At 62.9% G+C, this 57,261-nt stretch carries 49 protein-coding genes, 3 pseudogenes and 1 riboswitch (2 of these 53 running past the window's edge); of the genes and pseudogenes, 24 read left to right on the top strand and 28 right to left on the bottom strand.

Annotated features, from left to right (window positions below):
- The 4 genes from AC0NID_RS33430 to AC0NID_RS33445 all read right to left on the bottom strand — a co-directional run.
- Positions 1 to 506, bottom strand: the 5' portion of a protein-coding gene (locus AC0NID_RS33430) for an ABC transporter permease (protein ID WP_473456525.1). 313 nt of this gene lie to the left of the window's left edge; 506 of the gene's 819 nt are visible here — the first part of the coding sequence; its start codon is at positions 504 to 506; its stop codon lies beyond the left edge, outside the window.
- A 4-nt stretch (positions 507 to 510) separates the two neighbouring features.
- Positions 511 to 1,413, bottom strand: coding sequence for an ABC transporter permease (locus AC0NID_RS33435; protein ID WP_473456524.1), 903 nt, complete (start codon positions 1,411 to 1,413; stop codon positions 511 to 513).
- 201 nt (positions 1,414 to 1,614) lie between these two features.
- Positions 1,615 to 2,904, bottom strand: a complete 1,290-nt coding sequence (locus tag AC0NID_RS33440; protein ID WP_473456522.1) for an ABC transporter substrate-binding protein — start codon at positions 2,902 to 2,904, stop codon at positions 1,615 to 1,617.
- A gap of 33 nt (positions 2,905 to 2,937) precedes the next feature.
- On the bottom strand, positions 2,938 to 4,026 hold the full coding sequence (locus AC0NID_RS33445) for an ABC transporter ATP-binding protein (protein ID WP_473456521.1): 1,089 nt from the start codon (positions 4,024 to 4,026) through the stop codon (positions 2,938 to 2,940).
- Positions 4,027 to 4,286: 260 nt separating this feature from the next.
- On the opposite strand from AC0NID_RS33445, the gene AC0NID_RS33450 reads away from it, so the two are divergent.
- Complete coding sequence (locus AC0NID_RS33450) at positions 4,287 to 5,000, top strand: GntR family transcriptional regulator (protein ID WP_473456520.1); 714 nt, start codon at positions 4,287 to 4,289, stop codon at positions 4,998 to 5,000.
- Between the two features lie 180 nt (positions 5,001 to 5,180).
- Here AC0NID_RS33450 and AC0NID_RS33455 read toward each other — a convergent pair whose 3' ends face one another.
- From AC0NID_RS33455 to AC0NID_RS33485, 7 genes are all read right to left on the bottom strand, one after another.
- Positions 5,181 to 5,765: a HupE/UreJ family protein gene (locus AC0NID_RS33455; protein ID WP_473456519.1), complete on the bottom strand. Its 585-nt coding sequence runs from the start codon at positions 5,763 to 5,765 to the stop codon at positions 5,181 to 5,183.
- A gap of 61 nt (positions 5,766 to 5,826) precedes the next feature.
- Positions 5,827 to 6,357: a hypothetical protein gene (locus tag AC0NID_RS33460; RefSeq protein ID WP_473456518.1), complete on the bottom strand. Its 531-nt coding sequence runs from the start codon at positions 6,355 to 6,357 to the stop codon at positions 5,827 to 5,829.
- Positions 6,358 to 6,359: 2 nt separating this feature from the next.
- Complete coding sequence (locus AC0NID_RS33465; protein ID WP_473456517.1) at positions 6,360 to 7,568, bottom strand: agmatinase family protein; 1,209 nt, start codon at positions 7,566 to 7,568, stop codon at positions 6,360 to 6,362.
- Positions 7,569 to 8,390 (bottom strand): ATP-binding cassette domain-containing protein, encoded by an 822-nt coding sequence (locus AC0NID_RS33470; RefSeq protein WP_473456516.1) that lies wholly within the window; start codon positions 8,388 to 8,390, stop codon positions 7,569 to 7,571.
- Positions 8,387 to 9,199 carry an ABC transporter permease gene (locus AC0NID_RS33475; protein WP_473456514.1) on the bottom strand — a complete coding sequence of 271 codons (813 nt, stop codon included), beginning with the start codon at positions 9,197 to 9,199 and terminating at the stop codon, positions 8,387 to 8,389. Before AC0NID_RS33475 ends, AC0NID_RS33470 begins: the two co-directional genes overlap by 4 nt.
- A 108-nt stretch (positions 9,200 to 9,307) precedes the next feature.
- A complete protein-coding gene (locus tag AC0NID_RS33480; RefSeq protein WP_473456513.1) occupies positions 9,308 to 10,372 on the bottom strand; it encodes a putative urea ABC transporter substrate-binding protein in 1,065 nt (354 codons plus the stop codon).
- A 98-nt stretch (positions 10,373 to 10,470) separates the two neighbouring features.
- Positions 10,471 to 10,585: riboswitch (guanidine-I (ykkC/yxkD leader) on the bottom strand.
- Between the two features lie 184 nt (positions 10,586 to 10,769).
- The gene (locus AC0NID_RS33485; protein ID WP_473456512.1) at positions 10,770 to 11,456 is read right to left on the bottom strand and encodes a GntR family transcriptional regulator; all 687 of its coding nucleotides are present in this window, start codon (positions 11,454 to 11,456) and stop codon (positions 10,770 to 10,772) included.
- A 300-nt stretch (positions 11,457 to 11,756) separates the two neighbouring features.
- Between AC0NID_RS33485 and AC0NID_RS33490 the strand changes: the two genes are divergently transcribed.
- The 9 genes from AC0NID_RS33490 to AC0NID_RS33530 are packed head-to-tail and all read left to right on the top strand — an operon-like array spanning position 11,757 to position 20,310.
- Positions 11,757 to 12,884: a BMP family ABC transporter substrate-binding protein gene (locus tag AC0NID_RS33490; protein WP_473456510.1), complete on the top strand. Its 1,128-nt coding sequence runs from the start codon at positions 11,757 to 11,759 to the stop codon at positions 12,882 to 12,884.
- A gap of 57 nt (positions 12,885 to 12,941) precedes the next feature.
- Entirely contained in the window at positions 12,942 to 14,066 is a 1,125-nt protein-coding gene (locus AC0NID_RS33495; RefSeq protein WP_473456622.1) for an ABC transporter permease, read from the top strand.
- On the top strand, positions 14,066 to 14,992 hold the full coding sequence (locus AC0NID_RS33500) for an ABC transporter permease (RefSeq protein ID WP_473456509.1): 927 nt from the start codon (positions 14,066 to 14,068) through the stop codon (positions 14,990 to 14,992). Before AC0NID_RS33495 ends, AC0NID_RS33500 begins: the two co-directional genes overlap by 1 nt.
- A gap of 25 nt (positions 14,993 to 15,017) precedes the next feature.
- A complete protein-coding gene (biuH, locus tag AC0NID_RS33505; RefSeq protein WP_128286417.1) occupies positions 15,018 to 15,719 on the top strand; it encodes a biuret amidohydrolase in 702 nt (233 codons plus the stop codon).
- A gap of 9 nt (positions 15,720 to 15,728) precedes the next feature.
- A complete protein-coding gene (locus AC0NID_RS33510; RefSeq protein ID WP_473456508.1) occupies positions 15,729 to 17,255 on the top strand; it encodes an ABC transporter ATP-binding protein in 1,527 nt (508 codons plus the stop codon).
- On the top strand, positions 17,255 to 17,923 hold the full coding sequence (locus tag AC0NID_RS33515) for a cysteine hydrolase family protein (RefSeq protein ID WP_473456507.1): 669 nt from the start codon (positions 17,255 to 17,257) through the stop codon (positions 17,921 to 17,923). The genes AC0NID_RS33510 and AC0NID_RS33515 overlap by 1 nt, the downstream gene beginning before the upstream one ends.
- Positions 17,916 to 18,266, top strand: a complete 351-nt coding sequence (locus AC0NID_RS33520; RefSeq protein ID WP_473456506.1) for a cupin domain-containing protein — start codon at positions 17,916 to 17,918, stop codon at positions 18,264 to 18,266. Before AC0NID_RS33515 ends, AC0NID_RS33520 begins: the two co-directional genes overlap by 8 nt.
- Positions 18,263 to 20,089 carry an allophanate hydrolase gene (gene atzF / locus AC0NID_RS33525; RefSeq protein ID WP_473456505.1) on the top strand — a complete coding sequence of 609 codons (1,827 nt, stop codon included), beginning with the start codon at positions 18,263 to 18,265 and terminating at the stop codon, positions 20,087 to 20,089. The genes AC0NID_RS33520 and atzF overlap by 4 nt, the downstream gene beginning before the upstream one ends.
- A complete protein-coding gene (locus AC0NID_RS33530) occupies positions 20,089 to 20,310 on the top strand; it encodes a hypothetical protein (protein WP_473456504.1) in 222 nt (73 codons plus the stop codon). The genes atzF and AC0NID_RS33530 overlap by 1 nt, the downstream gene beginning before the upstream one ends.
- Positions 20,311 to 20,392: 82 nt before the next feature.
- On the opposite strand, the gene AC0NID_RS33535 is transcribed toward AC0NID_RS33530, so the two are convergent.
- Together AC0NID_RS33535 and AC0NID_RS33540 are read right to left on the bottom strand one after the other, a co-directional pair.
- Positions 20,393 to 21,412 carry an isopenicillin N synthase family dioxygenase gene (locus AC0NID_RS33535; RefSeq protein WP_473456503.1) on the bottom strand — a complete coding sequence of 340 codons (1,020 nt, stop codon included), beginning with the start codon at positions 21,410 to 21,412 and terminating at the stop codon, positions 20,393 to 20,395.
- Between the two features lie 160 nt (positions 21,413 to 21,572).
- Complete coding sequence (locus AC0NID_RS33540; protein ID WP_473456502.1) at positions 21,573 to 22,268, bottom strand: SDR family NAD(P)-dependent oxidoreductase; 696 nt, start codon at positions 22,266 to 22,268, stop codon at positions 21,573 to 21,575.
- A 329-nt stretch (positions 22,269 to 22,597) separates the two neighbouring features.
- On the opposite strand from AC0NID_RS33540, the pseudogene AC0NID_RS33545 reads away from it, so the two are divergent.
- Positions 22,598 to 22,779: pseudogene (locus tag AC0NID_RS33545) on the top strand (nucleoside hydrolase); the annotation flags it as partial.
- Positions 22,780 to 23,381: 602 nt separating this feature from the next.
- On the opposite strand, the gene AC0NID_RS33550 reads toward AC0NID_RS33545, so the two are convergent.
- From AC0NID_RS33550 to AC0NID_RS33590, 9 genes are all read right to left on the bottom strand, one after another.
- The gene (locus AC0NID_RS33550) at positions 23,382 to 23,762 is read right to left on the bottom strand and encodes a hypothetical protein (RefSeq protein ID WP_473456501.1); all 381 of its coding nucleotides are present in this window, start codon (positions 23,760 to 23,762) and stop codon (positions 23,382 to 23,384) included.
- A 241-nt stretch (positions 23,763 to 24,003) separates the two neighbouring features.
- A complete protein-coding gene (locus tag AC0NID_RS33555; protein WP_473456500.1) occupies positions 24,004 to 24,714 on the bottom strand; it encodes a DJ-1/PfpI family protein in 711 nt (236 codons plus the stop codon).
- Between the two features lie 60 nt (positions 24,715 to 24,774).
- Positions 24,775 to 25,662 carry an arginase family protein gene (locus tag AC0NID_RS33560; RefSeq protein WP_473456621.1) on the bottom strand — a complete coding sequence of 296 codons (888 nt, stop codon included), beginning with the start codon at positions 25,660 to 25,662 and terminating at the stop codon, positions 24,775 to 24,777.
- Between the two features lie 311 nt (positions 25,663 to 25,973).
- The gene (locus AC0NID_RS33565) at positions 25,974 to 26,372 is read right to left on the bottom strand and encodes a nuclear transport factor 2 family protein (protein WP_473456499.1); all 399 of its coding nucleotides are present in this window, start codon (positions 26,370 to 26,372) and stop codon (positions 25,974 to 25,976) included.
- Between the two features lie 52 nt (positions 26,373 to 26,424).
- The gene (locus tag AC0NID_RS33570; protein WP_474033383.1) at positions 26,425 to 26,754 is read right to left on the bottom strand and encodes a hypothetical protein; all 330 of its coding nucleotides are present in this window, start codon (positions 26,752 to 26,754) and stop codon (positions 26,425 to 26,427) included.
- A 397-nt stretch (positions 26,755 to 27,151) separates the two neighbouring features.
- Positions 27,152 to 28,180, bottom strand: a complete 1,029-nt coding sequence (locus tag AC0NID_RS33575) for a zinc-dependent alcohol dehydrogenase family protein (protein WP_473456497.1) — start codon at positions 28,178 to 28,180, stop codon at positions 27,152 to 27,154.
- Between the two features lie 126 nt (positions 28,181 to 28,306).
- The gene (locus tag AC0NID_RS33580) at positions 28,307 to 28,591 is read right to left on the bottom strand and encodes an SRPBCC domain-containing protein (protein ID WP_474033384.1); all 285 of its coding nucleotides are present in this window, start codon (positions 28,589 to 28,591) and stop codon (positions 28,307 to 28,309) included.
- A gap of 186 nt (positions 28,592 to 28,777) precedes the next feature.
- The gene (locus AC0NID_RS33585) at positions 28,778 to 28,969 is read right to left on the bottom strand and encodes a hypothetical protein (RefSeq protein ID WP_473456496.1); all 192 of its coding nucleotides are present in this window, start codon (positions 28,967 to 28,969) and stop codon (positions 28,778 to 28,780) included.
- A 131-nt stretch (positions 28,970 to 29,100) separates the two neighbouring features.
- Entirely contained in the window at positions 29,101 to 31,038 is a 1,938-nt protein-coding gene (locus AC0NID_RS33590) for an adenylate/guanylate cyclase domain-containing protein (RefSeq protein ID WP_473456495.1), read from the bottom strand.
- 453 nt (positions 31,039 to 31,491) lie between these two features.
- On the opposite strand from AC0NID_RS33590, the gene AC0NID_RS33595 reads away from it, so the two are divergent.
- The 5 genes from AC0NID_RS33595 (at position 31,492) to AC0NID_RS33615 (ending at position 38,166) form a co-directional block, all read left to right on the top strand.
- On the top strand, positions 31,492 to 32,676 hold the full coding sequence (locus AC0NID_RS33595) for an ROK family protein (RefSeq protein ID WP_473456494.1): 1,185 nt from the start codon (positions 31,492 to 31,494) through the stop codon (positions 32,674 to 32,676).
- 111 nt (positions 32,677 to 32,787) lie between these two features.
- Positions 32,788 to 34,098 carry an extracellular solute-binding protein gene (locus AC0NID_RS33600; protein ID WP_473456493.1) on the top strand — a complete coding sequence of 437 codons (1,311 nt, stop codon included), beginning with the start codon at positions 32,788 to 32,790 and terminating at the stop codon, positions 34,096 to 34,098.
- Between the two features lie 79 nt (positions 34,099 to 34,177).
- A complete protein-coding gene (locus AC0NID_RS33605; RefSeq protein ID WP_473456492.1) occupies positions 34,178 to 35,098 on the top strand; it encodes a carbohydrate ABC transporter permease in 921 nt (306 codons plus the stop codon).
- Entirely contained in the window at positions 35,098 to 36,000 is a 903-nt protein-coding gene (locus AC0NID_RS33610) for a carbohydrate ABC transporter permease (protein ID WP_473456491.1), read from the top strand. Before AC0NID_RS33605 ends, AC0NID_RS33610 begins: the two co-directional genes overlap by 1 nt.
- Positions 36,001 to 36,024: 24 nt before the next feature.
- Positions 36,025 to 38,166, top strand: coding sequence for a beta-galactosidase (locus tag AC0NID_RS33615; RefSeq protein ID WP_473456490.1), 2,142 nt, complete (start codon positions 36,025 to 36,027; stop codon positions 38,164 to 38,166).
- Between the two features lie 29 nt (positions 38,167 to 38,195).
- Here the strand turns inward: AC0NID_RS33615 and AC0NID_RS33620 are convergent, their stop codons facing one another.
- The gene (locus tag AC0NID_RS33620; protein WP_474033385.1) at positions 38,196 to 38,426 is read right to left on the bottom strand and encodes a hypothetical protein; all 231 of its coding nucleotides are present in this window, start codon (positions 38,424 to 38,426) and stop codon (positions 38,196 to 38,198) included.
- A 175-nt stretch (positions 38,427 to 38,601) separates the two neighbouring features.
- Here AC0NID_RS33620 and AC0NID_RS33625 point away from each other — a divergent pair.
- Positions 38,602 to 39,643: pseudogene (locus AC0NID_RS33625) on the top strand (IS110 family RNA-guided transposase).
- A gap of 484 nt (positions 39,644 to 40,127) precedes the next feature.
- Here the strand turns inward: AC0NID_RS33625 and AC0NID_RS33630 are convergent.
- The 4 genes from AC0NID_RS33630 to AC0NID_RS33645 form a co-directional block, all read right to left on the bottom strand.
- Positions 40,128 to 42,806, bottom strand: coding sequence for an ATP-binding protein (locus tag AC0NID_RS33630; RefSeq protein ID WP_473454855.1), 2,679 nt, complete (start codon positions 42,804 to 42,806; stop codon positions 40,128 to 40,130).
- A 187-nt stretch (positions 42,807 to 42,993) separates the two neighbouring features.
- Entirely contained in the window at positions 42,994 to 43,572 is a 579-nt protein-coding gene (locus AC0NID_RS33635) for a DUF1349 domain-containing protein (RefSeq protein ID WP_473454856.1), read from the bottom strand.
- Between the two features lie 93 nt (positions 43,573 to 43,665).
- Positions 43,666 to 45,183 (bottom strand): S10 family peptidase, encoded by a 1,518-nt coding sequence (locus AC0NID_RS33640; protein WP_473454857.1) that lies wholly within the window; start codon positions 45,181 to 45,183, stop codon positions 43,666 to 43,668.
- 29 nt (positions 45,184 to 45,212) lie between these two features.
- Positions 45,213 to 45,446, bottom strand: a complete 234-nt coding sequence (locus tag AC0NID_RS33645; protein ID WP_473454858.1) for a beta-propeller fold lactonase family protein — start codon at positions 45,444 to 45,446, stop codon at positions 45,213 to 45,215.
- Between the two features lie 142 nt (positions 45,447 to 45,588).
- Here AC0NID_RS33645 and AC0NID_RS33650 point away from each other — a divergent pair, with 142 nt between their 5' ends.
- The 4 genes from AC0NID_RS33650 (at position 45,589) to AC0NID_RS33665 (ending at position 53,467) form a co-directional block, all read left to right on the top strand.
- Positions 45,589 to 46,236, top strand: coding sequence for a response regulator transcription factor (locus AC0NID_RS33650; RefSeq protein ID WP_473454859.1), 648 nt, complete (start codon positions 45,589 to 45,591; stop codon positions 46,234 to 46,236).
- Between the two features lie 340 nt (positions 46,237 to 46,576).
- Positions 46,577 to 50,182: a DUF5801 repeats-in-toxin domain-containing protein gene (locus AC0NID_RS33655; protein WP_473454860.1), complete on the top strand. Its 3,606-nt coding sequence runs from the start codon at positions 46,577 to 46,579 to the stop codon at positions 50,180 to 50,182.
- 72 nt (positions 50,183 to 50,254) lie between these two features.
- Entirely contained in the window at positions 50,255 to 52,000 is a 1,746-nt protein-coding gene (locus AC0NID_RS33660; protein ID WP_473454861.1) for a type I secretion system permease/ATPase, read from the top strand.
- Between the two features lie 42 nt (positions 52,001 to 52,042).
- On the top strand, positions 52,043 to 53,467 hold the full coding sequence (locus AC0NID_RS33665) for an HlyD family type I secretion periplasmic adaptor subunit (protein ID WP_473454862.1): 1,425 nt from the start codon (positions 52,043 to 52,045) through the stop codon (positions 53,465 to 53,467).
- A gap of 130 nt (positions 53,468 to 53,597) precedes the next feature.
- Here AC0NID_RS33665 and AC0NID_RS33670 read toward each other — a convergent pair.
- Positions 53,598 to 54,742, bottom strand: a pseudogene (locus AC0NID_RS33670) (lactonase family protein).
- Positions 54,743 to 54,886: 144 nt separating this feature from the next.
- On the opposite strand from AC0NID_RS33670, the gene AC0NID_RS33675 reads away from it, so the two are divergent.
- The 3 genes in view from AC0NID_RS33675 to AC0NID_RS33685 are tightly spaced (at most 20 nt apart) and all read left to right on the top strand, a layout consistent with a single transcriptional unit that may run on beyond the window.
- The gene (locus tag AC0NID_RS33675) at positions 54,887 to 55,438 is read left to right on the top strand and encodes a MaoC family dehydratase (protein WP_473454863.1); all 552 of its coding nucleotides are present in this window, start codon (positions 54,887 to 54,889) and stop codon (positions 55,436 to 55,438) included.
- A gap of 3 nt (positions 55,439 to 55,441) precedes the next feature.
- On the top strand, positions 55,442 to 56,602 hold the full coding sequence (locus AC0NID_RS33680) for a CaiB/BaiF CoA transferase family protein (RefSeq protein WP_473454864.1): 1,161 nt from the start codon (positions 55,442 to 55,444) through the stop codon (positions 56,600 to 56,602).
- Positions 56,603 to 56,622: 20 nt separating this feature from the next.
- Positions 56,623 to 57,261: the 5' portion of an extracellular solute-binding protein gene (locus AC0NID_RS33685; RefSeq protein WP_473455064.1), read on the top strand. It continues 519 nt past the right edge of the window; only the first 639 of its 1,158 coding nucleotides appear in the window; it begins with the start codon at positions 56,623 to 56,625; its stop codon lies beyond the right edge, outside the window.

The raw sequence follows: 57,261 nt of genomic DNA on the forward strand, positions 1-57,261 counted from the left end.
TAGGCCGGCGAAAACCGGTTGAAGACGGCGAACATGATCAGCACGCCGAAAGGCAAGGTCCACGTCAGATGAGCGCCGAAGGCGGAGGTGTACCAAGCGGGGCGAAAGCCGATCTGCTGGAAGACGACGCCGATGCCGAGCGAGATGATGATCGAGGGCACGACCAGGCTGGCGACGGCCAGATAGAACAATGCGGTGGCGCCGCGAAATTTTCGGCGGAAGGCAAGACCGGCAAGCAGCGACACCACAACGGTCACTATCATCACCATCAGGCCGAGAATGAAGGAACGTTTGAAACTGCCGCCGAAATCGCCGACCGCCTGGCGCTCGAACAGATTGCCGAACCAATGCAACGACACGCCGTTCAGCGGGAACGTCAGCCCGCCATTCTCGCCCTGGAAGGAGAGGATCAGGATCGCCGAAAGCGGGCCGTAGAGGAACAGTACGAAAACGGCGAAGAAGGCCGCCAGCACGTAGAATTCGAGGGTGCGCTTGTCGTGGCTCATCGCCTCACAACTCCTTGCGGATGTCGACGATGCGCAGGATGCCGGCGACCATCAGCAGCACCAGCACCAGGAGCACAACGGCATTGGCGGCCGCCGCCGGATATTGCAGCAGCGACATCTGGTTCTTCATCATCAAAGCGACGGAGGCGCTTTGCCCGCCGGACATCACCTGCACGGTCGAAAAGTCGGCCATCACCAGCGTGACGACGAAGATGGTGCCGATCGCCATGCCGGGCTTGGCGAGCGGGATGATGACGTTCCACAGGATCTGCCAGCCGGATGCGCCGGCATCGCGCGCGGCCTCGACCAGCGACTTGTCGATGCGCATCAGCGTGTTGAAGATCGGCGTCACCATGAACAGCGTGTAGAGATGCACCATGGCCAGCACCACGGCGAATTCCGAATAGAGCAGCCATTCGATCGGCTTCGGGACCAGTCCGACCTGAACCAGCGTCGAGTTGACCAGGCCATTGCGGCCAAGCACCGGAATCCACGAGATCATGCGGATGATGTTGGAGGTCAGGAACGGCACGGTGCAGACCAGAAACAGCACCATCTGCATGGCGGTGGTCCTGATATGGAAGGCGAGGAAATAGGCGACCCAAAAACCGATGAACAGCGTCAGCGCCCAGACGATACCAGCGTATTTCAGCGTGTTCAGATAGGTTTTCCAGGTGACCCAGGAGCCGAGCGTGTCTGAGTAGTTGGTCGTCAGGAAATCCGGATACATCGCTGCAAAATCATAATCCCAGAAGGAGACCACGGCGATCATCAGGATCGGCAGCAGAAGGAATGCGCCGAGGATCAGGGCGAGAGGTGTTGCCTGGAGGTAGGGCGCGAGGCCGGCCAAGGACGGGCTGCGTCTGGCTGGCTTTGCGGATCTGGATTGTTCGAGTGCGGCTGCCATGAACATCTCGATGAAAGTCGGCGATGCGGCTGAGGCCGCCTTTCCTTCTCCCCTGTGGGAGAAAGGTGGATTGGCGCGCAGCGCCAAGACGGATGAGGGGGTGCTGGAAGAAACTCAGCGTTGGCGATCCGTCCAACACCCCTCATCCGACCGAGCTTCGCTCGGTCACCTTCTCCCACAGGGGGAGAAGGCAAGAGGGCGCTACGCCGCGATGAATTCGTTCCAGCGCCTTACCATATAGCGGTCCTCGTCCATGACCGAGTTCCAGCAGGCGACCTTGCCCATGCGGTCGACGAAGGAGCCGCCGTCGCGTATGGCGCCGGCCTTCTCCATGACCTTGCCTTCGGGCGACAGGATATCGCCCTTGGCCGGCTTGCCTTCGATCCAAAAACCCCATTCGTCTTCCGACATGAAGTCTTTCGCGGTCTCCATCGCGGCCGAATAATAGCCCTGGCGATTGAGGTAGCCGCCAACCCAACCGGACGTGTACCAATTGATGTATTCATAGGCGGCGTCCAGCTGCGCGCCCGACAGGTGCGAGGCGAGGCCGAGACCGCCGCCCCATGCGCGATAGCCTTCCTTGAGCGGCTGGTATTTGCAGGCGATGCCCTTGGAGCGCACCGCCGCGACCGCCGGCGACCACATCGACTGGATGACCACTTCTCCCGATGCCATCAGGTTGACGCTCTCGTCGAACGATTTCCAGAACGCACGGAACTGGCCGTCCTGCTTGGCCTTGATCAGGAAGTCGATCGTCTTGTCGATCTCCTCCTTGGTCATATTGCCCTTGTCGGCGTATTTGATGTTGCCCATGGCTTCCATGATCATCGCCGCATCCATGATGCCGATCGACGGGATGTTGAGGATGGCGGCCTTACCCTTGAAGGCCGGATCCATGATGTCGGCCCAGGTGGTGATGTCGCGGCCGACAAGATCGGGGCGGATGCCGAGCGTATCGGCATTGTAGATGGTCGGAACCATCGTCATCCACTGGGTCGGTTCCTTGGCGAAGGTTTTGGCGTCCTGCGCCTCGACGAATCCAACCGTATGCGGCGCGGTGCCCTGGGCGATGACGCTGTCGGGCGTCAGCTTGCCGTTGATGAAAAGTGGTACGATCTTGTCGTAATATTTCAGCTTCTTGACATCCATCGGCTGCATCACGCCGGAGGGATAGACCTTCTTGGCGATCCAGTATTCGATGTCGGCGATGTCGTAGCTGTCCGGCTGGGTCACCGCGCGCTGAGCGGCGGCGTCGGAATCGGTCGCCGTCATCTCCAGCGTGATGCCGAGATCGACCTTGCACTTGTCGGCGATGGCGTTGAGGTTCGACACGCCGGTGCCGAACTGGCGCAATGTGATGTTGGATTGCGCCCAGATGGTCGGGAAGCCCGATATGACGCCGGAGCCGGCGGCAAGACCGACGGCGGCAGCACCTGTCTTGAGCAGCGATCGGCGGGAAATTCCTGTTTTCTTGCCGGTGGTATTGGTCATGTCAGTTCCCCTTTTTTGATTGGTTGTTCTGGTTCAGGAATCGAGACGGCCAAGGACGCTCGCGTCTTCGGGGTCCCAGGCGATCGGCACCGCGTCGCCGACGGCAACCGGCTTGGCGAAGAAGCTGGTGTCGTCGACGATCACCGTGAAATCCTCGATGCCGGCGCCATTGAGCGAGAGCTTCACGGTCGAGCCACGGTATTCGACGTTGGAGGCGATGCCGGTGAAGCCCAGCCCCGCGGCCGGCGCTTCGCCGATCCGCACATGGTCGGTGCGAATGGCGATGTCGATCGGCTCACCGACCGCCCTGCCCTGCCCGTTGGCTGCAAGCGAGACGCCACCCGGAACATCGAAAACAACCATGCCGTCGCGGCTGCCGCTGACGCGGCCGGAGACGACGTTGTGGTCGCCCATGAAGCGGGCGACGAACGCGGTGGCCGGCCGCTCGAAAACGATGCGCGGATGCGCCGCCTGCTCGATGCGGCCGTCGTTCATCACCACGATCAGGTCGGCCAGCGCCATGGCCTCTTCCTGGCTGTGGGTGACGTGGACGAAGGTGATGCCGAGCGATGTCTGCAGCTTCTTCAGCTCCGCCCGCATGCGGATCTTCAGGAACGGATCGAGTGCCGAAAGCGGCTCGTCGAGCAGCAGCGCCTCGGGGTTGGTGATCAGTGCGCGGGCCAAGGCGACGCGCTGCTGCTGTCCGCCCGAGAGCTGCGCCGGGCGGCGGCCGGCATAGGCTTCCATCTGCATCAGCTTCAGCATGTCGAGCGCCTTGGCGCGGCGCTCCTCCTTGCCGACACCCTTCATCTTGAGGCTGAATGCGACATTGTCGATCAGGTCGAGATGCGGAAACAGCGCATAGGACTGGAACATCATGGCGGTGCCGCGCCGGGCCGGCGGCAGGTCGGTGACCACAATATTGCCCAGACGCACGTCGCCGCTCGATATGCTCTCGTGCCCGGCGATCATGCGCAGCGTCGAGGTCTTGCCGCAGCCGGACGGCCCGAGCAGGCAGCAATAGGTTCCCGCGGGGATTTTCAAGCTGATGTCTTCGACGGCGGTCGTTGCGCCATAGATTTTCGAAACGGACACGATGTCGATTTCGGCGGCCTTGGACATCCAGCTTCCCCTTTGGTCGGGATTAACCAAAGCATCATGCGTGCCAGTTGCGTGCCGCTGCCTCAACCAATTGAATTCTTGTCAAAATCAGCACCGCAAGCCGATGCCTGCCCAAGCGGCAGTCTCGTGCGATGCGCAAATTATGGGCAATTGTTGCGGATCGCCGCAAAAATCGTATGCAATATTTTCTGTCTCTGTATTCAATTTGGCTCTCGTGCAAGCGCCCCGATTCAGGGTAGAAAGGCGCGGGGACCACCATCATGAATATAGCCGACCAGACTTTCCCTGCCGTCGACAGTGCCAATGAGGATCGCGCCCAGGCGATCCGCGACCAATTGCGCGACGCGATCGTCGATCGTCGGCTGGCGCCCGGAACCAAGCTGTCCGAAGGCGAGGTCGGCACTTTGTTCGATGTCAGCCGCACCGTGGCCCGCGCGGCGCTGCAGATGCTTTCCTTCGAGGGATTGGTGCGGACCGAGCGCAATCGCGGCGCCTTCGTCGCCAACCCGTCGCCGGAGGAAGCACGCCAGGTCTTTGCTTCGCGCCGGCTCATCGAGCCCGGCATCGCGATTGCCGCGGCCGAACGCATGACGCCGGCGCATGTCGTGGCGTTCAAGTCGCAGCTCGACGAAGAAGGCCGCTTCATTGCCGAACGCGGACCGAGCGCAAGGCGGTCGGAAATCAAGGCTTCGGGCGATTTTCACCTGCTTCTGGCGTCGGTCGCGGGAAACGTCATCCTCCAGCGCTTCATGGAGGAACTGGTCGCGCGTTCGTCACTGGTGATCGCGCTCTATGGCCGCTCCGGTGTCTCGAGCTGCGGCCATAGCGAGCATATGAACATCCTGGAAGCGCTTGAGAGCGGCAACGCAGAACGGGCGAGCGCGCTGATGCTGCACCATATCGACCATATCGAGGCCGACCTTGATCTGCGGGTCAGGAGTGGCCCGGCACTCCGGCAGGCCCTCGAACTCTGAGGGCCTGCCGATCGGCGGGGCGTGTAGACTGAGCCCTCAAAGCCGCTCGGCTCGGATCTTCAGGATCTGGTACAGCATGTACCGAATGCGCCGCAGCCACATCGACCATTTCTGGCTCATCTGCTTTCCAGTTCTGTTTGCCGACAGCGAGCCGGTTGCTTCATGCGCAAGAGGTGCCACTCAGAAGGCCTGTGCAGCCATGACCATACCAACCAGCGAGGTGGCGATGCCTGCGGTGCGGACCGTCGTCGGCCAACGGGCCAGTTTGAGGACGGACACTACGCCGATCGCGTGCAGCATCGATGTGCCGAGCACGAAACCGGCGGCGTAAGTAACGCCGCTGGCGCCGTCGGGGATCTCAAGGCCGTGGGCGTTGCCATGGAAGAGGCCGAACAGGGCCGTCACTGTCGCGACGGCGGCAAGCGGCAAAGGCCTGGCAAGGCCGACCAAGGCGCCGAAGACCACAAGCGACAGCGCGATGCCGGTTTCAAGGGAAGGCAGGCCGATGCCGGCCGCGCCGAGCAAGGCCCCGGTGACCATTGCCGAGACAAAGAGCAGCGGCGCAAGGACAGTACTGCGTCTGCCGGCGCGGGCGCCAATCATGCCGACCGCGACCATGGCGAGCAGATGATCCACGCCGAAGAGCGGATGTTCGAGGCCGGCGAAAAAACCGTGGACGTGAGGGCCGCCGCCATGGGCAAACGCCAGCGACGGCGCGAGGGCGGCGAGAGCTGAAAGGCTGCCAAGTCTTGCTAGTGTTTTCATGCTTGCGAGTGTTTTCATGGTTGTACCTGTTCGATCAGAATGACGGGTTCGGTGTCTGGTTTCAGTGGCCGGGAACTGCGAACTGCGAAGCGGCGGAACGGTCCGCAAGACCGCGCGCCGCGGCGAAGCCGAGAGGCCTTTGCTCACTGCCATCGTGATAGATGAAGGCGAGGCGGCGGCGGTGCGATGTCAGGCGCGCCGGCAACGGGTGATAGGCAACGCCGGTGCCGCCGACGAGCGGCATGACCGCGCCAACGTCGACCAGATCCTCGGTCTCGACGCGAAGCAGATGGAGCCGCACGCCGTCCGCCGTCTCGCCGACAAAGGGTATGCCGGCCAGCCGCAGAAAGCTGGACGGGTCCGGCGCCCGCGCAAAGCCTTCGAGAAAGGCGGTTTCGACAAGATCGAGGTCGACCGATGCGGGATCGGCCGGCGGCTGGTTAGCCTGGTCGGGCGACAGATGCGGCGTCTGCCATTGCAGCGGTTTGCCCGCGGGTCCGTTATGGCCGAGCGGATGATGGCCGTGATGACCGTCCGGCCCATGATGATGGTGGCCATGGTCGTGACTGTGGTGATGATGATCGTCGTGCATGGTCAAAAGCTCACCGGCTTGTCGATGATGGATTTATGCTTGCCGAGATTGCCGTGGGCGACCATCGAGCCGAGCGCCTCGACGACGACGCGCACGCCGAACAGCGCCGTGATGTCCGACGTGTCGTAGGGCGGCGAGACCTCGACCACCTCCAGTCCGCAAATGCCGGGCGCCGTCACCAGCCCAAGCAGCTTGAGCGCCTCGCGCGGCAAAAAGCCGCCCGGCTCCGGCCAGCCCGTGCCGGGCACGAAACCGCAATCGAGGCTGTCGACGTCGAAGGAGATGTAGACGGCGTCAGTGTCTTTCCAGGCGAGTTCGAGCGCGATTTCCGCCGCCTTCTCGAGACCCATCTGCTCGATGTCGGCAATGGTGAGCACATTGGTGCCGCGCTTCCTCGCCTCGGCGACGCCGTAGCGGGGAACCTGCCAGCCGCCGATGCCGAGTTGCACGAGATTGGTCGCCGAGACATTCGGCAGGTTGGTCGCCCAATACCAGGGCGTGGTGTGCATGCGCTCGTCGAGATCCTTTTCCTGGATGTCGATATGGCGGTCGAAATGGATGATGCCGATGCGCTTGGAGGTGACGTCGGCGATGCCGCGCACGCAAGGGAAGCCGATCGAGTGGTCGCCGCCCAGCATGATCGGCAGCGCGCCGGACGAGGCGACATGGCTGACGCCCTTGGTGATCTGGTCGAAGCTCTTTTCGAGGTTGGCGGGAATGGTGAAGACGTCGCCGGCGTCGCACAGCGTCATCTGTTCGCGCAGGTCGACGCCGAGTTCGTAGTTGTACGGCGTGTAGAGCGCCGAGATGCGGCGGATGCCCTGCGGCCCGAAACGGGTTCCTGGCCTATAGGTGGTGCCGCTGTCGAAGGGGATGCCGATGACGGCGGCATCATATTTGCCGACATCGCGGACATTCTCGACATAGGGCGCCTTGAGAAAGGTGTTGATGCCGGCGAAATGCGGCAGCTCACCACGCGCGAATGTCGGGATCGACTTGTCGACGATCGACTCCGACCCCGGCAGGCCCATGTCGAGCGCCCATTGCTGCTCCTTGCGCCAGCCGCTTTCCGGCAGCTTCCCCTCGGCCTCGATCGACTTCCAGCCCTGCGTGCCGCGGGCGTCGAAATCGGGGTGGTGGAAGCGTTCCCTGGCCTCCCGGGCGAAGAGCCCGGCACGGCGGTGGCTGCGTTCGGGGATATTTCTGGACATTCAAGCTCTCCGTTGCGACGCCGTCGTCGCGATCGCGCTATCCGGCCGGGCCGTCCCGACCATCGCGGCCACCTTGGCCACGTCCTGGGGGGAAGCCCGGTTCTTGCGGTCGAGCTTCAAATCGTAGGTGATCGTCGCGCCGTAAGCGGACGGGAACTGCGGGTCGTGGCGTACCTTGTCGAAGACCAGCACGCGGGTGGCGAGCTTGAAGGCCTCGCCGATGTCGTGGGTGACCATCACCACCGTCATGCCGTGCTCGGTCCAGAGCTCGGTCAGCAGCTCATGCATCTCGACGCGGATGCCGGGATCGAGCGCACCGAACGGCTCGTCTAGAAGCAAGATCCGCGGCCGGCCGAGCAAGGTCTGCGCAATCGCCAGCCGCTGCTGCATGCCGCCCGAGAGCGAGGCGGGATAGAGGTCGCGCGCAGGGGCAAGGCCAACCCGTTCCAGCATGGCTTTGGCCTCTTGCCTGGCGTTTCTGCGCCTGGCGCCGAAAACGCGGCCAAACGGCCCGCCCGAGCGAAAATCTTCGACCAGCAGCAGGTTCTGAATGGCGGTCAGATGCGGAAACACCGAATAGCGCTGGAAGACGATGCCGCGCTGCGGCGTCGGTTCGGGTACGATCGGGCCGTCGCCGACGATGACGACGCCACTGCTCTGCTGCTCCTGGCCGAGCAGGATGCGCAGGAACGTCGATTTTCCGCAGCCGCTGGCGCCGACCAGCGACAGGAATTCGCCGGCCTCGGCGATGACATTGACCCGCTCGAGCACACGGGCATCGCCGTAGCTCTTTTCCAGCCCATGAACGACGATGCGGCTCATCTTGCCTCCACCGGATGCGCCCAGGGAGACACCGACTGGGAAAGCCGCACCAGCAGCCAGTCGGTGATGACGGCAAGCAGCGTGATCCAGGCGACATAGGGAAGGATGACGTCCATCGACAGATAGCGGCGGACGAGGAAGATGCGGTAACCCAGCCCCTCGGTCGAGGCGATGGCTTCGGCAGCGATCAGGAAAAGCCAGGCAGGCCCGAGCGCCAGCCGCACGCAGGTGATGAGGCGCGGCATGACTTGCGGCAGCACCAGTCGCAAGATCATGGTCCAGCTGTTGCCGCCAAGCGTCTGCGCCTTGGCCACCAGTTCGGACGGCAATTCCATCACCCGGTTGGCAATGTCGCGCACCATCACCGGCGCGACGCCGATGGCGATCAGCGTGATCTTGGCCGTTTCGCCAAGCCCGAGCGCGATGAACAGTATCGGCAGCAGCGCCAATGGTGGAATGACGCAGACAACGGTGACGAAGGGCAGCAGGAAGGCCCGCGTCCGCGGAATGAAGCCGATGGCGATGCCAATCGAAAGTGCTGCGAGCGTGGCTACGCCCACGCCCGCGAACAGCCTGAGGAGACTGGCATAGGTGTCGACCCACAGTATGAGGTCGCCGGAGCGCTTGTCCGGTACCGTGGCAAGGTCGAGAAAGGCCGACCACATCTGTACCGGCGAAGGCAACAGCTTGTCGCTGGGATTGACCGCCAATCTTTGCGCCGAAGCGATCAGATAGGCGATCGCCACGAACAAGAACGGCAAGCCTCCGAGAAACAAGGCGCCGCCTCGCGAAATCTTCGCATTGATCATGCGAAGACGCACCTTCGGCCTTGGCGGGGAAGGGCGCGCGCCCTCCCCGCCTGCCTCGGAGGCTGCATTCATGGCGCTCATCCCCTTGACCAGCATATCGCGCCTGCGTCAGGGCGTTGCGGTTGCAGCCTCGGCCATGAAGGCTGGATCGAAGCGCAGCTTGATATTCTTGGCGTCGCCCAGCGTGGAACCGTCGGGAAAGCTCATGCCGACGACGTCGACACTCACCGCATTGGTACCGAGGATGCCGTGGCTGAACAGGAAGTTACGAACGAGATCCATCGTCTTCGGCAATTCGGCGCCGATCGTGAACTCGACCGCCTTGGCGGGGTCGAAGAACATAGCTGTCGAGGCGAGCTGCGCGTCGAAGCCGGCAAGATCCGTACCGGACGCCTTGGCCATTTCCTCCTTGGCTGCCTTGCCTTCCGGCGTGTCCGAGGTCATCAGGTCCATCGCCTCGTACCACGCGCCGACAAGCGCCTTGCCCAATGCCGGATTGTCCTTCAGCGTCTCGGTGTTGACGACCATCATGTCGATGATCTCGCCGGGAATCTGCGAGGAGTCGAACACCTTGTGCGCACCCGGCATGGCGACGATCTCGGAAACCAGCGGGTTCCAGGTGACGACCGAGGTGACGTCGCTGGTGCCGTAGGCGGCGACCATGTCGGCATCGGAGGTGTTGACGACTGTGATGTCCTTCTCGGCAAGCTTGACCGTATCCAGCGCCCGCGCCAGCAGGTAATGCGAAACGGAGAGTTCGACGAGGTTGACCCTCTGGCCGGCAATGTCGGCGAGCGCGGCCTTGTCCTTGAGGATCACGGCATCGTTGCCGTTGGAGAAGTCGCCGATGATCACGGCGGTGGTGTCGACGCCGCCGCCTGCGGGGATCGACAGCGCGTCCATGTTGGTCATCGAACAGCCGTCGAAGCCGCCGGCGGTGTACTGGTTGATGCTCTCGACATAGTCGTTGATGCGGGTGATCTCGACATTAATGCCGTATTTGTCGGCCCATTTCTTCATGATGCCGCTGTCGGCAAGATATCCCCACGGCATCCAGCCGACATAGATCGACCAGCATATCTTGAAGTCTTTCTTGGGCGCCGCTCCGGCGGCGGAAACCATGGGAAGGCTGAGTGTTGCGGCTAGGATGATTGCGGCCAGCTTGCGAAGCATTGCGTACCCCTGTTCGCGATCCGGATTGCGTCCGGACTTTTGTTGGGGTTCACGAGCGCGCATCCGGGAGAGGTTCGCGCCAGCAAACCCGTGCAGGGTTCTCCCGGGATTTTGGCCCGCCGTGTTCCGCCGGATGCCTCAGTGCATCCCTGGCGGTCGCATCTCTTGGACCAGCACCGCTCTGTCGCGGCCGGAACCCTAGACGCTCTGCACGCCATCAACTAAGCAAGGAGCATGCCAAAGTCGAATTATGCCAGATACCCGGCATTCTTTGGCCAGCGCGGCTTCCAGCACTCGCGAGAGTGACGCGAAAATCATCGCATCGCCGACGAATTGGGCAGTCTGCCCTTGTGGAATTGTCTGCCACCCGCCAGCACGACAAGGCCTGTCGAGATTGCTAGGAAGACATCCCGATCTGATCCGCCGTCGGTTTCATCGGGTCAACAGCTGCAAAGACGGCGCTCGCCTCGCTGACGATGGAGACGTGATCCTTGGCTGCTTTTCCCGCTGCAGCGCTGTCGCCGCGCATGATCGCGGTAACGATGACGTCGTGCTCCTGCCAGGATTTGGCGAGACGGCCCGGAAGCATGAATTGCGCGCGCCGGAACGGCGCCAGCCGGCTGCGCGTCATGACGGTCAGTTCATAGATGTGCTTGCTGTGCGCGCCCCGATAGAGCCTGGTGTGGAACTCCGTGTTGAAATACTCGTAGTCCTCCTCCGCTGCCATCTGCACAAGACGCGCCGATGCCTGATGCTCGATCTCGAGCGTGCGGCGCTCGCCGGCGGTCATGCGCTCTGCTGAAAACCGCGCGCAGATCGCTTCAAGCTCCGCCATGCTCTCGAACATCGAGGCGAGATGCTCCTGTGTGACCACGGCGACGGTGGCGCCGCGGTTGGGCCGCCTTTCGACCAACCCCATGGCGCTGAGACGGCCGAGCGCCTCCCTGACTGGGGTGCGTGATACATCGAAGCGGGCTGCGAGCGAGGCCTCGTCGAGCTTTTCGCCAGGGCGCAGGAAGCCGGTGACGATCCGGTCGCCGATCGCCCTCACCATCTGATCGACGGTCGTACCCGACCTGATCAAGCTGCGCTTCCTCGACAATTCTCCTCCGTCAAGTCTGTTCGCTGCTTTGCGGCAAGCCGCCCGCCGGCCAGTTCGACTCGAGCGCGCCCCCTCTATGCCTTTATTTTAATCTACCTGTCAAACTGGCTATTTTCAAGGCAAAAAGTGTATGCAATTGCCTTTAGCTTGAGCACGACGGACTAGCATGCCAACTGATTTTATTAAGTAAATTTTGGTTTTTAAACTGGCACGCCAATTGCATGCACTTTTACGAGAAGGGAAGTAATCGACCCGGAAAAGGGTCCAACAGGGAGCATTCACATGACCGAAAGATTCATGCTTAGCCGCCGCGATCTGCTCAAGACCTCCGCCGCCGGAGCGGCGCTTGGTCTGGCCTCGGCGTCATTTCCGATCAGCAGGGCGTTCGCCGCTGCCGCTACCGTCGGCTTCATCTATGTCGGGCCCAAGGACGACTACGGCTACAACCAGGCGCATGCCGAGGGTGCCGCCACATTGAAGGCGATCGAGGGCATCTCCGTCGTCGAGGAGGAGAACGTCCCCGAGACGGTCGATGTCCAGAAGACGATGGAATCGATGATCAACCTCGACGGCGCCTCGCTGATCTTCCCGACCTCGTTCGGCTATTTCGATCCGCACATGCTGGCCATGTGCGCGAAGTTCCCCGACGTGCAGTTCCGCCATTGCGGCGGCATGTGGAACAAGGACAAGCATCCGATCAACGCCGGTTCCTATTTCGGCTATATCGGCATGGGCCAGTATCTCAACGGCGTCGCCGCCGGCCACGCCACCAAGACCAAGAAGCTCGGGTTCGTCGCCGCAAAACCCATTCCGCAGGTCCTGCTCAACATCAACTCCTTTCTGCTCGGCGCACGCTCGGTCGACCCGGCAATCACCTGCCAGGTGATCTTCACCGGCGAATGGTCGCTGGCGGTCAAGGAGGCGGAAGCCACCAATGCGCTGGTCGATCAAGGCGCCGACGTCATCACCTGTCATGTCGACAGCCCGAAGGTCGTGGTCGAAACGGCGGCGGGACGCGGCGCCTTCATCTGTGGCTACCATGCCAATCAGAGCCCGCTGGCGCCCGAGAAGTATCTGACCGGCGCCGAGTGGAACTGGGCGAAAGTCTACAAGATGTTTGTCGACGACCTCCTGGCCGGCAAGCCGTTGCCCAATTTCACGCGCGGCGGCCTGGCCGACGGCTTCGTCAAGATGAGCCCGCTCGGCCCCGCCGTCAGCGAGGCGGCGCGCACGCAGTTCGACGGCACGCTTGCCGAAATGATGAAGGGCGGCTTTTCGGTGATCAAGGGGCCGTTGAAGAACAACAAGGGCGATGTCGTCGCAACCGAGAGCCAGACCTTCGTCGAGACCGCGATCGAGTTGGAGAGCATGGACTATCTCGTCGAGGGTGTCGTCGGGTCGACCAGCTGAAAATGGAGCGGAGACGGGGCCATGGCAGACGCGGTGAGCAGTGCGGGCGTACCGGCGATGCTCGGCGCCAAGGGCTATCCGACGGCGCTCGAATGGCTCGCCCGGCGGGCGGAAGCCTTCGTCATCCCGGTCGCGGCGATGATCGTCGGCATGGCCATGTTCAGCCTGTTCATCTTGGCTGTCGGCAAGTCTCCGGTCCAGCTCTATGAAACGATGTGGCGCGGCGGCTTCGGTTCGTGGTTCTCGATCCAGAACTCGCTGTCGCGGGCCGCACCCTTGCTGCTCGCGGCGCTCTGCGTGGCGCTGCCGGCTCGGCTCGGCCTCGTCGTCATCGGCGGCGAAGGCGCAATCGTGCTGGGCGGCGTTGCCGCAGCCGCAACCGGCGTGGCCACCAGCGGCGCCCCCTCCTTTTTCGTTATTCTTGCCATGGGCGTGGCGGGCATGGCCGCCGGCGGCATCTGGATCGGTGCCGCCGGCGCGCTCCGCCACTACCGCGCCGTCAACGAAACAATCTCCAGTCTGCTTATGGCCTATATCGCCATCGCCCTGATGAACCATCTGGTGGAAGGACCGCTGCGCGATCCCGCCTCACTCAACAAACCGTCGACGGAGCCGCTGGCGGAGGCCTACCGCATCGGCAACATTCCGGGCATGGACGTGCATTGGGGGCTCGTCGCCGGTGTCATCGCCTGCATCCTTTCCTGGCTGCTGATCGAAAAGACCCGCTGGGGTTTCGCCGCCCGCATCGCCGGCGGCAATGTCAGGGCGGCCCAGGTGCAGGGACTTGCTGTCGGGCCGCTGATCGTCGGTTTCACAGCACTGGCCGGAGGCTTCGCCGGCCTTGCCGGCATGCTGGAAGTCGCCGCCGTGCAAGGCAGCGCCAATGCCTCGCTCGCCGCCGGCTACGGGTATACCGGTATCCTGGTTGCTTTTCTTGGGCGCCACAATCCGCTCGCCATCATTCCGGTCGCCTTCCTGCTTGGTGGCATCGACGCCTCCGGAGGCCTGATCCAACGTCGCATGGATCTGCCTGACGCCACCGTGCTGGTGCTGCAAGGCATGCTCTTCATCGTCATCCTGTTTAGCGAAACCTTCTACGGCCGCTTCAAGGCCTTCAATCCCGACCTCTGGCAGAGGCCCGATCTCTTGAAGGGGCCCGATCTGTTGAAGGGAACTGCCTGATGGACGCAACCGAGATCGGCCTCTGGGGCGTTCCGCTCGCCATGCTGGGCGGCGCCATCCGCGTTTCGACGCCCTTCATCTTCGTCTCGCTGGGCGAAGCCATCACCGAACGTTCGGGGCGCATCAATCTCGGCCTCGAAGGCACGCTGGTCTTCGGCGCGATGACCGCCTATGCCGTGGCGGTGACGACCGGCTCGCCATGGCTCGGTCTGCTGGCTGCAGCAGCTGCCGGTCTTTGTTTCGGCCTGTTCCACGGCTGGATCTGCAAATTCCGTGGGGTTAACGACATCGCCGTCGGCATTGCGCTGATGCTGTTCGGCTCGGGTCTCGCCTTCTTCTTCGGCAAACCGTTCATCCAGCCTTCGGCGCCCGACCTGCCGGCCATCCCCATTGGCGGCTGGTCCGATATTCCGCAGGTGCAGGCGGCGCTCAACGTCAACGTCCTGTTCCTGATCGGCGCGGCGCTTGCCGCGTTCCTGTGGTGGGCTTTCCGCAACACCCGCGCTGGCCTGATCGTGCGCGTGGTCGGCGACAGTTCCGACGCCGCGCGCGCCATGGGCCTCAACCCCAACACGGTGCGCCTCCTCGCCACCGGCACCGGCGGCGCGCTGGCCGGCATCGGCGGCGCCTACCTGTCGCTCTATTATCCCGGCAGCTGGAGCGAAGGCATTTCGTCAGGCCAGGGACTGATGGCGGTGGCGCTGGTCATCTTCGCGCGCTGGAACCCGCTCGGCTGCTTTGCCGCGGCGCTGTTGTTCGGCGGGGCCGGCGCGCTGGGGCCGGCACTGCAATCGGTCGGCGTCACGCAAGGCTATTACCTGTTCTACGCCGCACCCTACATTCTCACCCTTTTCATCATGATCGCCACCTCGTCGCCGAGCCGTTCGCTGGCCGGCGCGCCGGGCGAACTGTCGATCACCAAATGACATTTCCAGACTGGAGTTTTGCTCAATGAACGCCAGAGCCGAGGTCACGCAGCGCTACATCGACGCCGATCCTTATCCATGGCCCTACAATGGCGAGCTTCGGCCCGACAACACGGCGCTGATCATCATCGACATGCAGACCGATTTCTGCGGTCCGGGCGGCTATGTCGACCATATGGGCTACGACCTTTCGTTGGTGCGGGCGCCGATTGAGCCGATCAAATCGGTGCTGTCGGCCATGCGGGCGAAAGGCTACACCATCATCCACACGCGCGAGGGCCACCGGCCCGATCTCGCCGACCTGCCGGCCAACAAGCGCTGGCGCTCGCGCCGTATCAACGCCGGCATCGGTGACCCCGGACCTTGCGGACGCATCCTGGTGCGCGGCGAGCCCGGCTGGGATATCATCCCCGACCTCTATCCGGCCGAAGGCGAGCCGATCATCGACAAGCCAGGCAAGGGCTCTTTCTGCGCCACCGACCTGGAGCTGATCCTCAACCAGCGCGGCATCGAAAACATCGTGCTCACCGGTATCACCACGGACGTCTGCGTGCATACGACGATGCGCGAGGCCAATGACCGCGGCTTCGAATGCGTGATGCTGGAGGATTGTTGCGGGGCGACCGACTACGGCAACCATCTGGCTGCGATCAAGATGATCAAGATGCAGGGCGGCGTGTTCGGTGCGGTATCGAACTCGGCGTCCTTCGTCGCCCAATTGCCATGAGGTTCGACCATGAGTGACCGCAAAAAGGCAGTCGGCGTCGAGACGATCGGCATGACGATGCGCTTCGGCGCCTTCACCGCGCTGGACGGCGTGTCAATCAAGGTGCCCGCAGGATCGTTCCATGCGCTGCTCGGCGAAAACGGCGCCGGCAAGTCGACACTGGTCAAATGCATGATGGGTTTTTATCATCCGACCTCCGGCGACATTCTGGTCAACGGGCATGAGGTCGGGATCGCCAGTCCGAAGGATGCCTCGGCGCTCGGCCTCGGCATGGTCTACCAGCATTTTACCCTTGTCCCGTCGCTGACGGGTGCGGAAAACCTGGTCATTTCCCGCGAGGAGGTGCCGGGGATTATCGACTGGCGCAAGGAGCGCGCCGCACTTGCCCAATTCATGGAGCGGATGCCGTTCAAGCTGCCGCTCGACGTCAAGGTGGCCGAGCTCGCCGCCGGCGAGAAACAGAAGCTCGAAATCATCAAGCAGCTTTATCTCGGCCGCAGTTTCCTGGTGCTGGACGAGCCGACTTCCGTGCTGACCCCCGGCGAGGCGCAGGAAGTGCTCGGACTCGTCCGCGGCATGACCAAGGCGGGCGACCTCACCGTGCTGATGATCTCGCATAAATTCCACGAGGTGACGGCTTTCGCCGACGACATCACGGTGCTGCGCAAGGGCAGACTGACAGGAACGGGGAAAGTGTCGGAGCTGTCTCACAAGCAGATGGCGGCGATGATGATCGGCGACCAGCCGATTGCCGCGCTCGACTCACGCTCTCCAGTGCCGGTCGATGCCAGGCAGGTTCTGACGGTGAAGTCGCTGAAGGCGCCCGACCGAACCGGCCTGAAGACAATCAATATCGGCGCGCTCGATGTGAAGTCTGGAGAGATCGTCGGTGTCGCCGGTATTTCCGGCAACGGCCAGAAGGAATTTCTCGAGGTCCTTGCCGGGCAGCGCACGCGTGATGCCGGCGACGTTCTGGTGAAGGGGTCGCCCTATGGCGCCAGCCGCGCCGAGGCACGCACGCTCAATGTGCGTTTCATCCCGGAAGAACCGTTGCGCAATGCCTGCGCGCCGAGGATGACGGTTGCGGAAAACATGGCATTCCGGACCTTCGACCTGAACGAGGCCGGCAAGCCGATCAACTGGATCAATATGAGTTCCATCAGGGACTACGCGACCCGTCTGGTCGAGCAGTTCAAGGTCAAGACGGCCTCGCTCGCCTCGCCGATTTCATCGCTGTCCGGAGGCAATGTGCAGCGCGCCGTACTCGCCCGCGAATTGACCGGCGAGGTCGATCTTCTCATCGTATCCAATCCCTGCTTTGGCCTCGATTTCTCCGCCGTAGCCGAAATCCGCGCCCGCATCATGAGGGCGCGCAATGCGGGCGCGGCGGTGCTGCTGATGTCGGAAGATCTCGACGAGCTGCTTGAACTTTCCGACCGCATCTTGGTGATGTCCGACGGCGCGCTGGTTTATGAAACGCCGATCGCGCAGGCGAGCGTGCAGACGATCGGTGAACATATGGCGGGTCATCACTGATGGCCGCGATCGACGCACTGCCGTTTCCGTTTGCCTTCAGGCCAGGGACGATGGCACTGGTCGTCATCGACATGCAGCGCGACTTCGCCGAGCCTGGCGGCTTCGGCGCCAGCCTCGGCAACGATGTCAGCCGGGTGGTGGCGATCGTGCCGACGGTGAAAAGGCTGATCGAGGGATTCCGCGCCGCCGGCCTGCCGGTGATCCACACGATGGAGTGCCACAGACCCGACCTTTCGGATCTGCCGCCGGCCAAGCGCAATCGCGGCAATCCGTCGATCAAAATCGGCGATGTCGGTCCAATGGGTCGTGTGCTGATCGTCGGCGAGCCGGGAACAGCGATCCTCACCGAACTGGCCCCGCTGCCTGGCGAGATCGTCATCGAAAAACCCGGCAAGGGCGCGTTTTACGCCACCAGCTTCGGCGAGGACCTGAAGCGGCTCGGCGTTCAGCAGCTCATCTTTGCAGGGGTCACCACGGAAGTCTGCGTTCAGACGACCATGCGCGAGGCCAATGACCGCGGCTATGAATGCCTGCTGGCCGAGGATGCGACGGAAAGCTACTTTCCGGAGTTCAAGGCGGCCGCGCTGGCCATGATCAGGGCGCAGGGCGCGATCGTCGGCTGGACGGCGATGACGGACCAAGTGCTCAAAGGAATTGCCGATGCCTAACATTGCATACCCGGCTCTCATCGGAGGGGGTTGGCGTGATCTGGCATTCGAGCACTTTCGCGAAGGCATCACTGCGCATTGGCTGCTCAAGGGCGGACCGGTCGAGCCGTCGGTCGCGATCCTGAATTATCGACCCGGCGCCGGCGTGCCGCGCCACCGCCATGTCGGGCTCGAAACCATCGTGGTGCTGGAAGGCATACAGAGTGACGAAAATGGCGACTATACTGCCGGCAGCGTGATCCTGAACCCAGTCGGGACCGAACATTCGGTGTGGACGAAAGACGGTTGCATCGTGCTGATCCAGTGGAATCTGCCGGTGGTCATTCTGGACGAGGCCAAATGAGCGACATCCGCTTTGACATCGGGAGCCTGCATGCAGCCTATGCCTCCGGCACATCGGCAGCGACCGTCATTGAAACCGTGCTCCAGCGCATAGCGGAAGCGGACGATCCCGGCATCTTCATCCATCTGGCGAGCAAGACGGAGCTGCTCGCCGGAGCCGAGGCACTCGGCGCATTCGATCCCGAGGCAAGGCCGCTCTGGGGCGTGCCGTTCGCGGTCAAGGACAACATCGATGTTGCCGGCATGCCGACCACGGCCGCCTGCGCGGAATACGCCTACTTGCCGGCGAAAGACGCCACCGTCGTCGCGCGTCTGAGGGCGGCCGGCGCGCTGGTCGTCGGCAAGACCAATCTCGACCAGTTCGCCACCGGCCTCGTCGGCGTGCGCACGCCCTATCCGATCCCGAGAAACGCGATCGATCCGGGACTGGTGCCGGGCGGCTCTTCCTCCGGCTCGGCCGTGTCTACGGCGCGCGGCATCGTTTCCTTCGCGCTCGGTACCGATACTGCCGGATCCGGCCGCATTCCCGCCGGCCTCAACAACATCGTCGGGCTGAAGCCGACTGTCGGCGCGCTGTCGGCCGCCGGCGTCGTGCCGGCCTGCCGCACACTCGATTGCGTCTCTATCTTCGCGCTCACCGTCGATGACGCCTACGCGGTCTTCAGGGCCGCAGCGGCGAAGGACGACGCCGATCCCTATTCGCGCTCTATCGCGCCACCATCCCTTGGCCGGCGTCCGCCTGTGCTGACTGTCGGCGTTCCGGCAAAAGCGGACCGGGAATTTTTTGGCGACACCGCCATGCAGGCGGGATTCGAAACCGCGCTGCGGACGCTGGAACAACTCGGCTGCCGGTTGGTCGAAATTCCCTTCGGCGATTTCTACGCCACCGCCAACCTGCTTTACGAAGGAGCATGGGTGGCCGAGCGCTATGCGGCGATCGCGGATTTCATGGAAGCGAACGAAGCGATCATGCATCCGGTGACGCGCACAATCATCGGCGGGGCGCGAAAGCTTTCCGCGGCGGATGCTTTCAATGGGCTGTATGCGCTGCAGGCCTACAAGGCCAGGCTGGCGCCGGTCATCGCCTCGGTCGACCTTTTCTGTGTGCCGACCGCCCCGACACATTATTCGCTGGAGGCGGTCCTGGCCGATCCGATCGCCACCAACAGCCGGCTCGGTACCTACACCAATTTCGTCAATCTGCTCGATATGTGCGGCATCGCCGTACCGACGGGAAAGCGCGACGACGGCTTGCCGATGAGCGTTACTTGCCTCGCCGCCGCCGGCAAGGACGCCCTGACGGCGGCATTCGCCAGCGAGCTCCATGCTGTCAGCGGTCTCGGCCTTGGCGCGACCGGCTGGGCAATGCCGGCCTGCGCCGCCAAGAGCCCTGACTTCGACGACGACATGATCGAGCTCGTGGTCGTCGGCGCGCATTTGTCGGGAATGCCGCTCAACGGCCAGCTCTGCGCGCTCGGCGCGCAGTTGAGCAGGGTCGCCAAGACGGTCCCCTCCTATCAGCTTTATGCGCTGGCCGGTCAATCTGTGCCGAAGCCGGGGCTCGTGCGTGTTGCCGATGGCAGAGGGGCGGCGGTCGATGTCGAGGTTTGGCGGCTTTCTGCGGACGCGTTCGGACGATTTGTGGCCGCGATCCCGCCGCCGCTCGGCATAGGCACGATCGAGCTCGATGACGGAACATCGGCCAAGGGCTTCCTGGTCGAAACCGCCGGGTTGTCGCAGGCGATCGACATTTCAGCCTATGGCGGCTGGCGCAGCTTCATCGCAAAAGCCGGCGGGGAATGGCAACGTGCCGCTCCAATGTGATGCGAATTTCGCATTCGCCACACTGGTGCTGCCTCGCGCAACCCTGTCCCGTCCGCGTCTGCAAGGCGCTGATCAAGGGCCAGCTGTCGCGCCGTGACTTCGACGGCGCGGCGGAGGATTTTGTGCGCTACGAACTGACACTGCATGCGGCCGGAAAGGCAGCACCCGTTGCAGACATACGTGCCCTGGTCGAGCCCTATCTCGTACGGCACACGCGGTGAAGCTCCTGAACGCTGATGCCATCAGGGCGACGAAACAAGAACGGCCGGCGAACGACGAACTGTTCAATTCGCCCTGATGCCTTCAGACCGGCGACGCTCCCGTTTCGAGGAGATCGGCATAGTGCCGGCGCGCCACGTCGGGATGGGAGCGCAGGCGGCTTTTCAACACATTGGTCCCGACGTCGCGAAACAGCGGATTATCCGGATCGCTCGCCGGCCCGCGCGCCTCGGCCGTCAGTTCTTCAGGCAAGGTGAGCAACGGGATCGTCGCATCGAGCCGGGCGCTGAAGAAAAAGGGAACGGAAATCCGCTCGACACCTGCCGGCGGCGTCACGACACGATGAACTGTCGCCCTGAGATAACCGTTCGATGCCAGTTCGAGGAGTTCGCCGATATTGACCACCAGCGTTCCAGGGATCGGATCCACATTCACCCAGCTTCCGTCATACTCGACCTGCAGCCCCTTGTTCTCGTCCTGAAGCAGGAGCGTCAGGAAACCGCCGTCCTTGTGTGCGCCGACGCCCTGGCCGTCGCCGGTTGCCTCGCGCCCAGGATAGCGCACGATCTTCATGCGATGGTTGGGCTCACCGCCATAGATCGGATCGAAAGCGTCCTCGGCCTGGTCGAGCGACAGCGCGAAGGCCTTAAGCAGGCGGATCGCCACCGCCGTCGCCCCGGTCTGCCATGCAAGCAGCGCCGGCTTGAGTTCCGGCAGGGCTGAAGGCCATTGGTTCGGCCCTTGCAGCCGCGTCCAGGCAGGAATGCCCGGGCATTGTGGGATGGGTCGGCGCTCGATGCCGATGTCGAGTTGTTCGCGCCAATCGGCCTTGCCCCTGGTCAGTTCTCCGCCGGTGCGCGTGTAGCCGCGGAACTGCGGGGACTCGATCATTTCGATGGCCAGTTTGTCGGCTTCCGGCAACGCAAAGAACCGCCGGGAGGCGTCGAGCACCTCGTCGATTTGCACAGCCGAAATTCCATGACCGCTGAGATAAAAGAACCCGACGTCGCGGGCCGCGGTGCGCAGGTCGAACAGAAAGGTCCGGCGCTCCGATGCGCCTTGTTCGAGACGGCTGAGATCGAGCACGGGGACAATCCTGGCCATGGTCACCTCCTTCTGCTTCAGGCGTGGATCACGCCTTACGGTGTCACGCGGAGCATTGCGATCAAAGCAACGCCCGATCCAATCTCGACGCGAATGGAGGAAAGTCAGCGCTGCGTTTAGCGACCGGCAGGCAAATAACGTCCGAATGGACGGCCCGGGCTCAGAAAGTCTCGACCCATGGCCTGAGTTCGAGCTCCGAGCTCCAGGCGCTGCGATGCTGCCGGTGAATTGCAAGATAGGTTTCGGCGATCGCGTCCGGAGACAGCCGGCGATCCTGCCGGTCGGGTTCGCCGGCCTGTCCAGGCCCGTTCGACGCGATCGCACCGTCGATGATGAAATGCGCAACGTGGATATTCTTCGGGGCAAGTTCGCGGGCCATGGATTGCGCCAGCCCACGCAGGCCGAACTTTGGCATGGCAAAGCCGGCCGAGCCCGCAAACCCCTTGACGCTCGCGGTGGCGCCGGTGAACAGGATCGAGCCGGAGCCACGGGAAAGCAGCCGGCGCGCGGCCTGCTGGCCGACCAGGAACCCGCCATAGGCACCGACCAGCAATGCCTGCCTGACCGCCTCGGGATCGAGACCGGCTATCGGCCCGCGGGCGCGTCCGCTGGCGTTGAACACCACAAGGGACAACGGACCGGCCTTGTCGGCGATGTCGAACAGGTTTTCGACCGACGCGACATCGGCAACGTCCGTTTCGACCGCCAGCGCGCCAGTCTCGTCGACCAGCGCGCTCAGCTTGCCGACGTTGCGGGCAGCCAGAACAACGCGAAAGCCCTCTTTGGCGAGAAGACGTGCAAGCGAGGCGCTCAGCCCCTGCCCTGCTCCCGCGATAACCGCCACGTCTGATGTCATGGAGCTTCTCCTTTTCTGATTCTGGTGTGATACGGGTTCTAGTTCGGCGGATTGGAAATCCAGGTTCTATCACTCGTGTTTCTGAAAGTGTTTCCGGGCCAGCATAGCCGCTGGTGTGCCAAATGGCCCCTACATTGCGCTGTAGCCGGCGGAAGACAATCGCAGAGGCAGAACTCGCCATGTTCGCGGTCCTTGCCGGATTGCTTGAACCCGCCGACGGAGACGAGGCATCTCAGCCTATGAAGGCGACTTACCAAAATTTCGGAAACGCGCTGCCGGCCGGCGCGTTGGCCCAGCTCTGCAAGGTCTGGCCGCCGTCGATCGGCCAGCTGACGCTGGCGATCGATCCGACGCTGGTGCGCACGCGTCCCGCCCATATCGGCGTCGACCTCTCCGGCAGCTACGCATTCGGCGCGACTGTCGCCGATTTCTGGGGCGAGCGCGGCGAAATCGCGCATGAGGTCGATGCGGACCGCTTCTTCAACTGATGTTCGATCTGCTGCGGGATTAAACCGAAGCGACACGGCACGTTCCTGATTGCGTGGATCGCGGGGGCCGCACTCCCGGCTTGAGAGATCGGAGCGCATACCCGCCGACGGCGCGCGATTTCGACGCCGTCGGCGGCTTCCTGCGCCTCGCCCCAGTGCCCACTTCCTTCGGATCAGGAAGGCGTGAATGATCTTGGGAAAGCCTTCCACGCTGCGGCCCCAACTCTATGCGTGCCGGCGGGTACGCAAATCGGTGCCATCACCTATTTTTGGGCGGCCGGTTCCCCAGTTTTCGCGGACCGGTCCTGCTTTTGCGGGAACTACCTAATTTTCGTGCGGTTCCAGGGACAGACACCCGTCAGGAACGACGCGTTTTTGTACACAGCGGTATCGCCATGCGGTTGGCAGCGACACTGCGGTCGCACCGTCGTATCGCGAACCGCATTGAATGAAAGGCAAGGAGCGCCATTTCGATCCCGGTCATGGAACCCTCGCGGCCTCTAGGGAAGCACTCGATGTGCGGCGGCTCGGCGCCAAGGCTTTGGCCTGCCGGGCGTTCGCGGTCGAGGTCCCATCGGTGCCGGCCCGCATCACCCGCCGCACCGAACGGCGGACCATCGCCGGTTCATCGGTCAAGAGCATCCTGGATCGATGCCTGTTCCATCGGATCGGCCACCGGTATGGCGGCGGGTTCTCTCACGAGAACCGTGGTGCCGTACCGCATGATCTTGAAATCGAGCGATGGCTGGCCGACGGCTTGAGGCAAGGAGATCATCATGTGTTGCCCCGGTCCGAGCGTGGAGACGAACCGCACCGGCTGCGCATCGGCCCCGGAAGCCAGGGTCGCAACGACCCGGTAGCCGTCTGGCTCGACCGTGTAATAGACGGCGCCCGTGACCGGGCCGAGACGGATGCTGTGGCCGTTCCCCGGCGCAAGTTCCGAGGCTGCGGCCACGCTCGTGGTGGCGAGCAAGACCGTTGCGAATGCGGTGGAATATCTGATCATGGCTATTTCCTCCGATTGGCGAGCTCAAGGACTGCCTGGCAGTCCCTTCCCATCTCACGAACTCATCCTGCGCGCGGCGGCATCCGCGCGCATCGGTGCGGTCACCTAGTTTCCTGGTGGCTGATCTCCTAATTTTCGCGCGTTTGCCTAGACTAGGTGCCGAGAAGCAACTGTTCTATGCCGGCGTAGCGCGCCCGCAGTCGTTGACTGCGCGCGTCGCAAGATCGAATTGAGTGCAAGCTCACGTCTGCCCATCCCGAGTGGTCACCTTCAGCCTGTGGGCCGCTTCCTCCACTGCTACATGGTTCGCGTCCACGATTGATTTCAACTCGCCACGCACTCTGCTCATCAGTTCTGCCTGCGCCAAATCTGGTCGGCCAACCCCGAACGGTGGGGCGGGAGCATATTCCATGCGAAGCTCGATAGATTCGGCAACGGCCCGGCCGTAGATTTCGGCGACGGCGACGAGCGCGAAATCGATTCCGGCGGTGACCCCGCCACCAGTAATGACATTGCCGTCACGCACGACGCGACCTCTGTCTGGCTTCGCACCCAATGGCGCAAGAAGCTCAAGCGTGGCCCAGTGGGTCGTCGCGCGTTTTCCTCGCAGCAAACCGGCAGCGCCGAGGATAAGTGCGCCGGTGCAGACGGACGTCAAATACCGGGCGCCGGCGGCAAGGCGTCGGATCTCCTGCATGAAAGTTTCATCGACCATCGCCTCGGTCACACCGGCGCCGCCGGGCAAGCAGAGCAGATCGCAGTTGTCCACTTCTCTCAGATCGGAAAGTCCGCCGAATACCATCCCTCGCGCCTCTACATCGCGGCCTCCCATGGAGGCGACCGTGATGCGGGCATCGGGCAGATAGCTGAAAACCTGGTGCGGCCCCGTGAAGTCTAGTTGGGTCATCCTGTCGAAGATCGCGAAGACAATGTGCATATTCGTGTGGGTCATGGCGGGGGCTCCTTTCCGGCGACGGAAGCTCAGCAGGCATGTTAGCGGGGGGTTGTAACCTCAGGCCGCCAGTCCTTTTGCGAGCGCGCCGACAAAGGCGCGGGTAATTGTTCCGGTCGCATCCAGCTTGGGGTTGAAGATGGTGATGTTGATGCCGAGTGCGCGGCCGGTTCCGATAGCGCGATGTAACACGGCCGACAGTTCGTCCCATTGCAAGCCTCCTGGCATTCGATAGTCGACTGCCGGCATCACCGCGTCATCGAGCACATCGGCATCGAGGTGGATCCAGAAGCTGTCGAGTGCCGGGATGCAGAGTCGTTCAAGCGCGCGGTCGATGGCCTCTGACAGACCTCGTTGACGGATCGCCGCGAGGTCGAACATTGCGATCTCGGTGTCTTCGACCCGTTGGCTGCCCTGCTCGTCGGCGATTGCAGCATCGCGGCGGCCGAGCACGACCACGTCTTCATCTCTCACGAGAGGGCGCTGACCTTCCAAGTTTGTCACGAGCTCAGGACCGCGCCCGGTAGCGAGCGCTAGGTCCATCGATGCCGCCTCGCCATTGGGCTCCGCCTCAGCTTGATAGAAGTCAGCGTGGCCGTCGAGGAACAGCAGCCCTGTTCGGCCCCGACGTCGGGCCGCCAGGAGGCAGCCCAGCAGGATGGAGCAGTCGCCGCCGAGGACGACCGGGAAGTCCCGGTGCGCTAGCACTTGCGTGATTGTGTCGGCGAGCGCGCGGGAATAGTCGGCGATTTGGTGAGGATTCAGCAACCCGGTGGCTTCGTCGCGTCGCGGATCGTAGGGCGGCGGCTCGACGCGTCCGGCGCGGCGCGCATGAATTCGCTCCATCAGGCCGGCCGCGAGCAAAGCGTCGGGTAATGTCTCCACGCCTTTTGGAAACAGGCCCAGTACGGAGGGAGCTTCAATAACGACATAACTCGGATGAGCCATGAAATCGCGCTCCAATGCCGATGCTTTCGATGCCAATGAAGTTCGCTCCGCTAGGCCGACTAGAGGTTTATGATTTTGATAGTGCTTGTGACAGGGAGCCGATCCAAAGCTCGTCGGCGGCAAAATGCGAGTCGCCGCTCTTAAGGCTTACGGCTGATCCACGCTGTTCCCTTCACGAGCTTGAAGCCGTTGACCCGCGTGGGATCCGACCACCGAAGGTTCGGGCTTCGCCAAAAAAGATCCATAGCCCGCCCCTTCGCCGCGGCTCTCGCATTCAGGCTGGCTCCGAGCCCGGTGGATCGGCCATCGCTTCAGGGAGAAATAAACCGTCCCTCGGTCGTCGGCACAGAATGATGCTCATGCGTAATGGTCCAGCCACCGTTCCTCTTTTCGAGCCCGACCGTTAGCCTCAGATCAAGCGGCCCCGCTGACGTTCCGTCGCAATGAATCTGGCAACTGGCGAAGGCGACGCGGTTCCCTACCGTGACTTGGAAATCAATCGGGTAAAAGGTGATCGCTCCCTTGGGATTGGCGAAGAAGAAATCCCATGTCTCGTTATAGGCCTCGATACCACGAACTACTGAGGGAAAATCGAACATCAGCAAATCATCGGCATGATCGGCGAGGATGCCGGGACGGTCTCCAGCCTCAACGGCACCTGCCCATTTTTCTATCATTTCCTGCACGCGTTCTTTCTCGGAAATAGTCATGTTCGGCCTCCTGTTCTCATTATGTGCTGATTATTGGCGTTAATTGATCTCTTTAGACCTCTTGAGCCGTGGTTTGGGGGATGAACTCGGCGATCTCTATCGAGCCACCCGCCGCGAGTTGCGGGCAGGTTTTGGCAAGCCTTATGGCAGTCTCCATGTCGTTTGCGGTGATGAAGCTCAAGCCAACGACGGGATTGGCCCCGCCGCCGGTGCTGACTGAGCCATCGGCGGCTATCGTCCTGGTGATGTTCACCGGGTTATTGCCTCCCTCGGGCGCATCACCAAGTTGGTTCATCCAAGCGTTCCAGGCATGCGTCAGCTCACGCGGTTCGTTGGCAGTCGGTATTCGACTGCCGTGATATGCTAAGAGGTATGTGGGCATTCTGGCTCTCCTTTGTCTTGTCATAGGTCGCGAGCTATGTTGGTTCTGAGAAGCGATCGAGACCGGGGCACCCCATCGCTGCGCCGCTTCATCTTTGCGGCGGCCTCGTCGCTGGACGACGTTGTGCGCCCTGGTACTGCTCCGCTTGGCGTTGCGGGGATCGACAGGATTAAGCATCCTCGTAACAATAGCCGAAGTGACTAAGTTCCCTCGATTCATGCCACATGACTCATTAGCGGTTGTGCCCCAGTAACGCTGACAAGCGTTGTCTGGCGTCGGCCTTGTCTCTGAGAGACTTGCCTGCACAATCGAGCTTGGTCCTGTCCCAGCTGTCCGTGCACATCTCAATGCGTCCTCCATCAAACGAAATGATTCACCTTATCGACGACGCTCCAGGTCAAAGCTCGAGGCAAACCTTGCCGACGTGCTTTTGGGATTCGTAGTACTCGAAGGCGGCACCAATCTCCCGCAGCGGAAAGCTACGGTCGATCACGGGCTTTATTTGATTGGAAGTAATCGCCCGGAGCATTGCTTCTTGATCCGTTCTGCTGCCTACGGAAATCCCACTGATGCGGATTTGCTTGGAGAACAGCGAGGGGATCGACACTTGTCCCGTAAAACCGGTGAGGACGCTCACGACGGCAATATGCCCACCTATCCTGCAGGCGGTTATCGACTGCGCCAAAGTGGCTGGTCCGCCGACTTCGATCACATGATCGACTCCGCGTCCGTCCGTCAGATCCGTCGCCTTCCGGCCCCAATCCGGCACGGACTTATAGTTGATGATGTCGTCGGCACCGAGCCGCCGGAGCTTTTCCAGCTTCTCCTCGGAGGACGATGTGGCGATCACGTGGGCCCCTGCAGCTTTGGCGAATTGCAGCGCGAACAGCGAAACACCGCCTGTCCCAAGGATCAGCACCGTATTGCAGGGCTTGACCTGGCCACATGTCACTAGGCTTCTCCACGCAGTGACACCTGCGCATGGAAGGGTCGCCGACTCGACATGCGTGCAGCCGGTGGGAGCGATCGTGAAGTAGCGCGCAGGAAGTTGAACGAATTCGCTGGCATAGCCATCGATTGTTTCACCCGGAATGTCGTGGCTGAAAGCAGGTGTCGGTTCGCCTCCCGACCAATTCGGGTAGAATATGCTCACAACGGCATCCCCGATCCTAAAATCGTCAACACCGTCTCCAACTGCGACTACTTCTCCGGCGCCATCGCTCAATTGAACACGGCCGTCGCCGCAGCGTATTTTGCCATGCACGACCATGTGGTCATGGAAATTCATCGAGCAGGCGCGGATCCTGACCAACACGTCCCCGGACCCCGGTTCGGACTGATCTTCCTCAACCAGTTCGAGGTTCTCCAGTCCGCCCGGCGCTTTGAGCCTGACACGTTGCATAATCGCTCCTTCGAACTCGAACATGATCAAACGCTGCGAATAAGAGACCGAGGTCACCTGCGCGTTGTGGTCGTTCCCGACTACTGCGTTGCTGCAATGGGGCGAGCTATCGGGACGGCCGTGATCCCGGTCGGCTACATCCTTCCTAGCTCAGAATGGCTTGCCCGTTTCGAGCAGCGATTTCAGGTTGGAAAGGATCTGCGGCCAGCCTGCGGATACGCCTGCGATGAGTTGCGAATTTGCGCGTTCGATCGAATGGCTTAGGTTCAGCTTGACTACATCACCTTTCGGTTCGAGCTCGAGCGAGCATTGCGAATATCCCTCGGCGGCAACTTCCGGGTTCGCCTCATTTCTCCACGTCAGCACGAGCCTTCTCGGACGATCGAGCTCGACAATGTCGCCAGCGTCGGCCGTTTGTCCATCGGGTAGGACCACTTTCCACGGCGATCCGACCTTCCAGTCGGTCTCGAAATGCGCTCCGAACCAACACTTCTCAACCTGTTATGTGTTGGTGAGCGCGACCCACAACTCATCCGGTGTGGTTCTGATGTATGTCACGTACGAGAAGCCGCTCTTTGCATCGGTCATGTTCAGTCCCCTTCTTTTGGCTGGCGCGTTGCTTCAGCGCTGCTGGAGTGCAGCCGCAGAAACTCCCGTGCTTACGAAGGTCACGCCTGCACCGATGTTGATTCCCACAACAACACGCGGACGACGGAGGAGCCAATCGCTCAGGGCGGATGCGAAACTGCCGATCAGGGCCAGACCGACGGTGGCAATAATCGCGAGCCATGCGCCGTAGGTCATCATCTGCATGTCGACGGGCCTCCGGTCGGCGCTGCGTTCCAATTGAAATCAGCTAGGGCGCTAGGTGACCCGGCTCCAGTCATTCCCAAGCCGTCAGCTTCTTCAAGCCGCCGATCAGCGGCATGGAAGTGGCATGTTACTCAGCCCGCTTGGGCGCGGTGAACGTCCATAGGGGGCGATGCTGACGTCGCGACTTTGCCAAGCTGGAAGACCTCCGTCGCCTCGCCGCGGCCGCGCAGCCGGTGCTTGCCCGCGGGGATCCTTTCGAACGTTTCGTCGAGCCGCGACGCGGTCTCGCCGGAAATGGCGATTGCGGCGGTGGCGCCCGGTTCGAGCTGCTTGCCGAGGTCCTGCAGCCGCTGGCTGACGTTCACGGTATCGCCGACGATCGTATAATTGACGCGGTCGGATGCGCCGATATTGCCGACGATGACGGAGCCCGTGTGGATGCCGATGCGGACATGAAGCGGAGGCCGGCCTTCGCCAGCCGCTTCCAGATTGTCCTTCTCCAGATCCTCGCGGATCGCCGCGGCGGCGCGGACGGCCGCGGCGGCATGGCCCTTGAGACGATCCGGCGCGCCGAAGAACGCCAGCATGCCGTCGCCCAGGAACTTGTCGACAGTACCGCCATGTGCATCGACCGCGCCGCACAAGATCGCGAAGTGGTGGTTCAGCAGCCTGGCCGCGGCGGCGGCGTCCATCTGCTCCGACAGCGTGGTGAAGCCGGCGATGTCGGTGAACATGACGGTGACGACCGCTTCGCGCGGTTCGGCGATGCCGATCTCTCCGGTGCGCACCAGCTTGGCCACCAGCGAGCGCGGAATATAGGTCGAGAATGCACGCAGACCGATCAGCATGGCATTGAACGCCGAAGCCTGGTTGTCCAACTCCAGCACCCTGCTGCGCGGCAGGGGGGTCACGCCGTCGAGATCGAAATCGGCGACGCGCGTGGCCTGGCCGGCAATCGCCTGGATCGGGCGCGACAGGCGCTTGCCGAGAAGGATCGCGATGGTGACCGCCACCGCCATCGCGCCAAGTCCAAGCATGGCCGATCCCATGATGCGCTCGATTTCGTCGCCGATCTGACTGGTCTTGAAATACGCGCCGAGCGTCCAGGGCCGGTCGCCATAGCCGGTGATCTCACGGGTAATAGCGACGTAAGCGTTCTCTCCGTCCCATGAGGTCGAACCGTCCTTGTCGTCTACCTGGATTTCGGCAACCTCGATATCGCGGGTACGCTGCGTGCTGAACTCCGCATCCGGTTTGCGCGCCTCATATCCGGCGAGAACCGGATCGCCGAAATTGGCGAGCGGCGTCAGCGGCAGGATGCCGTTCTTCAGCGCATCCGGGGAAGCCAGCCGCTGGTCCGCCAGGATGGATCCGTCGCCATCCAGAATGAAGGCATGGGTGCCGAAGCGCGACGACAGTTCCTGCGTGATTTTGGATAAGTTCTGCAGTTCCACCGCGGCGATCACCCAGGCCTTCGTGGCACCATCGCGTGACAGCGGCGCCGAGACGTTGGCGTACAAGCCATATTCGTTGGCCACCAAGGCGCCCCACCGCCGCCCGTCAACCTGCTGGCGCTCTTCAAGAACGGCGCGCACTTGTGGCGATTTCTCGGTCTCGGCGGGGAGTTTCCGGATCGTTCCGGCAGGATATTTGGCGTCGTTGTCCCCGGTCACCGCCGCCCCCCTGCAAATCAGGTCGGGTGTGCAGATCAACATTGCGTTCACCCCCGGCGCTGCCGCCAGCGCACTGGCAAGTGCCGCCGACATCGCCTCGTCGTCGATCTGGAACTCGCCCTGCTTGTAGAGCTGCGCGACGCCGTCCACGGCGCTCTCGGCGCGCCCCATCTCGGCGCGCAGCGAATCCTCCATCGCATCGATCAGGAGCGTCGACTGGGCGCCGAGCAGGTCGAACGTGTTGCGAAGGTTGGCGCCGACCGACAACGCGAGCACGCCGCCGACCGACAGGAACACGAGGCTGCCGAAACTCATCGCCATGATGACTGCAATGGGGATGCGACGCCACTTCTTTTCGGGGCGGACCAGACGCGCTGGTCGTGCGGACGTGCTCATGCAGCCAATGTCATAATGCGCCACCGCATCGCAAGCCCGGTGACGGTTTTAAGGAGAGGCCGCGCCCGAAGCATTCGCACCAATGTGGCGCCGATGTTTCCGGCGCCGATGATTCCGATCCTCTCCTCAAAGGGGTGTCCCTTTCGTAAATATGGAAGAGCGCCCGCCTCAGTCGCGGACGCGGGCGCCTCGAAAATTCCAGACATCATGTTCTCTGTGCGCAACCGTAAGCGTTAGGTGCCTTGCTCTCAACCCTTCCAGAACAGGTGTATCATCTCCCGAAAGGAAGGGCTCGAGTCTGGTCACCAGCCAATCAAAGTCGTCTCAAGCAGTTAACCTAATTCGGAGCGACAACTGACGTTCGACGTCATCAAAAAAAGGCGGACTCTGGCACGGTTCTGGTCTATGCCGACGCTCGTTGCCGGTCCGCCGGCCTTTGCAACTGGTCCATGAATGAAGCGCCAGCCCACGACGTCGAGCCTGTTACGCCGACTCAATCGTTCGGCCGTGGTGGATTTGATCCGCACCGAAGGAGTGGCATCACCTTCGAGCCTCGCCGAGCGACTGAACATCAGCATCCCGACGGTGATGCGGGTGATCGAGGATCTGATTGCCGAGGATTTGGTGGCATATGACGGGTTTGACGAGGCCAATGTCCGGGGCCGTCCCCGGGCACGCATCAAGTTCCGCGGCGCGGCGCATGCGATCATCGGCATCGAGGCCGGCAAGGGCGAGTTCTATGGCGCCGTGGCCAATCTCGAGGGCGTCGTGCAGACCGAAATGCACGAGACCGCCGACGATGATGGCGAGCGCAATTTCGAGAAGCTGGTCGGCCTGATCCACCGGTTGATGGCGGCTCCCCGCCCACGCGGCCAAACCATTCGCGGCATCGGCATTGGCTTACCCTCGATCGTCAGGCAACCGGCGGGCGAAGTGGTGCTGACGCTTGGGCTCGGCTGGCGCGACATGCCGTTGCGGGCGCGGCTCAGCGAGCATTTTCAGATGCCCATCGTCGTCGAAAACGGGCGCAACCTCGCCGCTGTGGGCGAATGGGGATTCGGGGCCGGGCGTGGCGCCGGCAGCGTCGTGAGCCTCTCGATCGGGCCCGGTGCCGGCGCGGGCGTCGTGATCGACGGCAAGCTCTACGGCGGGCATTCGCATGCGGCGGGCGAGCTCGGCTGGTATCTCGATGACCCCCTCCTCACCGGGCGGCCGTTCGAACATCTGGGCGACAAGCAATCGCTGCGCTTTTTCGGCATCCCCGAACAGGCGACCATGATGCTCGAAGAGGCCAACACGCGGTATGCGGCGGGGAAGCTCACCCTAGCTGCCGTCATCGACCGGCAGGCGGGCACAATCGCGCCAGTCGTGACCGAACTTCTCGACTATGCGACGATGGCGGTGGGCAGTGTTGCTGCCTTCATGAACCCCGAAATCATCGTACTGGCGGGCCGGATCGTCGGCGGCGGTGATCTGGTGCTCGATGTGCTGCGGCATCGCCTCAAGGGCAATGTGTACGACCCGCCGCGCCTCGTGATAGGCGCGCTGGGGCATCGCGACATCGTGCTTGGAGCGGTGCGCCTAGTGCTCGATGCGACGACGCTCAACCCTGCCGACAGCCTCTTGATGGCCGACTAAAGATCAATCGATCGCGATTGACAGCGACTGAATCTCGGCATTAAGTTTCTAACTGAAAGAAAAACTGCGCCCTGCGTCGTGTGGGAGCGTATCTTTCATGGGAGGACTACAATGACGAAGATTTTCAATCCGCTTGGGCGGACGATGCAGCGTCGTGACTTCTTGAAAGTTGCGGGTGCGAGCGCTGCGGTAGCGGCCCTGCCGGCGGCAGTTCGCGCCGCCGCTCCCGTCAAGGTGGTGCTGTGGTCGTGGGTGCCGGATCTCCAGCTTCAGGTCGACCTGTTCAACGCCGCGCATCCGGGTATCAAGATCGAACTCGTGAATCCTGGCCAGGGGGACCCGCTATATAACGCGCTCCGCGCGGGTCTGCAGGCGGGCAGCGGCCTGCCCGACGTCGCCCAGATCGAATACCAGCACCTCGAGAGCTTCCGCCAGGTCGACGCCCTCGCAGACATCGGCCAGTATGCCAATGCCCGTAAGGGCGAGTTTCCCGAAGGCCTGTGGGCGCAGGTCGCCAAGGGCGATGTGGTCAACGCCACGCCGCAGGATTACGGTCCGATGGCGATGCTCTATCGCAAGGACATCTTTGACAAACATGGGATCACGCCGCCCACCACCTGGGCCGAGTTTGCCGATGCGGGCAAGAAGATCCATGCGGCCGATCCGAATGTGTTCATGACCGACGCGCCGTTCGGAGCCAATGCCGACTGGGTCTTGGGTCTGTTGTGGCCTATGGGCTGGAAGCCGGTCAGCCGCGATGGCGACAAGCTCGTGATCAGGATCAACGACAAGATTGCCAAGGACTTCGCCGCCTATTGGCAGGACCTTATCAACGTAGGTGTTATCGAGACCAAGCCGGGCTTCAACAATGAGTGGTACACCGGCCTCGACTCGGGCCGCTATGCCACCTGGCTCGCTGCGGGCTGGGGTCCGCTGTTCCTGACCTCGGTCGCCAAGACCAGCGTGGGCAAGTGGCGTGCCGCCGATCTGCCGCAGTGGGACGCGAGCAAGTTCGTGACTGGCGCTTGGGGTGGCTCATCGCTGGCCGTGATGAAAGCGACCCAGCGTCTGCCCGAGGCCGCCGAAGTCGCGATCTGGCTGAACACGGATCCCGAAGCCACAAAGCTTTACACCACCAAGCAAAACTTCTTCCCTTGCACCAACGCGCTGCTGTCGAGCCCGGAATGGGCGAGCGCCAAGCCGGAATTCTTCGGCGGCCAGGAGGTGAACAAAGTGTTTGCCAAATCGGCGAGTGCCGTGGCGCCGTTTGAGTGGAGCCCGTTCCAGGGCTTCCTCTACCAGTCGATGGCCGATGAATTCGGCGCCTCGATCAGCGGCAACGGCACGCTGTCGGATGCGTTCGACCGCGTCCAGGACGCCGTGGTCGCCTACGCGAAGGACCAAGGCTTCACCGTGGCCTAACTCCTCCCGGGCACCGGCCGGGCGCGCCTTGATCGGCGCGCCCGATCTCTTCATCTTGCCGGACGGGGGACCCATGGCAATGTCGAATTCGCCAGCCGCAGCGACGCGCCCAGCGCGATTGGGCGGTTTTAGTTCACGAAAGCTTGCGCCCTATCTCCTCCTGGCGCCCTTCGTGCTGCTGTTTATCGCCTTCATCGTCGCACCGCTGGTCTATGCGTTCTACATGAGCCTCCACCGCGACACGCTGGTGGGCGGACGGCAGTTCGCGGGTGCAGTCAGCTACATCAAGGTCGCGAGCGACGCCAAATTCTGGGGCGGCGTGTGGAACCTCGTTCTGTTCGGCATCGTGCAGGTGCCGATCATGCTGGCCCTGGCGCTGTTGTTCGCCATCGTGCTTGATCGTGGCCAGGTCTATGCCAAGAGCGTCTTCCGGCTCGGCTTCTTCCTCCCCTACGCCGTGCCGAGCGTGATCGCGACGATCATCTGGGGTTATCTCTACGGCCCCACCTTCGGCCCGTTCACGCAGATGGCCAAGGCGTTGAACCTGCCGCCGCCGGACTTCCTGTCGCCGGGCGCGATGATCTTCTCACTGGCCAATATCGTGACGTGGGAATATGTCGGCTACAATATGGTGATCTACTACGCCGCGCTGAAGGCGATCCCGTCGGACCTCGCCGAGGCCGCGCGGATGGACGGCGCCTCGCCCTGGCAATTTGCCCGGCTGATCCAGCTGCCGCTGCTGTGGCCGGCGATCCTGCTCACCATTATCTTTTCGATCAACGGCACACTGCAGCTGTTCAATGAGCCGTACTTGATGCGCGCGCTCGCCAGTAACACCATCAATTCGAGCTACACACCGAACCTCTATGCCTATTCTCTGGCGACTCAGAACCAGCAGTATGGCTATGCGGCCGCCGTCTCGTTCGTGCTTGGCATCGTGATCGCGGGCGCCTCCTACATCTTCACCCTGATCACCAACCGCCGTCGGCCGGAGCAATGATGACTGCGACCACCGACATCGCCACTTTCGACGCGGCCAGGCGCCGGCCCGGCGAACGGCGGCGCTCGCGGATCATCCTCACGCTGCTGCTGTCACTGTTCCTCGTCTACAGCTTCGTGCCGCTGGTCTATCTGGTCCTATCGGCAACGAAGACGAATGGCGACCTGTTCACCACGTTCGGCTTCGGTTTCGGCACCAAGTTCAACCTCTGGCAGAATCTGAGCGATCTGCTGGCGCGCGACAACGGCATCTTCATGCGCTGGATGTTCAACAGCCTGCTCTATTCGACCGCCGCCGGGATCGGTGCCGCGATCTTGGCTACCGCGGCAGGCTATGCGTTAGCCAAGTTCAAATTCGTCGGCCGCAATCTGCTGTTTGCGCTGGTCTTGGGCGCTGTGATGATCCCGCAGACGGCACTCGTCGTGCCAATCTTCCTGCTGCTGGCGCTTTCGGGTCTCAGCGATAATCCGCTGGGCGTGATCCTGCCCTCGATGATCTCGCCGATCGGCGTCTATCTGATGCGCGTCTATATCGAGCAGGGCGTCGACGACGAACTGCTCGACGCAGCGCGTATCGATGGCGCCGGCGAGTTCGTGATCTTCCGCGCCATCGTGCTGCGGCTGGTGGCGCCGGGGATGGTGACCGTGGCACTACTGTCGTTCGTCGGGACCTGGAACAATTACTTCCTGCCGCTCATCGTGCTGCGCTCGCAGGAGTATCAGCCGATCACGGTGGGCCTTGCGACCTGGTATCAGCTCGCGCAGCAGGGCGGTGGCGGCGGACAGGTGCTGTTCTCGATCATCATCACCGGCGCGCTGGTCAGCATCATCCCGGTCATCGTGGTGTTCCTGCTGCTGCAGCGGTTCTGGCAGGGCGGCCTCACCGCCGGCGCCATCAAATAGACTATCGCCTGGAGTTTTCCGACTATGACGACTGCCTCGAAATCCGCGCCGCTCTCTGTCTGGCGGCCGATCGCGACCGACACGTTCCTCGTCGGTACCCCGCATTATCCGGAGCATGTCGATGAGAGCTATTGGCAGCGCGACGCCGACCGCATGGCAGCCGCGGGCTTCAACACGGTGCGGCTTGCGGAGTTCGCCTGGCACATTCTAGAGCCGCAGGAGGGGACATTCGACTTCGACTTGTTCGACCGCGCCATAGATGTGCTGGGCAAGGCTGGCATCAAGACCATCATGTGCACGCCAACGGCGACGCCGCCGCGCTGGCTGACGGCGCGTTGTCCCGAAGTGTTGCGCGTCGATGCCAATGGCCGCGCCATGAGGCATGGCTCGCGCCAGCACGCCAATCTTGCGAGCGGAGTGTTCCGCGAGCATTCGAAGCGCATCACCAAAGCGATGGCCCAGCATTATCGCGGCAATTCGCACATCATCGGCTGGCAGACGGACAATGAGCTCAATACCTCCGGATCGCTGTCCTACGGTCCGGTGACTCTTGCCGAGTTCCAGGCCTTCCTCAAGGACAAGTACAAGACCATCGCCGCGCTCAACTATGCGTGGGGCGGGCATTTCTGGGCCACCGCCTACGACGATTTCGATCAAGTGGTGCTTCCTCTCGACTACGCCCCTGCCCCGATCGGGCCGACCCATGTGGTCGACTATCACCGCTTCCTCGCCTTCGTCACGGCGCGGTTCCAGCACGATCAGGTGCTGATCCTGCGCGCCACCAATCCAGACTGGTTCGTCTTCCACAATCTGGGGCGGATCGACGACATCGACTTCCGCGGCGAGTTCTCGACCGATCTCGATTTTCTTGGCTTCGACATCTACCCGCATCTCGATGACGAGATGCAGCGGGTCGGCGGCGTCGGCGAGGCGCAGGCGCTGCGTCTCGACATCTGCCGCGGCTTGACAGGCAACTTCATAGTGCCGGAGCAGCAATCGGGCTTCGGTGCGCAGCCGAACTTCTCGACGCTGACGCCCGAACCCGGCGAGATGCGCCGCATGGCCTATACGTCAGTAGCGCGCGGCGCCGATGGCGTGATGTTCTTCCGCTGGCGGCCGGCGCATTTCGGCGCCGAGATCTATTGGATGGGCATCATCGATCACGACGACATCCCGCGGCGGCGCTATGATGAGGCCAAGCAGTTTGCGGGTGAGGTCACGGCGCTCAAGGACAAGATCCTCGGCACGCATGTGCGCATCGATTTGGGCATCGCCGGATCAGATTTCGACAATCAGGAGATGCACCGCTCCTACCCCATCGGCATGCCTAGCCCGCAGGACGATGCAACGCTGCTGCACCGCTATTGCTACCGCCACAACATCGCCTGCGGCTTCATCCATCCCGAGGATGATCTCAGCAAGCTCAAGGCGTTCTACGTGCCGCATTGGCTGAAATGGACCGATGCGTGGACGGCGCGAATCGAGGCCTTCGCTAAGGCGGGTGGAACGGTGATCCTGGGCGGCCGCACCGGATCACGCGACGTCAACAACCACGTCATCCGCGACACCTCGCCGGGCAAGACGCTCTCGGCGCTGGCCGGGATCACGGTCGAGGAGTTCGGGTTGCTGACGCCGATCGGCGGCGAGGGCCTGTTCGAACATGGCGGCCGCTTCGGCGCCAACACGGTGCGCAAGAAGCTGCCGGCGACGTCGGCGAGCCGCCAATACGAGCTCAAGATCGGGAATGCGCAGGTGACGGCGGCGCATCTCTATGAGCTGCTGAAGGTGGCGCCGGGCACAGAGGTCATCGGCCGCTGGGCCAGGCGCTTCGCCGAGGGCCAGGCCGCGATGACTTCGCGCAAGGTCGGCAAGGGCAATGTGATCTACCTCGGCACGTACCTCAGCGATGCTCTGGTCGAGGTGCTGGCCGATCAAGTGCTGGCGCCCGCCGGTATCGTGCCGCTCATCGCCGACATGCCGGCCGGCGTCGAAGCGACCATCCGCGAGAGCAAGGACCGCCGCCTGCTGTTCATCCTCAATACGATGGGCGAGCTGGCAAGCATCGACAATGTCCCCGCGGGCAAGGATTTGCTCGGCGATGGCAAAGTACGCGGCGGTAAGCTGTCGCTCCCGGCCTATGGCTGCAGCATCATCGAACTGGACTAGGGATGTTGTCGCGAGGCCTTGGGAAACGCTCAAATCTTCTGTCCCAGTGTTAGATTGGGCAGCAATCTCCACTCTAGGCATCTTTGTGTGCTGCCGGACATGATGTCGCCCAAGCCGATCGTCCGCTCTATCGCTGCAGGACTATTTTCGACCTCGCCGACAAACCGGACCTCGCCGGTGCGGCCGCCCTCCGCGATCGCAACCGCGTGCTTCTTCTTGGCTACATCAAACGCGACAAACGCTTCGCGATGCTCTCCCATGGCTCGCCCTCGGTGCGTGAGGATCGGCTCGGCCCATCCGAGATGGGGTATTCGGCTTGAGCCTCATCTTCGGGCGACAATGCATGGTGGATAGGTTGAAGGTGCTGCGCTTCGAGCTGATGGTTAGACGTGGGTCTGTTGGAACAGCCACAAGCATCAGAAGGAGAAGCGCAGCATGAAACATTATGCCGGATTGGATGTCTCCGTAAAAGAGACCGCAATTTGCATTGTCGACGAAACAGGCCAGATCTGCCGGGAGATGAAGGTGCCGAGCCATCCCGAGGATCTTGTGCGGGTGCTCTCGGATCCTGCCTGGACCTTTGAGCGGATCGGCCTCGAGGCCGGGCCGCTGTCGCAATGGCTGTTCAGCGGCCTGGCCGAAGCCGGCCTGCCGGTGATCTGCATCGAGACCCGCCACACCAAGGCCTTCCTGGAGGCGCAGCCGAACAAATCCGACCGCATTGACGCCCGTGGCATTGCCCAGATGATGCGGGTCAACCTGTTCCGCCCGGTCCATGTCAAGACGCTGACGAGCCAGAAGCGCCGGGCCCTGCTGATGGCGCGCAAACTCTTGCAGGATAAGGCGATCGCCATCGAAAACGACATCCGCGGGCTGTTGCGCAACTTCGGTCTCAAGGTTGGGATGGTCGGCGCCGTCAAGTTCGAGCCCCCGCATCCGCGAGCTCACCGAAGGGATGCCCGATCTGGCCGAAATCGTCGAGCCGCTGCTCGAGGCGCGCAGCAAGCTGCGCGAGAATTTTGCCGCGCTTCACCGCAAGCTTCTGGCGATCGTCCAGGATAACGAGGTCTGCCGGCGGCTGACGACGATACCGGGCGTCGGTCCGGTGGTGGCGCTGGCCTATACCGCGACCATCGACATTCCGGCCCGCTTCCGCAACTCCAAGGCGGTCGGACAGATCTTGGGGCTGACGCCGGTGCTCCATGAGTCGGGCGAAAGCCGCCGCATCGGCCGGATCTCCCGCTGCGGCGATGGCATGATGCGAACGCTGCTTTACGAAGCCGCGCAGACCCTGCTAACGCGCGTGACGAAATGGTCGTGGCTGAGGGCGTGGGCGATGAATGTCGCTAGGCGGCGCGGCCGACAGAGGGCCATTGTCGCATTGGCTCGCCGGCTGGCGGTGATCATGCATCGCATGTGGCGCGACGGCACAGAGTTTCGTTGGACGCGACAAGACATCATGCCGAAGGCCGCCTGATTGTGCGCCCGACCATTGCAGCCTGCCGGCGCGCGCAGTGGGCCCGTCAAGGGCAAGTCGCGGCGCGCTGACCTTCGGCCACCCTTGACCGACCACTGCGCGCGCCGGCCGAGCCGAAACCAGGTCGGGGACGGCCAAACACGGAGATGAAAACATGATCGCAGAGCGAGCGTGACAAGGATCACCCCATAAGGTTCCACCAGCCGGGTGGAAAGAGCGTCCTTCGCGGGACGATGAATGAGGTGAGTTCGCGAGGGTTGCAGTACCGGTCGCATCACAACGATCAGGACGCTTCCGAGATTGTTCCGCCTCATGCTTCTGATCCCCATCAAGGCGACGGCCGAGCGCCGATCCCGCAGAGAAGCATGACCCCGCGAAAGACGTCACGCACCGGCGAAGCGGAAAGCTCGACAAGCGTTTGACTCCCTCGTCTCTTAATCGCACGAAAGGGCGGGCTACCGATCTCAGCCCTGGAACATGACGTCTAGTTTCCACGGGCTTGCAGCGCGTCTGTCGGCGGCAAGAGCCAGGGCTCGCCGCGAAGGCGAAGCAGAATCTCCATCCGGTTTGCCGCGTTGAATTTGCCGAGCACGGCGGAAACCTGGTGCTCGATTGTCCGCGGCGAGCGCGACAGGCGCCGTGCCGCCTCCTTGTTGCCCAGACCTTGAGCGATCATCGTGAGCACCTGTTGTTCTTGCCTCGTCAGCCCCAGCGGATGCTGCCTGGCCACGGTGTACGGGCCTCGGCGCTGCTTCGGCAGCTGGCTGGCGGCTCCGATGCGCTGCGCCAGCTTTCGCGCCAGCGCTGCCGCCGGGCGCGCTTCGACGGCCTCGAATGTCGTCACGGCGCGAGCCAGCGCCGCGCCGGCATCGGTTCCGCGGACCTGCGTGAGGGCGAGCGCCGACTCATAGGGAAGACCCAGGCGGGACCATTCGGCCGAGGCCGCCATCGGATCGCCCCGGAGTTCCAGTGCTTGCGGCAAGGGAATGCGGGCGGCCGGCACCGGCAGCGATCCCGCCATTCCGCAGCGCTGCCACCAGACGGCCAGTTCGCCGACATCCCCGGGGCGGAAATTGTCGAGGTCCATTTCAGCGAGGGCCGTCAGCGGCTTGCGGCCGGCGCCGGGCTCCTCGGCAAGCCAGGCGGCCTCGGCCAGCGCCAAGCGAACCGGTATGACGCGTTGAGCCTCGCCGGTCGTCAGGCCCTCCCGCAGCGCCTGCTCCAGCAGGGCCACCCCGTCAGGCTCACCCAACCGGACCCGCACCCTGCCGAGTTCCGTCAGGGCCGGCAGATGCATCACCATAGGCAGGCGTTCCAGATTCATGACGCCCTGGGCAATCGTCTCGGCCTCGCGAAAGCGCCCCTGCTCGGTGCGAAGCTGTGCCTGCCGGCCGAGCAGGTATTGCGCCGCCGAATCGAGATCGTGCCTGGCGCAGTAGGCAATCCCTTCCGCGAGCAGCCGCTCGGCCAAGGCGAAGTCCTTGGCCACCACCGCGCATTCGGCGAAGTTCGTATAGGCTCGCGACGCGTGGTCGTGAAACCCGTGATCGAGCGCTAGGGCAAGGCTTTCCTCCAGCCGCTCACGCCCGCCAGGGCGGTCGGCGAACATCAGCGCCGTGCCGACATTGTTCAGGGCATGGACACGTGTCTCGACCTCACCCAACCGGTCCGCCAGGCTGATCGCGCGCTCGCCCCATTCGATCGCCTCGTTGAAGCGATAATGCAGCATGTGTAGCTGCGAGCGCGTGCTGTAGGCCATCGCCAGTTCCGGCCCAGGCGGCAGGTCCTCCACTTCGCGTACTGCCTGATCCGCGTAGTCTTCCGCCTTCTGGCCCTCTCCGCGGCGCCAGTGGAGACGTGACAGCCAGCGCAGATTGGCCCCGACCTTGTCGATGCGCCCAAGCTCGCGCCAGATCGCGATGGCGCGATGCCGCGCCTCGATGATCTCATCGTAGACGAACAGCGACAGGCCCGCCTCGTAGGCCCAGTCTTCATTAAGCTGGGCCGCCAACGCCGATGGAGCCTCTGAAACGTATCGGAGCGCGGTCGCCAGATGTGAAGCCGCCTCCCTATGCGCGCCCAGACGCGCCGCCTGCTCGGCGGCCTGAGGTGCGAGTTCCAGTACGCGTTCGCCATTGTCGGCGCCGCCGGCATGGTGCACCCGTCGCGAAAGCAGAGCGTTTGCCTGCGCCGCCGGAAGTTCGGAGAGCGCCGATTCGACTTTCGCGTGCAGCGACCGTTGGAGAGACGGAGCGAGGCGGTCGAGCGTCGCTTCCCTGGCAAGCTCGTGGCGAAACGTCAGCGCGCCCTGAGCATCCCGCCGCAGCAATCCCCGTCCAACGCACTGGTCGACGAGAACTTCGGTCTCGTCCCCGAGAAGTGCCCGGATCAGCCACGGCTCAACGCTGCCCGGCATGATGCTCATGACCTCCAGCACCTCGCGCTCTCCCGGGGTCAGGCGCGACAGGCGCGACCAGACCGCGTCGCGTATGGAATCGGGCACGCGCGTCGTTTCGGCCTCGCTGCTGGACAGGAGCTCGGTGACGAAGAAGGGATTGCCCTCGGTAATGCGATAAAGGCCGTCGGCGGAGCGGCCGGCCTGCTCGGCCAGCACCGTCACCGCCTGGGAAGACAGCGGTTCCAGCGTCACGCGGCTAACCGAGGCGGACGGAAGGTCGCCGAGCACGTGGGTGAGAGGATGATCGGCACTTATCTCGTCTCTGCGCATGCTGAGCACCAGCATCGTGCGAAGCAGGGAGACGCGGCGACCAAGGTATCTTACCAGGTCAAGTGTCGCATTGTCGGCCCAGTGCATGTCCTCGAAGATGAGCACGGTCGTGCCCTTGGTGTGCTGAAGTGCATTCAACAACGCCGGAAAAAGCCGCTCCGGCGCCGCGGTCTCCTCGAGCAGCGCCGCCACGCGAGGGTCCAGCAGATGCGCCATGTCCTGGAGAGGACCGAGCGGGCGGGGGGTAAAGAGCGCCTCGCACCAGCCCCACAGCATCCGGCAATTGCTGTCGGCGTTCTCCGCGAATTCGCACAGGAGGGAAGTCTTGCCGACGCCGGCTTCGCCGTCCACCAGCACAGTCCCGCCGTGTCCGGCCGCAGCTCTCTCGGCGCTGGCCAACAAAGTTCCAAGCGGCCCCTCTCGCTCAAGCAGCATAAGAGCTCACGCCTCCATGATCTTTGAAGGTACAGCAGTAAGTCTTGAGTGCAACAACGACATTTCACGTGGATTGATCGGACCGACGGCAGCAGATCGAATTGCTTCGGCTTATCTTGCCGCGCAACGCGCCTGTCGGAACGATGCTGCTTGTGAAGGCGGAGCCCCGACGCGGTGACAGGACACGTCAGTCATGGAGGTCCCTCGAGATCGCCGGGCCGACCGAAAAATCGTTGAATGTGACTTCGAAACCTTCACGTTGCGGCGAACAACACATCATGCCGATATCGACCGTTTTCGAGGGCGGGAAGTAGGCGAGCCGCACCGGCTTCCAGTGATGGTCGGAGGCATCCAGATACTGAACGCGGATCGCCTCGGTGTGGCGGGTCAACCGGATCCTGACGCCATCCGGACCGGCCGGAATGCTGACCAGCGACCAGTCGGAAGTATCGTTGGTGACGACGACGGAAAAATATGCCAGCCCGTCGGTGAACTCGATGCCAGCCTTGACCCAGTGCGTCTCGCTCAGCCGGACCATCAAACCAGCCTGATCGTAGAGCACCTTGTAATCTCCCTTGACGGTGACCTCGGCACTGAAGTCGCCCTCGACCTGCCTGTAGAGGAAATGGCCATTGTCGCGCCAGAAGCCGTAGAACGTCTCGCGCCAGAAATCGGTTTCCTTGCCGGTCCGCACATGCACGCCGTCGCCGAAATCATGATGCGGTGGCGGGTTGAGCCAGGTCAGTTCTGCATTGTGAGATGTCATCGACTTGCTCGCCTCCGGTTCGTGTTGCGTTATCCGTCGCTCATGCGAAGAGGCGGCCACGACCCTCATCCGGATCGTTTTGTCCGCAACCTTTCATTTCGGCGCTTGGTAAAGCTCGGACGCAGCCTGCCTCAGCGCGCGCCGGCTCTCTGGCCTGAAATACATCATGTGGCCGCCTTCCAGCAGGTCGATGCGGATGGGCTTTGCACCAGCAAGCGAAGGAATCTGGCCGACAAGGTAGCGTGATACCAAATAGGGTGTCACCAGGTCGGTGTAGCCGTTGACGATCAAAACGCCGAGGCCGGGGTTCAATGCGCGCGCCTGCTGAAGATCGCCCATCACGCCGACATAGCCCTGACGCGTTGGGCTCGTCCCGTAATCCCAATTGCCGCTGACTTCGCGGTTGAGAAGCCGGTAGCTTAGATCGGTGCGGTATTTCAATTCGTCACGCACATAGCTGACAAAGGCGGACGTGAGCGCCGGCACGCTTCGGTCGAGCACCGGATCGGGGCCACCATATCTCGGGCTTTCCGGGGCAATGTCCGCCGTTTCGATCGTGCCGTCATAGGCGCTGAGGACTTTGCCCCTTGCGCGGGCAGCCTCCCTGGTGAAGAGCGCGGTGGGAATACGCGCAAAGTTTCGTTGGACGAGGTCGAGGGGCAGGCCGGTGATTTCGGCCACGCGCCGGCTCGCCAGGCGCCCACCCTGTTCGAGTCCGCTGGCAAGCGCGACGAGATAGTCGCCAAGCGCATAGCGTTCGACTTCGGCCAGATGCTCCCGCAGCGCGGAACCGGTGACGCCTTCGCTGTGCAGGCGCACCGCCGCCAGCGACGGGAGTTCGAGCGCCCAGTGGAGCGGCTGGAACTCGTCGGGGCGCACGAGCGTGAATTCGAGCGCCGGCGAGATGAGCACGATGCCGCTCGGACTGATGCCGATATCTTCCTGAAGCGTCTTGGCGAGCAGTGCCGCCCGGAACCCGCCATAGCTTTCCCCGGCAAGAAATACCGGCGAGGCTGTGCGGCCCGCCTGCGCCAGATAGAGCCGGATGAAGGCGCCCATCGACGCGGCATCCTGGTTGACGCCCCAGAAGCTGCGCGCTTCGGTGCCGGGCGCTTCACGGCTGTAGCCTGTTCCAACCGGATCGACAAAGACCAGGTCGGTCATGTCGAGCCAGGTGTTCGGGTTGTTCAAAAGCCGCTGTGGCGACGGCAGAAAACTTCCATCTGGCGCTGTCGCCATGACGCGTGGACCGAGCGCGCCAAGGTGCAGATATGCGGAAGCCGCTCCGGGACCACCGTTAAATACGAAAGTGATCGGGCGCTGGGGGTCAGGTTCCCGGTTCGCTTCGGGACGCAGCATGTAGGCGACGTGAAAAATTTCGGCGGTGACATCGCCCTTGCCGGATGGCAATGACAGCGTGCCTGCCTTTGCCTGATAGTTGAGCGCACGTCCCGCAATCACGATCGAATGATCGGAGACCTGCGGAGGCGGAAGCAGCGACAGAACTCCACCCGAAGACGGCGGCCGCTCGGCGACGTCCGCATGACCAGCGGGAACGCCGCCAACCAGCAGCAACACGGCAAGGGTGACTTCCAGCAGCTTGGTGCGCATGACGACTCCGGAGCGGAAACGATCGGAAACTACCACGCTGACGGCTCAGCCGAAATCACAGGACCGTGCATGCCCTCTCGTCCGCGCAATGATTGCCGTCGCGCCTCCGCCGCAACGGCCGGCTTCGTGTGGATGACGGTGAGTTTCCCTGACGTATCGTCGAGCGCAAGCGACACGACGGTCGAATCCAGTTCATTCATGACGAACACGAGACGCCCGCCCGGATGCAGCGCCACGTGACGCAGGCTCGATGATGCCCGCACTGCGTGTGCCCTAAGGGTTGGGGCCGTTCTCAGGCAGTTGCTGTTATATTAGGAGTTGCTTGACAAACACCTGAGGCTCTGGTTTCCTGACTTCCTGACATATTTAACAAAGTTCGTTGTGTGTTTTACGGACGGTGTTCGCATGTCAACTTTGGTTGTTGCGGACCCTCGGGGGGTCTATCTCGCCGGTCTGGAGTGGGTTCTGCGGGGGGCCGGACACAGCATTGTTGCAGACTGCCACCGCGCAATTGACGTTCTCCCCCATGTGGAGCGTCATCGGCCTGATATTGCGATCATAGGCCTGGACATTGCGGATCGGCAGATAGCCACTCTCTCTTTCCGGCTAAGGGCCAGCAACAGTGCTCTGGGCATCATTTTCATCCTGCAGCCAAAGGGCGAATTCGACGTCAATGAGATACGGGCACTCGACGCCGACGGCTTGTTGCTGGACGGCGTCAGCCACGGCTACCTTATCGAATGTGTAAGTGCGGTGGGAGGCGGTCGAAAATGGATCGATCATGATATCCTACAGCAGCTGGTGATGCCGAGCGCGCTACATCACTCTGCGCGCACGCTTACAGGACGTGAGGCCGAAGTCGCCAGCCTCGTCGCACGCGGGTTCCGCAACAAGAGCATTGCCAACCAGCTGCACGTATCCGAGGGCACGGTGAAAATGCACGTGCACCATGTCTTCGAAAAGCTCCACCTCGGCAGCAGGACTGAATTGGCCTGGGCGACGTTTGGCGAAGCCGCCGATCATCCGGGGACACGTCACAAAGGCGGGCTTTGATCATCACCTTCCGCCAAGCGTCGAGCCCGCCTGCGTCAACATGATACCGGCAGCAGGCCGGAAACCCACAGCATGACAATCGACCCGTCATACCAACCCGGTTTACCCGCAAGTGCCTGTCGCGGCTCGACCCTATCGAAGGATGTATATCGTTCGATCAGGTAGGGGTATTCACCATAACACTATCGAACCGCGAATGGACGCCTCTTCGCCATCGGCGGCACAATGAACAATTGAATGCCGCAATTCAGTACGCGACCGGGTGCACTCGAGTAGGTGCATTCCGGCGTCATCGGAAGTGCGGACGTTAAAAATAAACTCAACGAAGGGGGAAACGATCATGGCAATCACCTTCATTCTCAACGACGAGACCGTCAACGACCAGACCACCGGGCTACAAACCGGCGACAATATCGACGACGCCTTTACGGACACCGATGTTGCGTACTCCTCGCTGCCGGCTTCGTTCCGGACCTATCTCGAGACGACTCTCGGGTTGAGCTCCGCGTTCCCGACAAGCATCGGCGTCGCGACCAAGACGAACTCGGTTACTGTCAACGCCACCGCCGGCTCCCAGCTCGTCGGCACTACGTTCACCGACGGCAGCGGCGGCACCCTCGACGGCGACGATAGCGGGCTCAACACCGTCGACGGCAAGGATATCCTGCTTTTCGCTGGTGCAAACGACACCGTGATCGGGAGATATGACAGCGATGGCAACGGCAGTGCCGACGCGATCGCCTTCGTCATCTTCAAGCAGGACGTAATCAACGCCGGCGCGACCAGCGACCAGGTAACCTTCAACATCGTCACCTACGTTCCGATCTTCCATGGCGACAGCACCAACCCGGATGACGCGGTCGATCTCGGCAACACCCTCAAGCTCGCGGCGAGTGAGCAGCTCAACTTCGCCTTCGCCGGAGCGCCCTCCGGCAGCAACCTGTTCATGACCTTCGGCGATCCAAACTCCACCCAGATCGTGGTGATCGGGAAAGACCCATTGAATCAATCCGAGGGCGGAAACATCACGACCAAGGATGTGCTCAATATCAGCCAGGCCGGCAGCACCACCTCGTTCGGCGTCAACGGCAACGCGATCAACCCCGATGAGGGCGCGTTCATCACCTACGTCACGGGCACGAACACGAACTTCCTCGTGCCAAATCTGGACCAGAACGAGGCCGACGTCGAAGCCAACATCGACTTCCAGAACGTCGTCAATGCGACGGGGGCGTCCTTCACCGTCAACCAGACCAATCCGGGCGTCGGGCCCGTCACCGTCAAGATCTCGGCCTTCAGCACCGCCGCGGAACCGGGGACGGCTTTCGTCGACGGGCTCACCGACGACGCGCACGTCGCCATCACGTCGTTCTCGATCACCGACTTCGTCGTCAAGACAGGCAATACGCAATTTACTCCGGCCGCCTCGATCGACGCCGACGGCAACTTGATAATCACCGGCCTGAGCACCGGCGACAAGGTGACGTGGACGACCAGCGGAACCCATGACCGCGTTCTGATCGAAAACATCAGCAACGCCGACAGCATTGCGGGCAACGACAACAACACCTTCGACATCGGCGGCTTCGGCATCGTGACATCCAGCGGCGCCTCGACGTTCGTCGGCCAGCAGATCGTCATCGAGGACGACGCACCGACGGCGGCGATCGTCCAGGGCGCTGCGACGGTGGCGCATGACGAGACTGCGGGCAACCAGGCCGATGCCGACGACACCACTGCCGCAGGAGTCATCAGCCTTTTCGCGGGCGTCAGCAATGTCAGCACCGATCTGAGCCCGACCGGGTACGCACAGGACACGAGCCCGGTGGTGAGCTCAACCGGCAGCTCTACAGGTACAGACGGGGGCACGATTGCGTTCTCGCTGGATGTGTCCGCCGCAGGGGTGGATTCCGGCCTCGACACGACCGGCGGCACCAGCATCTTCCTGTTCAAGGAAGGCGATCTGGTGGTCGGCCGCATAGGCTCAGCCGCGGGGGCGGCAGCGTTCGCCGTCGCGATCAACGGCACGAGCGGGGTCGTGAGCGTGGCGCAGTACGCCTCACTGAAGCACCCGAGCACCACCAATCCCGATGATTCGGTGTCGATCACCGACAGCGCGTTGCTGGCAAGGGTCACGGTCATCGACGGCGATGGCGACACAGCGACGGCCTCGACCGGTATCGGCGATGCCGTGCAGTTCCAGGACGACGGACCGACAGCGGCGATCGTGCAGGGCGCCGCGACGGTGGCGCATGACGAGACCGCGGGCGTCGACGCCGATGCCGACGACACCACGGCGGCAGCGGTGGTGGCGCTGTTCGCCGGGGTCGCCAATAAAAGTGCCGACCTGAGCCCCACCGGTTACGCGCAGGACGCAACCCCAGTCGTGAGCTCGACGGGAAGCTCGTTCGGCGCGGACCAGGAGGGCGGGACGACGGCGTTTTCGCTGGCTGTGTCCGCCGCAGGGGTGGATTCCGGCCTCGACACGACCGCCGGCGCCAGCATCTTCCTGTTCAAGGAAGGCAACCTGGTGGTCGGCCGCATAGGCTCAGCCGCGGGAGCGGCGGCGTTCGCCGTCGCAATCGACAGCGCGACCGGGGTCGTGAGCGTGGCGCAGTACGCCTCGCTGAAGCACCCGGACGCCACCAATCCCGATGATTCGGTGTCGATCACCGACGGCGCGTTGCTGGCGGTGGCGACGGTCACCGACGGTGACAGCGACACAGCGACGGCCTCGACCGGCATCGGCGATGCCGTGCAGTTCCAGGACGACGGGCCGGCCATCGGACCCGTCGCCGATGGGCTGGTGGACTTCGCTGCTGGCAGCACCGTGACCAAGACGCTCAGCGGGGTGGTCGGGGCGGATGACCCGGCAACCTATAGCATTACGAGCTCGCCGGTGACCCTGACGATATTGGACGGCACATCCTCGCAGGTAACGCTGCTCAGGGACATTACGAACAGCAACACTGTCGCTACCTACTACAAGGATGTTGACGGCAGCGGCACACACACCGCCGGAGACATCGATTTCTTCAAGCTGACCCTATCCGGCGGCAACTATACCTTCGATGTCCTCCAGAATCCTCCGCCCGCGGAGGTGAATTTCGCCTTCGCCGGAGCACCCTCCGGCAGCAACCTGTTCATGACCTTCGGCGATCCAAACTCCACCCAGATCGTGGTGATCGGGGAAGACCCATTGAATCAATCCGAGGGCGGAAACATCACGACCAAGGATGTGCTCAATATCAGCCAGGCCGGCGGCACCACCTCGTTCGGCGTCAACGGCAACGCGATCAACCCCGATGAGGGCGCGTTCATCACCTACGTCACGGGCGCGAACACGAACTTCCTCGTGCCCAATCTGGACCAGAACGAGGCCGACGTCGAAGCCAACATCGCCTTCACGAACGTGTTCAACGCGACCACGGCGTCCTTCACCGTCAACCAGACCAATCCGGGCGTCGGACCCGTCACCGTCAAGATCACGGCCTTCACCACCGCTGCGGAGCCGGGGACGGCTTTCGTCGACGGGCTTACCAACGACACGCAGGTCGATATCTTATCCGCCTCGGTCGTCGACTTCGTCGTCAAGACAGGCAATACGCAATTTACTCCGGTCGTCACGGTTAACGCTGACGGCACCTTGACGGTCACCGGCCTGAGCACCGGCGACAAGGTGACGTGGACGACCAGCGGAACCCATGACCGCGTTCTGATCGAAAACATCAGCAACGCCGACAGCATTGCGGGCAACGACAACAACACCTTCGACATCGGCGGCTTCGGCCTTGCCCAGACGCAGCCAGCGCCCGACGAGAAGCTCGACTTCACCGTGCAGATCGCCGATGCAGACGGCGACACGGCGAGCGACAGCTTCTCCATTGGCATCGACGGGACCGGCATCTTCGACGACGGCCTCGTAGACGGCGTCGTCATAGCCTGACGCGATACCGGCCGGGTGCCAGCCTTAGCGCCCGGCCGGGCCCAATCCAAAGCATCGCAACGGGGGCAATCCGTGACGCAGCCAAGACCGCAGTTTCAGGAGGTGATGCATCTGGCGCGGCGCCAGGCGCCCGCCCTGCTCATTTTCAGCCTGCTTGCCAACCTGCTGATGCTCGCCAGCGCAGTTTACATGCTGCAGATCTACGACAGGGTCCTGTCGAGCGGGTCGATCGACACGCTGATGTGGCTCACCTTGGCGGTGATCGGCGCGATCGCCGTCTACGGCCTGCTGGAGCAAGCCCGCCGGATGATCCTCGGCCATATCAGCCAATGGCTCGACGACCAGCTGAGTGTCCCGGTGATCGAGCGAGCCATCGAGGCTCGCCTCGCGGGCGGCAGCAGCCTCGAGGCCGGCCTGAAGGATGTGGCGGACCTGCGCGGCTTCGTTGCCGGTGACGGTGTGCTGACCTTTCTCGATGCACCGTGGACGCCCGTCTTCCTGGCGTTCATATGGCTTCTGCACCCAGCATTGGGCATGGTCGGTATTGTCGGAGCGATCGTTTTGTTCTGCGGCGCGCTCGCCAATGATTTCCTCACCCGCCGTAAGAGCCAGGAGGCGGCAGCAGGGCTGCGCCATAACCAGGTCGCGGCCGGCCAATACATCGATGGCGCCGAGACGCTGCGCTCGCTCGGAATGTCGGAGCCGGCGCTGCAGCGCTGGGAAGAAAAGCAGCAGTCGTTCATGACCATCCAGGCGCAGATTCTCGGCCGCACGACCATGATCGGCAACCTGTCGCGCTCGCTCCGCATGGCCCTGCAGGTAGCCGTGCTGGGGCTTGGCGCCTACTTTGTCCTGCATGGCGAACTGACGGCTGGATCGATGATCGCAGCATCGATCCTGCTGAGCCGCGCGCTGGCGCCGATAGAACGCTCGATCGGAGCCTGGCGCAGCCTGGTTGCCGCTCGCACTGCGCGTCGCAACCTCATGCGCCTGTTTGCGGATACCGGGTCCAGGCAAAGCGGTGGCGTAACCTTGCCGCGCCCGCAAGGGCGGCTGAAGCTTGAGGACGTGTACTATTATGCGCCGGGTACACAGCAGGCGCTGATGAACAAAGTATCCTTCAACGTCGTGGCCGGCGAGACCTGTGGCGTGATCGGTCCGTCGGGCTCCGGCAAGACCACGCTCTGCCGCCTCATGGTGGGGACGCTGCGCCCGTCGCTCGGCCATGTAAGGCTGGACGAAGCGGAGGTCGCCAATTGGCCTTGTGACCAGTTGGGGATGCACATCGGCTATCTGCCGCAGCAGGTCGAGCTGTTTCCCGGGACGATAGCCGAGAACATTGCGCGCCTGCGTGATGTCGACAGTGCCGCGGTCATCGCCGCGGCGCAGGCGGCGGGTATCCACGAGATGATATTGCGGATGCCGAACGGTTATCAAACCGAGGTGGGGTCGCACGGGGCACGAATCTCGCGTGGCCAACGTCAGCGCATCGCGCTCGCCCGGGCCCTGTTCGGCAATCCCTCGCTTGTCGTGCTCGACGAACCGAACACCGGCCTCGACGGCGACGGTGAAATGGCACTGTTCGATGTGCTTCGGCATTTGAAGGAACGAGGCTGCACCGTCGTTCTCGTCAGCCACCAGACGAACCTTTTGCGCACGGCGGACCATGTTGTTCTCATACTCGATGGCGCCGTCAAGATGTTCGGCACGCGCGGCGAGGTGCTGGGCGCGCTGGCCGGTCAACGCATCGCGGTGCCGGCACAGGGCCCGGACAAGATTGCCGCCAATGCGCCGGCAACGCGAAAGGCAGCGGAGTGAGCCATGAGCGATCAATTTGGCGACCTGTCAAGGATGCTGAACATGCTGGTGGCCAACGTGCTGGACGTGCTGGACATGCTGGTGGGCGCCGCGCTGGCGGCAGCCGCCACAGCGCTGCTTCTGCTCGTACTCGTCTTGCTTGTCCGACGGCGATCGCGCGCGTCTCGCGCGAGCAGCCGCGACCTGAAACGCCGGACACGGCCAGCGCGCATGCTCGGCTACTTTTCCGCCATGTTCTTTGTCGGCGGTACCGTGGCCTGGGCAAATATGGCCCTCCTGGCAAGCGCCGTCGTGGCCCCCGGCATTGTCAGCCCCGAAAGTTACCGGAAGACCGTTCAGCATCTGGAAGGCGGTATCATCAGGACAATCCACGTCCGGGAAGGCCACAAGGTCACCGCCGGCCAGGTTCTGATAAGCATGAAGGCGACCGACGCACAGGGCCGCTACGACGAGTTGCATGAGCGCTACATTCGCTTGCTGGCGATCGAAGCACGCCTGGGTGCGGAGCTTGCCGGAGAAGATCAGATCATTTTTCCCAGGGAACTGACATCGGCTGACAACGAGGCCGCGCACAAAGTGGCCGCCGAAGAGCAGGGACTGCTGCGCAGCCGCCTTGCAACCCGCGAGGGCCGCGAGCAGATCCTCCAAAAGCGCATCCGGCAGATAGAGGAGCAAATCCAAGGGTCCAGGGAAGTGATCGCAGCCCAAGCCGAGCAACTGGGGCTGATCGACCGCGAGATCGCTTCGGCGCAGGAGATGTACAAACAGGGACTGGAGCGCCTCCCGCGGATCCTGGCGCTGCAGCGCGCCCAGGCCGACATCCGGGCAAACCAGGCATCGAACCGGTCGCAGGTTGCGCGCAACGAACAGCAGATTGGCGAGACCGAGCTGCAGCTTCTCAATCTGCGGCAGCAGGATGGTGAGGCGGCAAACGAGGATCTTGGCAAGGTGCGCGGCGAGCTGGCCGAACTGCGCAGCCAGATGCCCTCGCGTCAGGATGTGCTGGCCAGGACCGCGATCCTCGCGCCGATTGCAGGAACGGTGATGAACGTGCGTGTCACCACCGAATCCGGTGTGATTTCCAGCGGCCAGCCCCTTCTCGATATCGTTCCGGACGAGCCTAACTTAGTCATCGATTCGCGGATCAAGCCGACTGACATCGACATGTTGCATCCTGATATGCCGGCACGCGTGGTGCTGTCTGCCTACCCCAGCCGGCATCTTCCGCAAATCCATGGCTTGCTCACATCGGTATCGGCCGACCGGCTCACCGACGAGAGGACCGGAGAACCCTATTTCCTCGCCAAGGTGAAAGTCGATGCCGCCGAGTTGGGAAAGCTCCATGAGGTTCGACTGTCGCCCGGCATGCCCGCGGAAGTCATGATACTGACCGGCGAGCATACGCTGCTCGACTATGTGCTCGCGCCGATTCGCGATTCGCTCAATCGCGGATTCAGGGAGAATTAGGCCCGCGCAGATCAGCGACCTGTCGCGGCGAAGCTGGAACAGCGCGACACCAGAAACAAACCTCTGGCTCATCCTGCGTCGCCGGCATGCTCCTAAGCAAGTGGTCAAGGCACGATATTCAAGCACCCGGTCAACGCACGATCTTGACGCACATCGGCGTGCCGATGTCGATGGATCGTCCGGTGTCGGTCAGCCGGCCCGTCGCGGCGTCGCGCGCGAAAATCGAGATGCGGTCGGCATTCTGGTTGACCGAGAAGAGGTGGCCGCCGGAGGGCGTCAGTGCCAGGTTGCGCGGCGTGGCGCCGCCACACGGGGTGTAGTCGACGAGCGCGAGCGTACCTGTCTGCTGGTCTACCGAAAACACCGCGACACTGTCATGGCCGCGGTTGGAACCGTAAAGGAAGCGGCCGTCGGGGGAGATCTGGATGTCGGCGCAGTGATTGCCGTCGCGCGCTTCGGCCGGCACGGCCGGCTTCGTGTCGATGACGGCGAGCCTGGCCGACGCATTGTCGAGCGCAAGCGACACGACCGTCGATCCAGTTCGTTCATGAGGAACACGAAACGGCCGCCCGGATGCAGCGCCACATGGCGCGGGCCGGCGCCCGGCGCAAGGGTGGATTCGGCCAGTCTGGTTAGGCTGCCATCGGGCCCGATGCGGTACGAGACAAGCCGGTCTATGCCGAGATCGGCGACGATCGCCACGCCGCCGGCAATCGTCTCGGTGACGCTGTGAGCATGAGGTCGTTCCTGACGAGCCGCTTCGGGACCCGTGCCGGCATGGGCGACGCTCGACAGCGGCGCGGTCAGGCCGCCATCCTCGCGCAGCCCATAGACGACGACCGAGCGATCTGGACCGCCTTCGCCCATGCCGTAATTGGCCACCAGCAGCTTCGTTCCGTCGCGCGTGATCGTATTGTGCGCCGTGATGCTGCCGAGGCTCGGCTGCTTGTTGATGTAGGAAAGCACGGCGGTTTGCCTGTCGAACCCGTAGGCCGAGACCACGCCTTCGCGCCAGGCGAACACCTCGGAGTTGGCATAGATGTGGGAGCCGTCCGGCGTCACCGACAGGAAGGTCGGATTGTCGACGTCACCCGTCTCAGCCAGTTTCCTCGTCTCCAGCGTCTCTTCGTCGAAACTGTAGACGCCCAGCCCGACGCCGCGCGCGCCCTGAAAATAAGGCGCCTCGCGGTTGAGGCTGCCGACGAAGACCAGACAGGCGTTCTGCGTCAAATCCTCCCTTGTTTCGCCGGCACTGGCCGATGCGGATCCGAACAAAATTTCACCGGTTCACGCTTGCAAGATAACCCCATATGTGAAAATACTATTCACAAAAGAAGATTGGTGGAAGGGATCGATCATGCAGTTCGCCGGTCAGCAGTGCGCCCGGACGAATGATCCGTGCTTCCCCAGGATGTTGCCATGACAGGTTTCGCGCCGACCGTGGGCGTAGCTTCGACGCACCCCGCCAACATGCCGAAGGATCACGCCGATCTTCCCGTCTGGAACGCGGAGAACTGGTGCTACGAGGACTGGCCGGTCGGCCAGAAAATCCGCTCGCTGCGCAGGACCATGGCCGAGGGCGACAGCCACCTTTTCAACGCGCTGGTGCTCGATATCCATCCTTACGTGCAGGACCAGATGTTCGCCGAAACGGAAGGCATCTTCGGCAAGCGGCTGGTCGCCGGCGCCTTCGTGTTCTCGGCCGGGCTCGGCCTCGTCGCCACCAATTGCGTCAACGCCTTTTCCTACGGCTACGACAAATTGCGATTCATCAAGCCGGTGTTCATCGGCGACACGATCTATTCGATCCGCTCCAACCTCGACAAGAAACCCAAATACAAGGAGATGGGGCTGATCCGCGCCAGCTATGAAGTCTTCAAGGGTGAAGGAGAGCTCGTGCTTTATTGCGAGCACCTGCAGACGGTGAAATATCGCAATCCAGCCGATTTCGCCGCCGAGACGGAGAAATAGGCGATGGCCGCCACTGCCGAACTGCCGCTGACCGGGCTTGTCGTCGTCGACATGAGCCAGTTCCTGTCCGGGCCTTACTGCTCGCTGCGGCTGCTCGACCTCGGCGCCCGCGTCATCAAGATCGAGCGGCCGGATGGCGGCGACCTGTCGCGCCGGCTCTATCTCAGCGACACCGAGATCGGCGGCGATTCCACCATCTTCCATGCCATCAACCGCGCCAAGGAAAGTCTCGCGATCGACCTCAAGGAGGAAGCCGACCTTGCGGCGCTGCGCGGCCTGCTGGCCAAGGCCGACGTGCTGATCCAGAACTTCCGGCCCGGCGTCATAGAGCGACTGGGCCTCGACTACGAGGCGGTGCGCAAGATCAACCCGCGTCTGGTCTATGCCTCGATCAGCGGCTATGGCGAGGAAGGTCCCTGGGTCAAGCGACCCGGGCAGGATCTGCTGGCGCAAGCCCGTTCCGGCGTGATGTGGCTGAACGGCGACGAGGACCAGGGGCCGGTGCCCTTCGGCCTGGCGGTCGCCGACATGCTGGCGGGCTCCGCCGCCGCGCAAGGCATCCTTGCCGCGCTGGTGCGGCGCGGCGTGACCGGCACCGGAAGCCATGTCGAGACCAGCCTGCTGGAAGCGCTGGTCGACTTCCAGTTCGAGGTGCTGACCACCCATCTCAACGACGGCCGTCGCCTGCCGCGGCGGTCGAGCTTCCGCAGCGCTCATGCCTATCTGTCGGCGCCCTACGGCGTCTATCCGGCCAAGGACGGCCATCTGGCGATCGCCATGACGCCGATCCCGAAGCTCGCCGACCTCCTGGAGCTCGAACAGCTTGCGCCCTATCGCGACCAGCCGTCGACATGGTTCAGCGCCCGCGACGAGATCAAGGCGATCATCGCCCACCGCATCGCGACGAAGACGGTCGACGAATGGCTTGCCATCCTCGAGCCTGCCGACATCTGGTGCGCCAAGGTGCTGACCTGGCCGGAAATGATGGCAAGCGAGGGCTTCCAGGTCCTCGACATGCTGCAGACGGTGACGCGCGAGGATGACGTCTCGATCCTCACCACGCGCTCGCCGCTCCGGGTCGATGGCGTCCGCGCCAAGGTCGAGCGGGCCGCGCCGCGAATCGGCGAGCACAGCGCAAAGATCCGCAAGGAATTCGGCCTGTGAGCGACGTGATGCTCAAAGGCATGACCTGGAGCCATCCGCGCGGCTACGACCCGATGGTCGCCTGTTCGGCGCTGTGGAAGAAGCGCACCGGCGTCACCATCGAATGGGACAAGCGCTCGCTGCAGGATTTCGAATCCTTCCCGGTCGAGGCACTGGCCCGCGTCTATGATTTGATCGTCATCGATCATCCACATGTCGGCCAGATCACCGCCGAGAACTGCCTGACGCCGCTCGATGTCGCGGGCCGGGAAGCGGAACGCGCGGCGCTGGCTGCGGGCAGCGTCGGCCGGTCCTATCCGAGCTACAACTGGCAAGGGCGGCAGTGGGCGTTTCCGATCGACACTGCGAGTCAGGTGCAGGCGTGGCGGCCGGACATGCTTTCCGCCGCGCCGGCGAACTGGTCCGACGTGCTCGACCTGGCGCGGCACGGCCGCGTGCTGCTGCCGCTCAGGCCGCCGCATTCGCTGATGGTGTTCTACACGCTTGCCGGCAATCTCGGCCGGCCCGCCGTCGAGGAGCCTGGCGACCATGTAGACCCTGACATGGGCAGCCGCGTTTTCGAGATGATGCGCGAGATCGCGGCTCTCGTCGATCCGGCCTGCCTCGGCATGGACCCGATCGACGTGCTGGAAGAAATGGCCAGGTCCGGCTCGCGGATC

The sequence above is a fragment of the Mesorhizobium sp. WSM4821 genome, from assembly GCF_055901555.1.

What these genes read in the sequence shown, in the direction of transcription:
- AC0NID_RS33665 (WP_473454862.1), top strand. Translation starts at nt 52,043, where the DNA reads ATGCTGGTGGCCAACGTGCTGGACGTGCTGGACATGCTGGTGGGCGCC.
- AC0NID_RS33535 (WP_473456503.1), bottom strand. Translation starts at nt 21,412, where the DNA reads ATGGCCAGGATTGTCCCCGTGCTCGATCTCAGCCGTCTCGAACAAGGC.
- AC0NID_RS33575 (WP_473456497.1), bottom strand. Translation starts at nt 28,180, where the DNA reads ATGTTCGAGTTCGAAGGAGCGATTATGCAACGTGTCAGGCTCAAAGCG.
- AC0NID_RS33590 (WP_473456495.1), bottom strand. Translation starts at nt 31,038, where the DNA reads ATGAGCACGTCCGCACGACCAGCGCGTCTGGTCCGCCCCGAAAAGAAG.
- AC0NID_RS33455 (WP_473456519.1), bottom strand. Translation starts at nt 5,765, where the DNA reads ATGAAAACACTAGCAAGACTTGGCAGCCTTTCAGCTCTCGCCGCCCTC.
- AC0NID_RS33555 (WP_473456500.1), bottom strand. Translation starts at nt 24,714, where the DNA reads ATGACCCACACGAATATGCACATTGTCTTCGCGATCTTCGACAGGATG.
- AC0NID_RS33595 (WP_473456494.1), top strand. Translation starts at nt 31,492, where the DNA reads ATGAAGCGCCAGCCCACGACGTCGAGCCTGTTACGCCGACTCAATCGT.
- AC0NID_RS33445 (WP_473456521.1), bottom strand. Translation starts at nt 4,026, where the DNA reads ATGTCCAAGGCCGCCGAAATCGACATCGTGTCCGTTTCGAAAATCTAT.
- AC0NID_RS33680 (WP_473454864.1), top strand. Translation starts at nt 55,442, where the DNA reads ATGGCCGCCACTGCCGAACTGCCGCTGACCGGGCTTGTCGTCGTCGAC.
- AC0NID_RS33605 (WP_473456492.1), top strand. Translation starts at nt 34,178, where the DNA reads ATGTCGAATTCGCCAGCCGCAGCGACGCGCCCAGCGCGATTGGGCGGT.
- AC0NID_RS33675 (WP_473454863.1), top strand. Translation starts at nt 54,887, where the DNA reads ATGACAGGTTTCGCGCCGACCGTGGGCGTAGCTTCGACGCACCCCGCC.
- AC0NID_RS33510 (WP_473456508.1), top strand. Translation starts at nt 15,729, where the DNA reads ATGAGTGACCGCAAAAAGGCAGTCGGCGTCGAGACGATCGGCATGACG.
- AC0NID_RS33465 (WP_473456517.1), bottom strand. Translation starts at nt 7,568, where the DNA reads ATGTCCAGAAATATCCCCGAACGCAGCCACCGCCGTGCCGGGCTCTTC.
- AC0NID_RS33440 (WP_473456522.1), bottom strand. Translation starts at nt 2,904, where the DNA reads ATGACCAATACCACCGGCAAGAAAACAGGAATTTCCCGCCGATCGCTG.
- AC0NID_RS33635 (WP_473454856.1), bottom strand. Translation starts at nt 43,572, where the DNA reads ATGACATCTCACAATGCAGAACTGACCTGGCTCAACCCGCCACCGCAT.
- AC0NID_RS33620 (WP_474033385.1), bottom strand. Translation starts at nt 38,426, where the DNA reads ATGGGAGAGCATCGCGAAGCGTTTGTCGCGTTTGATGTAGCCAAGAAG.
- AC0NID_RS33565 (WP_473456499.1), bottom strand. Translation starts at nt 26,372, where the DNA reads ATGACTATTTCCGAGAAAGAACGCGTGCAGGAAATGATAGAAAAATGG.
- AC0NID_RS33530 (WP_473456504.1), top strand. Translation starts at nt 20,089, where the DNA reads ATGCGAATTTCGCATTCGCCACACTGGTGCTGCCTCGCGCAACCCTGT.
- AC0NID_RS33540 (WP_473456502.1), bottom strand. Translation starts at nt 22,268, where the DNA reads ATGACATCAGACGTGGCGGTTATCGCGGGAGCAGGGCAGGGGCTGAGC.
- AC0NID_RS33640 (WP_473454857.1), bottom strand. Translation starts at nt 45,183, where the DNA reads ATGCGCACCAAGCTGCTGGAAGTCACCCTTGCCGTGTTGCTGCTGGTT.
- AC0NID_RS33650 (WP_473454859.1), top strand. Translation starts at nt 45,589, where the DNA reads ATGTCAACTTTGGTTGTTGCGGACCCTCGGGGGGTCTATCTCGCCGGT.
- AC0NID_RS33470 (WP_473456516.1), bottom strand. Translation starts at nt 8,390, where the DNA reads ATGAGCCGCATCGTCGTTCATGGGCTGGAAAAGAGCTACGGCGATGCC.
- AC0NID_RS33615 (WP_473456490.1), top strand. Translation starts at nt 36,025, where the DNA reads ATGACGACTGCCTCGAAATCCGCGCCGCTCTCTGTCTGGCGGCCGATC.
- AC0NID_RS33490 (WP_473456510.1), top strand. Translation starts at nt 11,757, where the DNA reads ATGACCGAAAGATTCATGCTTAGCCGCCGCGATCTGCTCAAGACCTCC.
- AC0NID_RS33515 (WP_473456507.1), top strand. Translation starts at nt 17,255, where the DNA reads ATGGCCGCGATCGACGCACTGCCGTTTCCGTTTGCCTTCAGGCCAGGG.
- AC0NID_RS33550 (WP_473456501.1), bottom strand. Translation starts at nt 23,762, where the DNA reads ATGATCAGATATTCCACCGCATTCGCAACGGTCTTGCTCGCCACCACG.
- AC0NID_RS33600 (WP_473456493.1), top strand. Translation starts at nt 32,788, where the DNA reads ATGACGAAGATTTTCAATCCGCTTGGGCGGACGATGCAGCGTCGTGAC.
- AC0NID_RS33585 (WP_473456496.1), bottom strand. Translation starts at nt 28,969, where the DNA reads ATGCAGATGATGACCTACGGCGCATGGCTCGCGATTATTGCCACCGTC.
- AC0NID_RS33570 (WP_474033383.1), bottom strand. Translation starts at nt 26,754, where the DNA reads ATGCCCACATACCTCTTAGCATATCACGGCAGTCGAATACCGACTGCC.
- AC0NID_RS33560 (WP_473456621.1), bottom strand. Translation starts at nt 25,662, where the DNA reads ATGGCTCATCCGAGTTATGTCGTTATTGAAGCTCCCTCCGTACTGGGC.
- AC0NID_RS33610 (WP_473456491.1), top strand. Translation starts at nt 35,098, where the DNA reads ATGACTGCGACCACCGACATCGCCACTTTCGACGCGGCCAGGCGCCGG.
- AC0NID_RS33495 (WP_473456622.1), top strand. Translation starts at nt 12,942, where the DNA reads ATGCTCGGCGCCAAGGGCTATCCGACGGCGCTCGAATGGCTCGCCCGG.
- AC0NID_RS33450 (WP_473456520.1), top strand. Translation starts at nt 4,287, where the DNA reads ATGAATATAGCCGACCAGACTTTCCCTGCCGTCGACAGTGCCAATGAG.
- biuH (WP_128286417.1), top strand. Translation starts at nt 15,018, where the DNA reads ATGAACGCCAGAGCCGAGGTCACGCAGCGCTACATCGACGCCGATCCT.
- AC0NID_RS33520 (WP_473456506.1), top strand. Translation starts at nt 17,916, where the DNA reads ATGCCTAACATTGCATACCCGGCTCTCATCGGAGGGGGTTGGCGTGAT.
- atzF (WP_473456505.1), top strand. Translation starts at nt 18,263, where the DNA reads ATGAGCGACATCCGCTTTGACATCGGGAGCCTGCATGCAGCCTATGCC.
- AC0NID_RS33480 (WP_473456513.1), bottom strand. Translation starts at nt 10,372, where the DNA reads ATGCTTCGCAAGCTGGCCGCAATCATCCTAGCCGCAACACTCAGCCTT.
- AC0NID_RS33655 (WP_473454860.1), top strand. Translation starts at nt 46,577, where the DNA reads ATGGCAATCACCTTCATTCTCAACGACGAGACCGTCAACGACCAGACC.
- AC0NID_RS33500 (WP_473456509.1), top strand. Translation starts at nt 14,066, where the DNA reads ATGGACGCAACCGAGATCGGCCTCTGGGGCGTTCCGCTCGCCATGCTG.
- AC0NID_RS33630 (WP_473454855.1), bottom strand. Translation starts at nt 42,806, where the DNA reads ATGCTGCTTGAGCGAGAGGGGCCGCTTGGAACTTTGTTGGCCAGCGCC.
- AC0NID_RS33460 (WP_473456518.1), bottom strand. Translation starts at nt 6,357, where the DNA reads ATGCACGACGATCATCATCACCACAGTCACGACCATGGCCACCATCAT.
- AC0NID_RS33435 (WP_473456524.1), bottom strand. Translation starts at nt 1,413, where the DNA reads ATGGCAGCCGCACTCGAACAATCCAGATCCGCAAAGCCAGCCAGACGC.
- AC0NID_RS33475 (WP_473456514.1), bottom strand. Translation starts at nt 9,199, where the DNA reads ATGATCAATGCGAAGATTTCGCGAGGCGGCGCCTTGTTTCTCGGAGGC.